This window comes from Streptomyces sp. ISL-66 (genome assembly GCF_018614135.1).
Classification (GTDB): domain Bacteria; phylum Actinomycetota; class Actinomycetes; order Streptomycetales; family Streptomycetaceae; genus Streptomyces.
Genome location: NZ_JAGGOW010000006.1, coordinates 1 through 55,765, shown reverse-complemented (window position 1 = coordinate 55,765; position 55,765 = coordinate 1). Strand labels below are relative to the sequence as shown.

The window sequence follows — 55,765 nt, the reverse complement described above, 5'->3', positions numbered from 1 at the left end:
AGCCTTCCGTGAAGAGGTGTCATGGAGTGAGGAATCTGGGACTGCGGGGACTACGGAGACTGCCGGGACTACGGCTGGGACTCCGGGCGGGGCGGCCGGGTCGAGCGGGCAAAAGCCGCCCCGACGACGCCGTGACCCAACGGCTCAGTGACTCAGCGACTCAGCGGGGCGCGAATTCCGCGAGCGAGCCACCCAGCCGCTCCCGCAGCCGGACCAGTGCCCGCGAGGAGCGGGTCCGAACGGCCGCCGAGCTGACGTTCATCGCGTCGGCGGTCTCCTCGACGCTGCGGTCCTCCCAGTACCGCAGCACCAGTACCGCCCGGTCCTTCGGCGCCAGCGCGCCCAGCGCTTGCAGCAGGGTCAGCCGCAGTGCCGGATCACCGGCGCCGACCGCCACCGGTGCGCCCGATTCGGGGAACTCCCCGACCGGGCGCTCCCCCGAGGACCGGCGGCGCTGGTGCGTCAGGAAGGCACGCACCAGCACGGTTTGGGCGTAAGCGGCGGGATTGTCTATGCGGCTGATCCGGCCCCAGAGCAAGTACATCCGCCCCAGGGTCTCCTGGACGAGATCTTCCGCGAGATGGGTGTCCCCGCTCGTCAGCAGGCAGGCGGACCGGTACAAGTGACCCGATCTGCCCTCCGCGAAGTCGCGGAACCCGTCCCTGGAACCCTGCCGCATCCGCTCCCCCTCGCGCCCGCCTCACTCCAACGACGCGATGGCGGCACCGGAATGTTTCAACCTTCTTCAGACGACCTAGACGTCCGCGTCCGCGTCCACGTCCACGTCCACGTCCGCGTCCGCGTCCGCGCCTGCTCCCGCTCCCGAACCCGCTTCGGCGAGGTCGTGGAAGTAGACGTGGAACTCCTCCCGGACGAAACCCTCCGCCTCGTACAGGCCCTGCGCGACGCGGTTGTCGTACGCCGTCTCCAGTTGTACGCCCGCCACCCCGGCCTCCCGCGCCCGGCGCAGCACCTCGCGCAGCAGCGCGCGGCCCGCGCCCGTACGGCGCCCGGGCGGGGTCACGTACAGGTCCCCGAGCAGCCACGACGCCTGCATGGAGAGCGAGGAGTACATCGGGTAGACCTGCGTGAAGCCGACCGCGCCCGCGCCCGGGACCTCGGCGAGCAGGATGAACGAGTCGCCTCCGCGCAGCCGTTCCGCCAGGAAGGCGCGCGGCCGGTCCGGGTCCGTGACCTCCACCTCGTAGAACTCCAGGTAGCCGCGGAACAGCTCGGCGGCGACGTCCAGATCCGCCTCGCCCGCCTGCCGCAGGACCACCTTCGCCCCGTCCGGGCCGCCCTCCGGCGCCCGTACCCCGCCCCGCGTCGTCCGACCGTCCATGTTCGGCTCTCTCCCTCGTCCACTCCCGCGCGCCGAACCCATTGTGCGATGCGCGGAGCGCAGGTCAGGCCGCGCGGTAGGCCCGTAGGAACGCGGCGACTCCGCCCGTCACCAGGCGGTCCACTTGGGGCCGCGGGATCGGGAGGACCCCGTAGTGGGAGAGCTGGAGGATGGGCTGCGAGGTCAGGGCCATGAAGTGCGTGCTCACCAGCGCCGCGTCACCGTGCAGGTCGAGCAGCCCGGCGGCGGCCAGGCCCGCCATCGCGTCGGCGAGGGCGCGGCCCGCCGGGCCCGGTCCGGCGTTCGTCCAGGCCTCCAGGACCTCCGGCGGCACGTGGTCGGCCTCGGCGTGGATGTGACGGACGAGCGCGAAGTGGTCCGGATAGTCGGCCATGAGCCCGATGAACGCGTGGGCCAGGGCGACCAGGTCGCGCTCCACGTCGTCGGGGCGAGGCGGGCGTGCGGGGTTCAGGATGGCGTCCATCATGGCGATCTGCGCGTCGCGCACGCGCGTGGACGTCCAGGTGACGACGGTCGCGAAGAGCATCGCCTTGCCGCCCGGGAAGTGGTTGTAGAGCGTGCGGGTCGAGACGCCGGCCGCGGCGGCGAGCGCGTCGACCGAGGCGCGGGCGTAGCCCTCGCGGCCGAAGACCGTGCAGGACGCGCTCGCGATGGCGATCTGCTTCTCCAGCTTCCTGGGGCTGCCGGTACTGCCGGTACTGCCGGTACGGCTATTGCCGCCGCTCCTGCTGCTGCCCGCACTCACTTCAACCTCCACACAAGAAGTACAACGGCCAAGAAGTACAACGGCCGTTGCATTTTTTACAACGCCCGTTGTAGTTTACCGGAGGAGCAGCCGCACCGAGCGGTCGCCCACCACCGAGGGGGACACCACCACCATGCCCGCACCCGACTCCACCGCCACCACCACGACCACCACGACCGCCGCGGCCCCGGCCACCGCCACGGCCCTCGCCGCTCACGAGAACGCGCCGCTGCGCGTGGCCGTCATCGTCGGCAGCGTCCGCGAGGGCCGCCAGGGCCCCGCCGTCACCGAGTGGTTCCTCCGCGCCGCGCAGACCCACGGCGGCCTGGACATGGACGTCATCGACCTCGCCGGCATCGACCTGCCGCTGGCCATGCCCGGCTGGGGCGGCGCGCCGAGCGCGCGGGCCGCCGCCGCGCTGGCGGACGTGACCCCGCGCCTCGCGGCCGCCGACGCCTTCGTCGTCGTCACCCCCGAGTACAACCACAGCTTCCCGGCCGCCCTGAAGAACCTCATCGACTGGCACCACGCGCAGTGGCACGCCAAGCCGGTCGGCTTCGTCTCCTACGGCGGACTCGGCGGCGGCCTGCGCGCCGTCGAGCAGCTCCGGCTGATCTTCGCCGAGCTGCACGCCATGACCGTGCGCGACTCCGTCAGCCTGCACGGCCCCTGGTCGGGCCTCGGCGAGGACGGCGCCCCGCGCGACACCGCCGTGGCCGAAGGCGCGGTCAAGGGCATGATCGGCCAACTGACCTGGTGGGGACGGGTCCTGCGCGCCGCCCGCACGACCCGCCCGTACCAAGGCTGAGGGCCACGAAGATGCGTACGCCGCAGGCCCCCTCCGGAGCGGACCCGACCCGGAAGCCGAACCCGGACCCGCACCCGCACCCGCACCCGCACCCGCACCCGACCCGGAAGCCCACCCTCGCTCCCCCCAATCCCCCCACGCCACCCACTCTCCGCCAACTCCACCGCACCGCAACGGTGGTGATCGTCGGCTCGGTCATGTCGGTCCTCGACATGACGATCGTCAACGTCGCCCTGCACCGCCTCTCCGAGGCCTTCCACTCCTCCCTCGAGACGATCCAGTGGGCCGCCAGCGCCTACTCGCTCGCGCTCGCCGCCGTCATCCCGACCGCCGCATGGGCGATGGGCCGGATCGGGGCCAAGCGCACCTACCTCACCGCGCTCACCCTCTTCACCCTCGGCTCGCTGCTCGCCGCCTGCGCCTGGGACGCAGGCAGCCTGATCGCGTTCCGTGCCGTACAGGGCCTCGGCGGAGGGCTGTTGATGCCCGTCGGCATGGCGATGGTGATGCGTGCCGCGGATCCGGCCCGGCTCGGGCGGGTGATGGCGCTGCTCGGCCTGCCCATCGTCGTCGGCCCGGTGCTCGGACCGGTGCTGGGCGGCTGGCTGATCGACGCCGCGTCCTGGCAGTGGATCTTCCTGGTCAACCTGCCCGTCGGCGCGGCCGCACTACTCCTCGCCGCAAAGCTCCTGCACCCCGACGGGCCGCACGACGGCGCCGCGACCACCCCCGGACCGCACGTCCCCGGGCCGGACGTCTCCAGGGCAGACGCCCCCAGGCTGGACGTCCCCAGGCCGGGCACCCCCAGGCCGGACATCCCCGGGCCGGACGTCCCCCGACCGGGCACCCCCAGGCCGGACATCCCCAGGCCGGACGTCCCCCGACCGGGCACCCCCAGGCCGGACATCCCCAGGCTGGACGTCCCCGGCCTGCTGATGCTCTCGCCCGGCCTCGCCCTCCTCCTCTTCGGACTGGCCCGGGGCGGGGAACACGGCTCCTTCGCCTCCCCCGACGCCCTCCTGCCGACCCTCGCCGGCCTCGTACTCATCGCCGCCTTCGCCAGGCGCGCGCTGACGACCCGTGAGCCACTGCTCGACCTGCGGCTGCTGCGCGAACGCCCCTTCGGCGTCGGGATCGGCACGCTCGCACTGTTCACCTGCGGTTACTTCGGCTCGATGCTGCTCGCGCCGATGTACTGGCAGCAGGCGCGCGGCCTGAGCGCGACGGCGGCGGGCCTGCTGGGCGCGCCCGTCGGCCTCGCCGTCGGCCTCACCATGCAGATCGCCTCGCGCCGCATCGACAAGGTCCCGCCGCGCCGGCTGATCCGGACCGGCATCGCACTGGGCGCGCTCGGCATGGCCCTGACCGCGCTCCAGGTCGGTTCGCCCGACGTCGCCGCCTGGAGGGTCGTCGGCGCGTCGGTCGTGATGGGCGTCGGCACGGGCATGGTCCTGCTCCCCACGATGACGACCGCGAGCCGAGGTCTCCCGAAGCAGCGCATGACCGCGGCGAGCACCATCCTGAGCATCAACTCCCAGATCTGGGCCTCGATCGGCACGGCCCTGATCTCGGTCACCCTGGGCGCGACGGGCCTCACCCCCACGGGCTTCCGCACCACGTACGCCCTGGCCGCCACCCTCCTGGCCCTCTCCCTCCTCCCGGCCACCTTCCTCCCCCACCGCAGCCCCTCCCGAGCGCCGCGATAAAGCTCACGCACGAGCACGAGCACGCGACCGGCATCCGAGAGGCCAGGACCACGGGAAGTCAGCTCAACAGGCGGGGCGGGCCGTAGTCCTTCTCGATCTGACGGCATGCGCCGCCGATGCGGATGCCGCTGTCGTGGAGTGTGGGGCGACGGACGTCCTCGCGGACGGTGTGAGCCCGCAGACAAGGGCTGACAGCCCCTCCGCTCATGCACCGCGCACGCACGAGATCAGCATCCGGATGCGACGGTAACGGGTGGTCAGCATACCAATCTGCTGATCACTCTTCGTAGTGGACTGCCTCGCGAGACAGAACCCCTAGCCGATGACGGGAGTTCCGATCTGCAGACACACTCCGCCAGAAGGGGAAACCGACGGGCAAGCTGTTTACAGCCCGGATCATTGCCGCTCTCGCCACCACGGCCACACTGGCCGTCTTACCTCCCGCCGAGGCACACGCCGGTGCAATCGGCTCTACGCCCGTCGCCGGCTTCGACTACCAAGTCGGCGGTGTCACCATGACGGTTCCGACGGGCTGCATGTTCACCCACATCATCCGCGGCGACGGCAAGAAGATCACCTATCAGAACGCCGGCGTCGACTGCGGCTTCGTCGGCGCGCTCAACGCCGGCTTCTGCAACTGGCGCATCGACTTCACCTACGCGGACACCGACAACAAGACCTACCGCACCTCTCGTGGCAAGACGCACACCGAGTGCGAGATCCACCCCATGCGCGACAACGCGCCCCAGACGCTGCCCCGCTACGGCAGGGCGTGCGCGCATCTCAACATCAACGGCACGCGCCGGGTCAGCCAGTGCCACCACATCACGAAGTGAGCCGCACATGACCACCCAGCCCACCCGCGAAGACCCCACATGGGAAACCAAACGCCGCCGCGCCGGCATCATCGCCTTCCTCGCCGGCGCCGTCGCGTCCTTCGCCTTCTTCGCCTTCTTCCCCGGGCTCCCCCACGTCATCGACTGGGGTGCAATCCTCGTCTCCCTCGCCGTCGGCGGACTCGCCCGCTGGGCCTGGCAGTCCCACATGACGAGAAAGCACACCGGCGGCGGGCAGACCCTCTGATCGTCCGGGGAATCGCGATCGCACCGCCGCGATTCTGTTGCGGCTGTACCGTCGTCGACGACCCTGCGTTCTGTACCTGAACACGCTGCGGGATCTACTGATCCGGATAGCCCACGCTGAACTCGTACGTCTCGCCGCACGGGTGATGTTCTCGATCGTCCGGAACGAGATGGCCTCGTAGGGCCGGCCCCAGCACTCCCCACCGGCCTTTGGCCGATGACCCGCGTCCCGTCACTCACGCAGGAGCCCCTCCGGCATCAGCCCGAAGGAACCCCTGCGTGAGCGGAAATAGCAAAACCCCCAGGTCACGGCGAGTGAGTCCTGGGGGTTCTACAGAGCCGCCTTCGGGATTCGAACCCGAGACCTACGCATTACGAGGCCCCACAAGATCATCCTGCCCAGTGCCGGGCCGTGCCACCAAATCCTGTTTCCCCAGGCCAGGAAGGTACGGCCCGGCCCCCGCGTGCCACCCAATCCACCCTGTGCCACCCCGTCCGCTCACGCACCGCTCACGCAAGCAGGGCTTCCTCAGATCTGACCGAGGTCGACCTGCACCGGGAAGGGAGCCGACACCTTGACGACACCGGTGAATACGTCCCCGTCCCGGTAGGCCCTGGTCGCATGGTCGAGAACATGGGTGTACACGAGGGGGACGCCGGTCGCGGCCTGCTCCACCCGCCAATAGAAGGCAATGCCGGACTTGGCGTACTGGTCCGTCTTCACGATCCGATCGGTGGTCTCCGAGCCCGGTGAGACAACCTCGACAACCAGCAGCACGTGCTCCGGACGGGTGGGTGTGATGTCGATCGTGTCCGCGCGATACACGACGACATCGGGACGTCGATTGGTGAGCGGGACGTCCTGAAGCCGGACGTCGAAGTCGGTATCGGCGTTCCAGTCCGGCCCCGCGGCGGCGTCCAGAACGTTCGCCAGGATCCGAGCCAGTCGGTTGTGGCGCTTGGACGCACTGGGACTCACAACGACCATCCCGTCCACGATCTCGATTCCCGCACACTGCTCCTCGGACCAGGAGTCGTACTGCTCCGCCGTGATCTGTTCGTGCATCCACGCAGGGGCTGCCATCTCGGCAGTCATGACGCACCTCCTGGACACCATGCGGGCGGGCCGGATCCCGCTGGGTTCAGCGTACTGTCCCTGCGCGTCCGGCACGCTGGACCTGCCGGGGCCCGACTTCGCCGGCGCCCTACCGGTACCACGCGCGTCAGCCGAGGTCCGAGAGGAGTTCGGGCAGCAGTCGTTCCTCCATGACCGCCTGTCCCGACTCCCTCAAGGCGGAAGCGAGGACGGGGTCCCAGGGGCTGGAGGCGGGCGGTCCGGTCAGCGGAGTGGACTCGCCTCCCGCCAGGGCGCTGCGGTAGTCGACGGCGCTCATACGCCAGGGCCGGGCACCGTGGCGCTCCACGGCGGCGGCGGTGATCCGCAGGCCGGTCCAGTCGAAGTCGGCGCGCCAGTGCAGGCGGGCGCCGGACCGGGCGGCGTCGGCGAGGAGCTTGTGACAGGCGGCGGAGGGCATTCCTTCGGTGCAGACCAGGGCCCCCGCGCGATCTCCGAGCTCGGCCGCAGCCACACGCAGCACGGCCGGGTTCTCGCAGACGTGGATCTCGCGGGCGGCAGGGACTACGTCGGCGGCTGTCAGCTGGTGGAGGGTGAGGCGGAAGGGGATGCCGAAGCTGGTGGCATCGCGCAGCCAGTCGCACACCACGTCGTCGCCGCGGGCACCGATGTTGAGGACGAGGACCTGACTGGCGAGGTCGTCGGCGACGGCTCCGGCGCTCTCCCACAGGGTGCGGCGTCCGGCCCGGTCACGGGGAACATGGCCCGGTCCGGCTCCGCCTGCCGAGGCGCGCTGGGCGACGGCGCGCAGGACGAGCTGTTCGAGGGGGCCGCCCGGCAGCAGGGCCTTGGTGTCTCCGGTGGCCCACTCCGCGAGGACGGGCAGCGGGAGCAGGCCCCGGTCGGCGTCACCGCATACCCCGGGGAGTTTCTCCAGGACGCGGGCTGCTGCCTGAAGCAGGCCGCCGTCGCCGCGCCGCAGGAGGCGGGTGAGGGTGCCGTCGACGGCGATCTGTTCCAGCCAGGCCGGGTACCAGTCCAGGGCGGCGAGGGGTGAGGCGTGGGCGGCTTCGAGGGCCTGCGCGCGGGCGGACGCCTCGTCGGCGCGCTCGGCCGGCCGGTCGCGCAGGGGTCCGTGCAGCCCGCCCAGGGTCTTGAGCAGGCCGGTTTCGTAGCGTCCGTGAAGGTAGGCGTCGAGGTCGGCGAGGGGGACGGTGAGGCGCTTGGCGGTTTCGGGTCGATAACGGCCGGTGACGCCGATGACGGTGCGGCGTTCGGCTTCGGTGGGGGCGGTGAGGCCGATGTCGCCGTCGAGGACGCCGCCGGTGCGCTCCAGGCGGCGGCGGGCAGCGGCGAGAAGTCGCTGCCAGCCCTCTTCCTGGAGTTCGGTGTATGACGGCGGGGACGGCTGGTCAGTCGACAAGCTGGGCCTCCTGTTCCCGCCGGTCCTGTCGGCGTACGGAGCGGATGCCCGGTGAGCCGAGCATGCTGCCCAGGGTGCCGGTGTCGTCGGCGTGCAGGCGCTCGCCGTCCCACAGGAGCAGCAGGGCGGAGACGGTGTGGTCGACGGCGGAGTGCGCGAGGTCGTAGTGGGCGGCGGCACGCACCGCGCTGTGCACCGCCCACAGGTCGTATCCGGTCATGAACAGGTCGAGGTCGAACTGGGCGGCCAGATACATGAGTTCCCCGCGCCCGGTGTCGTCGACGCCGGCGAATGCCTCGTCGAGGGCGAGCAGACGCGGGGCGTCAGGGTGCGCGGAGTTGAGCATGGCGTGGGCGGCGGCGAACAGCGGCAGGTGCAGGGAGACGGACTGTTCGCCGCCGGAGAGGCGGCTGTGCCGGGCCCGGGTGAGGCGTTCCTCGTCACCGCCGGGACGTACCAGCTGGAAGGCGAACTGGCGCCAGCGCCGGTAGTCCAGGACCTCGCCGAGCAGCTGCCGGTAGGGGGTCTCGCGCTGCCGGGCGCGGGCGTTCTTGATCTGCGCGGCGAAATGGGTGCGCATGCGGGCCAGCTTCTCGGGGCCGAGGCGGGCGGCGTCGGCGTCCAGGAGGGCGCAGACGGCACGCTGTTCGTCGTCGAGCCCGTCGGCGAGCAGCCAGCTGACACCGACCGTGGTGCCCGAGGACATGCGGCGCTCGCGCATGTCGGTGTTCATGCGGCGGATCAGGTCGCGGGCGTCGACGGTGCGGTCGTGGATCTGCTGCGCGAGGCGAGTGAGCAGGGCGTCCTCAAGAATGCGCTGCTCGGAGTCGGAGAGAAGTTCGGCCTGGTCACGGCGGTGGGAGGCGATCTTCTCGGCGAAGGAGGCGATGGGCAGCGGGCCCTGTTCGTCAGCGACGGTGACGGTGATGACGCCGCTGGAGCTGTCCCAGGCGGGCTGGTAGTCCTGCCCGGCGGCGGCGAGATGGGCGTGCAGGTCCTCCAGGGCCGTGGTGAGGCGGGTGACCGACTGCTTGACGCTGGACTCGGTGGGCGCGAGTTCACGGGTGGCGTTCAGGATCGCCTCGTGGACGGTCACGGCCGCCGGCGGCAGACACTCGCCCGTCCAGTCGGCCTCCTGAGCGGGCCAGGCCAGGCCGGGCGGGCAGCGCAGGAGGTCGAGGAGCTCGCGGGCCGCGTACGGGGCCAGGCCGCGGGCGGTGTCCTTCTCCTCGGTCACGGCCACCCGCAGGGCTTCGGCGGCGGCGGTGCGGCGGGCCTCGGCGGCGGCCAGACAGCCGATCGCCTCATCCTTGGCGGCGCGGGCGGCGTCCGTCTCCCGCCCGGCGGTCTCCAGGTCGTTCTCGGTCTCCTCGACGCGGGCCATGACCTGCTGCGCCTCGGCGCCGACGGCCTCGCGCAGCGCCTGGAGCCCGGCGGCCTCCTCGGCGTGGCGGCGGCGGGCGGCGCGTTCGGCCTCGGCGGCGGCCTCCTCGTCCTCGGCGGCGGCCGTGAGCCGGTCCACGGCGGCGGTGGCGGTCTCGGTCTGCCTGGTGTGCTCTCGACGCCGGGTGGCCAGTTCGCCCGCCTCCCGTTCGAAGGCGCGAGTGGCGGACTCGGTGTCGTCGGCGTCCTGGACGGTGACGCCATGCTCGGACTCGGCGCGATGCAGGGCACGTAGGGCGACCGCGCAGGCGGCCTGCGTCTCGTCATAGACGGACTGGGCGGCATCGGCGGCTGCGCGGGTGGCGCGCAGGGCTGCGACGGCGCGGTCCAGGGCGCGCAGGTGCGGGGCGAGGGCGGCGGCGCGGGGCAGGGCGGCGCGGGCAGTGTCGTACTCCTGTCGGCTCTCCTCGCAACGGGACCCGGCCTGCTCCAACTCATCTAGTTGGAAAGCCAGTTCAGCCAGGCGTGCGTCGCAGGCGGCGATGCGTGCGGCGCGGCGGCGCATCCGGGCGGTGGCTCCGACGTACTCGGCGTGCGGTTTGCTGTGGGAGCCGATGAGGATTCCGGCGGCGTAGCGGCCGTCCGTGCAGACGGTGGTGGCCGCGCCCGCCGTCTCGGCGACGGCGACCGACCTGAGTACGGCGGTGATCCGGGCGGCCGGGATGACCGTACCGGTCTCGGGGCGCAGCAGGTCGGCAAGGCTGGGTCCGTCGACGGGGGTGGTGGCGCGCAAGTATCCGTCGCCGTCACCCGTGGGGGGCTCATCGGCGGTGACGAGCGCGTCGAGCAGGCCGGAGGCCTCCAGGGCCGCCTCCACGCCCGCGCGTTCCGTGTCGTCGAGGCCGTCGGCGAAGTCGACCAGCTGCCACAGGGGGAGAGCGCCTTCCAGGCCGTCACGGTCGGCGGTGCGGCCGCGGGCGGCCGGCGGTGCGTCGTCGTGTTCGGCGGCGATCCGGGTCCGTTCGGCCTCGGTCTCGGCCCGGCGGGCCTCCAGCGTGCCGAGCTCGCCGCGCAGGGCGGCGAGCCGGTCGCGCAGACCCTGGACGGCGGGGGCGGTGGCCTCGGTGAACAGGTCGGTGAGTGCGGGGGTGCCGGCTTCCGGGCCATCCGGTCCGGCGGCGGCGTCGAGGGCCTGCGCGAGCAGCTCGGCGGCGCCTTCGGGCAGCAGCGGCCCGTACTGGTCCTGCCACCGTCCGAGTTCCTCCCGGGCCCGCGTGTGGGCGGCGCCGAGCGCGTCCTGGGCCGCTCGCTCCTCCGTCTCGGCGGCCCGGGCCGCCTCCTGGGCGCGCTCCTGTCCGGCGCGGGCCGCGTCCCGGCCGCGCTCGGTGTCCCGCAGGCGTACCGCGGCGGCCCGTACCGCCCGTACACCTTCGTGGCGGGCGGCGGCGCGGGCCGAGGCGCGTGTCGCAAGAACGGAGGGGACGGCGTCGGCAGGAGTCCAGGGAATGCCGGCGCGGTGCGCGTGGTCGGCGAGAGCAGCGGCCGAGCCGCTGACGGCGGTGGCGAGTTCGGCGGCCACCTGCCCGGCACGTTCGGCCTCGGCGCGGGCCCGGCCGGTGGCGGCGGTGCGGCGTTCACGCTCGGCGGTGGCCTGCCGGGCTGTCTGTTCGCAGGTGCGCACCAGGCGCTCCAGATCGGCGAGCTGTTCGACGGCCTGGTAGGCGGCCGAAGAGCGCAGCTGCTCCAGGCGGGCGCGCAGCGCGGCGAGCGCGGACTCGGCCTCGTCTGCCCGTGCTCCGGCCGCCTCGCGCTGCTCGCGGGCCTCGTCGAGCTCCGTTTCCGACGTGGCGTGGGCGCGTTCGCGCTCGCCACTCTCCGCCCGCCGGGCGCTGAGCCTGTCGGCGGCGACGCGGGCGTTGACCCGCAGGTACGTCGAATACGCCGCGAGGAAGGACCGGGTGGCCTCGTCGGCGGCGACCAGGCCCTCCAGGGTGCGCTGCACGGACTCCATGTCGTCGAAGGAGCGGGCGGCCTCACCGATCAGGTCCTCGTCCACCGGGCGCAGGCCTTCGGTGAGAGTGTCGGAGAGCTTGGCCGGGTCGAGGTTCTTGGCGAGCTGCGGGCGGCGCAGCGTGAGGATGAGCGTGAGCAGCTGTTCGTAGCGCTCCCGGCCGAGGCCGAACAGACGTTGGTCGACGGCGGTGCGGTAGTCCGTGGCCGAGGCGACCACCTCCGCGCTCAGCGGGGCGAGTTCGGCTGCCAGCTGCTTCTTCGTCAGCGGCCGGTCGTCGTCGGTGAGCAGTGAGAAGTCCTCGCCGACGCGGCCGTCAGCGACGAAGTGCCAGCGGGCGGGGGTGTCCCGGTGCTTCTGGGCGTGCAGGCCGATGCCGCAGGTGACGGCCTGCCCGGTGACGCGGTGGGTGAACTCGATCCATACGTAGCCGAGCGCACCCTCCTGCCCGCGAAAGAGCAGGTTGGACTTCATGGTGCGGTCCTCGGCGGCGAACGGGTTGAGCCGCTTGGGGTCGATCCGCCCGTCCAGGACGAACGGGAAAAGCACCTCGAGGGCCTTGGTCTTGCCGGATCCGTTGGGGCCGCGCAGCACCAGCCAACCACCGGCGAAGGAGAACTCCTCGTCGCGGTAGTCCCACAGGTTGACGATCCCGGCGCGGGTGGGAACGAACCGGGGCTGGAGGTCGGTGGGCGGGGTGCTCACTGGGCGGGATCCTTCACGTCGTCTGCGGGGAACAGGGCGTCGGGTGCCCCTGCTTCGGGGCTGTCGGTGCTCCCGGTGCTCCCGGAGCTTTGGGTGGTACGAACGCGGGGGCGCGCCTTCACCTCAGCCGTCACCCCGCGGTAGCGAGCCAGCAGCGGCAGCGCGAGAACCCCGCCCACCACCCGCACGACGAGCGACATGGCGGCCAGCAGGTCCAGGGCCTCGTCGAGGAGCCGGTCGGGGTCGCCGCGCAGGTCGGCGGCGAACCCGGCACCGTACTGCTCGGTGATCTCCTTGGTCCGGGCGCGCAGCCAGGAGGTGGTGATGAAGGGGTAGCGGACCTCCAGGGCGGCCGACCCCCCGTTCTCCCCCTCCGTCTCTTCCTCCGTATCCTCCCGATCTGCCGTGGCCTGTTCGAACACACCCTGCGCGGGGAGAGCGAGGTCGATCCGGCCGGCCCGGTCCGCGAGGCGTTCGGCGGCACTCGGCGCGGGCAGCAACTCGGGCGCGTGCCGCCCGGTGCGCGCCGCGGCTTCGCTGATCCGCGCGCCGAGCAGCAGGGCGGCCTGCGCGACGGTGCCGCCGCCTGGGAACCGCGTATCGGAGAGGCGTCCCGAGGTGTCCACCAGGGCGATGCCCTCCGCACGCCGCTCGACGGTGAGACCGGTAAGGCGGGTGAGGTCCTCGGCGAGCGCGGGCGCACGCAGCTGGCCGGTCAGCTCGGGGTCGGCGTCGGCGTAGTAGGCGACCGGGTGCTCCAAGACCAGCCGCCTCGCCCGCCGGGACGCGGAGAGCCGCTGGGCCCGGCGCCCCTCGGACAGACTCCGCGCACCCGCGGAGTCCAGCAACGCGGTCACCGACGTGACGTGCTGGAGGACGCGGGTGGGCTGGTGGACGGCGGTGAGCACCTCCCGGTCGATGTCGTACAGCGCCTCGGCCCGCTCCGGATCGGAAACCCAGGAGGCGGCCGAGCCGTCGGCCAGGCGCAGCGCGCCACGTTCGGTGAGCCAGCTGACGGCGTCGACGAAGGCGTCCCGGTCGTGCTTGCGGCCGGTGTCCAGGCCGAGCCCGTCGATGCGGGCGGCGTCGGCTGCGACGGCGTCGGCGAGTTCGCCGAGCGCGACCTGCGCGCCGTGCCGGCCCAGCGCGGCCAGGGTAAGGGTGAGGTAGGCGTAGCGGCGGCGGTCGAAGGGGCGACCGGACCGGCTGAGCGCGGGTCGGGTGGGGTCCAGTTGGTCCTGTGCGCGCTGGAGGCGGGCGGTGTCGGCGGTGGTGATCAGCCGGTAGCCGAGCACCTCCATCAGATCGGTACGCAACTGCTCTGCCCAGCGCCGCACGGTCGCCAGCGCGCCGCCGTCCGGGTACACCGGCGTGATCAGCGGATGTCGCAGCACGAGACGTACGGCCTTCTGGTAATCGGCCAGTTCCAGGGCCGATACGTTCTCGGCGACGCGCGTACTCATTCGGTGACCTCCAGGCGCAGTCCGTCCAGGTGCAGGTCGCCACGCACGGTGCGCACCGTGGTGAACGCCTCTTCGGGCCCCGTCGGAAGGAGGGTGAGCCGCACCCCCTGCGCCGAGCCGGAGGCCGTCGGCCCCGCGACACCCCGGGTGACCGGCACCCGCGCGGCGAGCGCCACGTCCATCAGGGAGAGCAGTGCGCGGGTCTCGGCCTCGTCCAGGACCCTGCCGTACGCGCCGTCTCGGGCCAGCGAGAGCGCCGCCCCCCGGCGCTCGGCCTGCTCCTTGATCTGCGCGGCCCGTAGCCAAGCCCGCTCGGCGTCATTGCGCTCGATCCGTCCCGGCCCCTTGAGGGCAGGGGTGCGGCCGGACTGCACCAGGGTGCGGGCCAGCTCCACCGGCTCGGCCTCCCACCACGAGGTACGCCCGGAGATCAGCTCGGGGTCCGGATAGGGGACGGCGATGTGCCGGGGCGCACCGAGCCCGAACACCGCCTGGAACAGGGCATGCGCGTCGTCTTCGCTGACACATGAGGTGAACCACTGGGCGAGGTGGCGCAGCTGGCTCTCCCGGCTGACTCCGCCGCGCCGCGCTTCGGTGACGCGCCGCAGCAGCGCGAGGACCGAGCGGATCGCGGTGACCGTGGCGTCCTGCAGCCGCTCGGCCTCGCTGTGCTCGCGCTCCCCGAACCAGTGCACGATGCCGCCCCACCGCCGCCGCCAGTCGTCCAGACGGGCGGCCGGGGTCCGGAAGAGCCGCTCGTCGGCCTCCGCGGCGTACTCGACCATCCGGTCCACGCCGCTGGCCGCGGCCTTCTCCACCGCCTCGGCGAGCAGCGGGGCGTAGCGCCCGAGTTCGGCGGTGAAGTCCCGCATGTGCGCGAGCAGCGCGTCCTTGTGCGCGAGGAACACCTCGGGCCGGGTGTCGTTGGTCCGCGCCAGGTCGCCGAGCATCAGATAGAAGCGGGCAGCCCGCTGCGCCATCTCGTTCAGCACGGAGTCCAGGCGGCCCAGCTTCCGATAGACCTCCTCGGCGTCGCCCGCGGCGTTCGCCTCGGCAAGCGAGGCCAGGTCGGCGAGGATGTCGGGGAAGACGAGCCGGGAGAGCTGCGCGTCCTCGATGGAGGCACCGAGCACGTCCTCCACCGCCCGGTAGGCCCGGTATCCGGCTTGAGTGAACTGGTACACGTAGTGCCGGTTGCGGTACTCCGCCAGGTTCGCCGCCCGCGTCCCGTCGTAACTGCGTTCCAGGACACGCCACTCGGCGAGCGCGTCCAGCAGCGGCTGCACGTCGCCCACGGCCGCCCCTGGATGGTCCGCGACCAGCCTGCCCACCAGGGCGGCCACGTCGGAAGCGTGAAGCAGCACCTGATAGTTGACCCGGCCCCTCTCGAAGGCACGCAGCAGCCACAGGTACTCGTGACGCTTCTCGGCAGCCGCGAAGTGGAAGAGCCGCAGCCGGTCGTCGAGGGTGAAGGCATCGATCCCAAAAGCACCCTCGTCTCCCTCCTCCGGGGGCACGGAGCCTGTCGGCACAGCCGGGGGCGGGGCTAGGGAATCATCACTCACGGGTGTCAGCGGCTTCCTCGTACGACGGGACGGAACCGGCGGGACGGGGCCGGGCCCGACCCCAGTCTGCCGCCCGGACCCCCGGCTGGGGAAACCCCGCTCAACGAATCCATCAGCGCAGGTAAACTACGCGCCCGCCCCGATCCTTCCCCTCACTGCGGGACGACTCCGAAACAGACGCCGGCAAACGCGACCGGAAGAGAAACCCGAGCGCGTACGCGCAGACGGGCATCCCGGTGCACCTGCTGGTCAACCGGTACAGCGAACCCGGTGCTGCGGGTGATGTGCTTGATCGCCTGGAACGAAACGCCTCCTGGAGTCGGCCGCCGCCCTCCGCGCCGGCCAGTAGTTCAGAGTCAATTGCTCTGACCGGCGCTCACGCATGCTCACGCACGGGGCTCCGAACCCCGGCCGCCGCATGCCCACATGGGTAAAGGGCATGAAAAAGCCCCAGGTCACGGCGAGTGAGTCCTGGGGCTAATCCGAGCCGCCTTCGGGATTCGAACCCGAGACCTACGCATTACGAGCTCAAGATCCTTTGTGATGGGGGGTGCCAGTCGGTACCGGCGAGTGACAGAACATGCAGGTCAGAGCGGGTCACTGCATGTTCGAGTGTCAGCCGGTACCGACTACTCCAGAGCCGTTCGGCCTCACGATGGCCACACGGCGAGCCCCTCCATCAGCCCCTTTGCCCGGCGCCCGAAGGATTGGGAGGGGTTGCGCGGTGAAGCCGATGTGAGGCCATCGGCACCGGACACACCAGAGGGGCCGCACGGCTTGCGCCGTGCGGCCCCTCACCACTTCCTCAGTCCTGCGCCGCCCCGCTCGCGTCGGGCCGCTGGGGACACTTCGAGGCTCGCTCCTGGCCGCCCGTGGGGGGCAGGGCGTTCAGGACGGCCTCAAGGGCTATGGCCCCGGTGTCCGTGATGTGTCTGTCGTCGAGCAGGATGTCGCGCTTACCAGCGGTGGCGCGACCTACTGCGGGTGCTTTGTCGTCGAGTCGGGTACGGCGGACGCGGTACAAGATGCCCCCCTCGTGGCATGGCCGAGTGCCCCGCTCGAACATATGCCCGAGGCAAGGCCCGCTCCACATTAGCGCCCATATCGCCGCAGGTCACGCGACTAGGACCCTGCGTGACGCTCATCTACGACCGTGATCGTTGCATCTTCAAGATCAAGATTCTTGAGCGCCTCCTTAACCAACGGAAGATCCTCCGGCCGTGTTCCTGGCTGGTAGGCAACGACGATGGAAACCTTCGGCGTTGACACGCCGAGGATGTCGCCGGCCGTCAAACCGACCCACTCGGCCGCCGCAGCTTTCCGCACCTCGACGGGATCGAGACCGGTCGCAGCCGCGACGGCGCCGACGATCCACTTGTCGTGCCGGTAGCTCTCGCCGTTCTTGATTTTCGCGAGGGTCGTCCACTGGAGCTTCTTGCCCGTCTCGGGGTCGACCGCCCGTTCGGCCACGCTTCGCAGGGTCGCGCCGGGGACGGCGAGCACCTCGCGAACCATGTCGGTGAAGGGCGTCGAGCTCTCGCCACCTATGGGGGACACGGGGTTTCTCATCTCCGTTCTTGTCGCAGAACGCGAACGATCTTATCTAACCAGCCACTACCCCGAAATGCACACCCGAGAACTGCGTTGACGTGCCGATTCGGCCATGACTACCGTTGTTCTTGTTCGAGAACAGCAACAGACAAACAGTCTGTACCGGGCGGCTTGCGCTCGCTGCTGTTCCTGTCCGAGAACACATGGGGGATCTTGTGTCTGTTGTCTTCACCGGGCCGCCGCCGCGCAGCCGGAACACCAAGCATGCGTTGATCGCAATGGAGCTCGCCGACCGTCCGGGCGAGTGGGCGGTCGTGCAGCGGCTCGCCTCGATCACTCGGGCGTCTTCGGCCGCGCAGGCCATCCGCAGCGGCCGACTGGCCGCTTACCCCGAGGGCGCGTTCGAGGCGGTTGCCCGGTCTGTCGTCGAGCAGGGTCGGGTCGAGCACCGGGTCTATGCCCGCTACGTCGGCGCCGAGTCCGTGGCTTGAGCTGCGATTTCTGGGACGGCGTTCACCGCTCCTACTGCCGAGCGGTCGGCGCCCGCCGCTACATCGTCGGCAACCGGTGCCCCGCCCACACTCCCGCCGCACTCGCCGGCCGGCCCGAACCTCCGGGCTCGCCGATCCCCGTAAGGAGACGAACCGTTGAGCCTCGCCGCGACGGATTGGGCGTGGTCCCAGTCCAAGAGCCGAGGCGCCGCTCGTCTGGTCCTGCTCGCAATCGCTGACCGGGCCGACGCCGACGGCGTCGCCTACGCCGGTACCGCCTCGCTCATCCGCCGCACCCGCGCCGCCCGATCCACCGTCCGCGACGCCGTCGACGCCCTGATCGTCTCGGGCGAGCTCGCCCTCGTCGAGGGTCGGCTCGGCCCTGGTGGTGAAACCGTCTACCGGCTCCCCCTGCTCGGTTCGAGGGGGGCCGACCACCGGTCCGGGGGAGGGCCGGACATCGGCCCCCGGGGGGCCGGTGAGCGGCCCCCAGAACAAAAGAAGCTATCTACAAGACAAAGAACAGCAGCAGCAGCGCGCGATGAACACCGCGGCAGCTCTGATTCCCGAACTACGTCCGCTCGACGCCGCTCTCGTCGCTGCCTCGATCACCGTCCGGTGGTCGCTCGGTCTCGGCGAGCAGCGCGACGTCTACCGGCTCGTACAGGCGCACGGCGTCGAGGCCCTGGTCGACCTCGCCGCCCGCCGCACCAATCCGGGCGAGGCACCGAAGAGTGCCCGCTACTGGCTCAAGGTCTGGAGCGACCTCGACCGGCCGGCGCCGAGCGCGCCGCCTCGGGCGCCCGCCTCGACCGCGAGCTACGCCGACAACCTGGCCGCTGGCCTCGCCCTGCTCGCCCAAAAGGAGAGCCGCACATGACACCCGAACAGATCGCCGCTCTGCTCGCTTTCGCCGGAACCCTCGACAGCCGTGTGCGCCGTGCCCTCGCCGACCCGCAGCAGTCCGCCCGCACCATCTCGGAGTGGACCGCCGCCGTCGCGGATGTGCCCGCGACCATGCCCGCCACGGGATGGGACGCCGCCCGCGCCGCCCGCCGCTACTACGAGCAGCAGGGCGGGAACAAGAGCTCGCAGTACCGGCCGATCGAGCCGCACGATCTGCTCGCCGCATGGGGGCCGCACCGGGCCGAGGTCATGGCCCGGCACACCGACCCCGTGCCGGTCGCCGATCCGGACGACCCCGAGGCGTGGCGCGAGGAACTGCTCGGCACCCGTGCCTCGGTCGCCCGGGGGCACGCTGCGCCCGCGCAGTACCGGGCCGAGGTCAACGCGGCAGGGCAGAAACGTCTCGCCGCGCTCATGTCGGGAGTCGGCGCCGGCCCGCGCCGATACATGCCCACGCACGTCGCCGCCGAGCTGCGGCAGTTCCGGCCGGCCCGTGCGCACCGCGAGCAGCTCGTCGCCGAGGGTCTGCCCGACCCGCTCGGCGTCCGGTGCCCGTACTGCCTCGCCGCAGTCGACGAGCAGTGTCGGAGCAGCTTCCGCAACCGCGGGAAGGGCCGGCGTCCGCTCACTGGTGTGCACCCGTCCCGCGTCGAGGCGCTGCTCGCTCACCTCAGCAACGGCGAGCAGGCCGACGACGAGCAGGTGCGCCTCGCCCGGATCATGTGCCAACCGCCCGCACCGCGACGGGAGAGCCGAGTTCGGCACACCAGCGGCGGGGGCGAGGCCCGATGATTCCCGCCGCCGCGCGCGCCGTGATCGCCGCCCACCTGACCGACGAGCTCGACGTGCACCCGCACCGCGCGACCGCCGTCGTCGCCGCCCTTGCCGACCGTCTCGCCATCGACGGATGGCACATCAACGACGAGCCCCCCGCGCGACCGGTCGCGCCTCGCGCGCGGGAAACCCGCGGCGCTCGGCGCGCCCTCGATCGACTGCTGCGCCGTGCCCGACCGGACGGAGGAACAACCCCATGAGCGCCGCTCTGCTCGCCCTCGCCGTGACGCTCGCGCTCGCCCTCGGCGCCGCCCTCGCGTACGCGGTCCGAGCCGAGGGCCGCCTCGACCGCGAGCTGCGCCGCCTCGGCCGCGGCCCCTGCCTGACCACCTGCACCACCTGCTCGACGACGCCGCGCCGAGCCGAGAACGGAGAGACCACACCATGAACCAGATCACCCGTACCCGCACCCGGTCTCGGCGCGGCCGGACCGACGTCCGCGCAGCAGTCCGCGACGAGCGGCGCGCAGCGATCCGAGTCCTGCTCGCCCGCGCCGACCGAGGGGTGCTCGGCCCCGAGGACACGGTGAAGCTGCGGCAGCTCGTCGAGGTCGAGGTCGCCGACGGCGACGCCTTCCGGCGCTCTGCCGCGGGACAGCAGGCCGCGGCGCTGCGACTGACACACCGCGTCGCCGCCGCCGAGCAGGCCATCGTCGAGGCCGAGGCCGAGCGCGACCAGTACGCCGCCGAGGCTGAGGCCCTGCGCACCGGCGCCGCGGGGGTGGGCGCATGAGTTACGCACAGGCTGTGCAAGAAACCTCGCGCGCTCTGCGGACGATCCGCGGCCGGTGGGCCGACCTGCTGCTCGCCATCGAGGAACCGCCGGCCGATCACTGGCCACCGCGGCGGCTCGCACACACCATGCGCGAGGGCGACGACGAGCCGCTCGTCGAGGACCGGGCGCCGCTCGTACTGCGCGAGCACCCCGCCCCGCTCAACCTCGGCGCGCTCGACACCGCCCTCGCGGTCGAGCGGCTCGTGTTTGACCTCGCCGACACCCTCGCCGCCGCCGTACAGCGCACCGAGCAGGGCGACCCCCGCGCATGGCGGTGCCCGGACCCGGCCGCACCCGACAGTCGGCGCGCGGCCGGATCGCGGGCGCACGGGCTGCATTGGGCGAGCGTGTGGGTCGAGGGGCGTGTGCGGGATGAGGACACCGAGCCCGAGCGCGAGCTCGACGGCACGGTGAGCGCCCCGCCGTTCGAGGTGCTGCCGCTGCACCTGCTGCATGAAGCGAGGCGTACCGCGCGGATCGCCGAGGCCCGTGTGTTGCGCGCCCTCGGCCTCGACCAGCGCGAGACCCTGCTGCCCGAGCCGTGCCCGTGGTGCGAGGGCGAGCTCACCCTGCACAGCGCCCCCGACGGGCCGCCGGCCGTGACCTGCTCTGGTGGGCGCGCCTGCTCGGCCCCCGTCCCCCTCGACCGCACGGAGCAGGCGCGGGTGTGGGAGTGGGACGACCTCCCCGAACTGATCGCCGCGCTCGGGGTGGACATCGCCACCGCGGCGTAGGAACGCGAGGGGGCTCGGGCCACCCGAGCCCCCTCATCACGGTTCCATAACGTCACGCCCAACCGCCGCACACCGAAGCCCAGTTGCTGCGACAGTTCACCACAGAGCAGGACCTTATGGCCCTTCTCGACCTAAAACTATTTAGTTTAGCTAACTAATTCTTTAGGTCTTCACTCTTGTGGGAAACTTTCAGAAGCAAAGGACGAATTACCAATGAGGAATTCCTGGGTGCGGCTTATCCGCGAGGCCCTGCAAAGTGGCGATGGGACTCTGCGACTCGTCTTCCTGATGGGCGCCGGCGTCGTCACCGCAGCGGCGTGCGTCGCCCTGCTCATCGCCGCAAGGGCCGGGGGCCTGCTCTAGTCGGGCCGCGCGGAATGATGCATCAGCCGCTGAGGTGGTAACAACATTGCCCCCGCGCGGCCCGGGGGTACGAGGGTCATCCGCCCGGCCGGCTAGCCATGGCGCAGCAAGCGGGTCTTCGCGCTGCGCGAGGCCGCTCGCAGGTCGCCAGGGCCAACAAGGGGCTTGCACCGTTATCTGTTCGTAACCTAGAGTCGGGAGCGCCTCCGGCGTGCCCGGAAACTTCCCCTGCTCTTTCGTCCCGCCACCATCCCCCCTCCGGTGGCGGGGCGTTCGAATGTCCGCCTCGGGAGGTGATCCCGTGGCCGACCCGATCACGGACGCCGACCGCGAGGCGGTCCGCCGCCTGCACGCCGAGGGACAGTCCCGCAACGCCATCGCCCGCACCACCGGGCGCAGCGCGGCCACGGTCTCGAAGATCGCCGCCGAGCTCGGCCTCGCCTTCTCGGGCGGCGCCCGGGTAGCTGCCGCCACTCAAGCCCGTACGGCCGACGCTACCGCTCGGCGCGAGCGTCTCGCCGATGACGCCCTCGACGGTGCCCTCGCTCAGGTTGAGCGGGTCGTCGAGGCCGAGTCCGCCCGGGACGCACGCGACTACGCCACCGCCGCGCGGGCGCTTACCGAGGTACACGCCAAGGTCGCCGAGCTCGCCCGCCACACGAAGACCAGCAGCGCCGGCGGGATGCTCGACCGCCTCGCCGACGCACTGCTCGGCCCGCAGGACGGCGCACCGGACAGGGGGTGATCCCCTCGCCTGATCACCTCTCCGACAAGCAACTGCGCTCGGTCGTCGAGGCGACCGCCCGTATCAACCTGTGGCACGGCAGCGTGCGCAGCGGAAAGACGATCTCGTCGCTGCTGCGCTTCCTGCTCGCCGTGCGGCGGGCGCCCGCCTCGGGCCTGATCTTGATCGTGGGCCGCTCCCTGGCCACCATCGAGCGGAACGTGATCGAGCCCCTGCAAGACCCGAGCTTGTTCACGGACACCGCGGCCGAGGTCCACCACACCCGCGGCGCCACCACCGCCGTGATCCTCGGCAGGGTCGTGCACCTGATCGGCGCGAGCGATTCCCGGTCCGAGGGCAGGCTGCGAGGTCTGACCGCGTCCGTCGCCTACGCCGACGAGGTGACGCTGCTCCCCGAAGCCTTCTTTACGCAGCTCCTCGCCCGCCTCTCCGTAGCGGGTGCGATTCTGATCGGCACCACGAACCCCGACGGGCCGCGGCACTGGCTCAAAGCGAAGTACCTCGACCGGCAGCACGAACTCGACCTCGCGTCCTGGCACTTCAAGCTCGCCGACAATCCGGCCCTCTCACCTGCCTATGTCAAGGCCCTGTCCGCCGAGTTCGTCGGACTGTGGCGGCGCCGGATGATCCTCGGCGAGTGGGTCGTCGCCGAGGGCGCGATCTACGACTGCTACGACGAGCAGGCCCACGTCGTCGACGAGCTGCCCGAGATGCGCCGCTACTGGGTCGGCATCGACTACGGCACGAGCAACCCTTTCTCGGCGATCCTGCTCGGCCTCGGCGTCGACGACCGCCTGTACGCAGTGAGCGAGTGGAGACACGACGCCCGAGCCACCCACCGCCAGATGACCGACGCCCAGTACAGCCGCGCAGTCCGCGACTGGATCACCGCGGCCGACGTCCAACCCGAGTGGACGTTCATCGACCCCTCGGCCGCGAGCTACTCCGCGCAGCTGTGGGCCGACGGATATCCGGGCGTGGCCCGAGCCAATAACGCTGTGCTCGACGGCATCCGCAGCGTATCGAACGCTCTCGCCGCCGGCGTCCTGCTCATCCACCGGTCGTGCGAGGGGCTGCTCGACGAGCTCCCCTCGTACGTGTGGGACGACGCCGCAGCAGCCCGCGGTGAAGACAAGCCCATCAAGCAGGGCGACCACAGCCTCGACGCCCTGCGCTACGCCGTGCACAGCACCGCACACGAGTGGCGCGGCCTGCTGACCGCCCCCGCCTGAACGCCCCCGCCCCGCCCCGTGCCGCTGCACTGCGCCATGGGCCCGAGCCGGCCGAGGGGGTGATCGAGTGCCTTCACTGACCGACCGGTTCCTCGACAAGGTCGCCCCCGGCCCGCGCGGCTGCTGGGACTGGACCGCCCACATCAAGCCCAACGGATACGCGCAGATCAAGGTGAACGGCCGGCCGCAGTATGCGCACCGGGTCGCCTACGAGCTCGCCCGCGGTCCGATCCCCGCAGGACTCGTAATCGACCACCTATGCCGACGACGGCACTGTGTGAACCCCGACCACCTCGACGTCACCGATACCCGGACCAACATCCTGCGCGGCGTCAGCCCCGCGGCCCGCCGCGCCCATCAGACGCATTGCGTCAACGGGCACCCCTTCGACGTGGCGAACACGTACATCGCGCCGAACGGCACCCGACACTGCCGAGCCTGCTCGGCAGCACGCGCCCGCCACCGACGCCGACAGGGGGTGCCCGGTGCCCCTGCCTGACAACCACGCTCCGTGGCCCCCGCCGCACCTCGCCCGGACCCTCGGCGAGATGCGCATCGACGACGCTTGGTACTCCGGCGACGCCGCAAAGCTGACCGCCGTCTACGCAAGCAACCCCACCCGCAAGAACGGCACATCGCGCCTGTGGGGGCGCCGTCGCACGCCGCAGCCCGGCAAGCGCGACGCCCGTCTGCACATCCCCCTCGCGGGCGACATCGCCACCGCGAGCGCGGATCTTCTTTTCTCCGAGCCGCCTGTCTTCACCGTGACGGACCGAGCGACGCAGGATCGACTCGACGAGCTGACCGACGCCGACGGCATCGCGAACACCCTGCTCGAAGGTGCCGAGGTCGCCGCCGCCCTTGGGGGCGTGTACCTGCGGATCACGTGGGATCGCTCGCTCGTCGACCGGCCGCTGCTCACCACCGTGCACGCCGATTGCGCGGTGCCCGAGTTCTCGTTCGGCCTGCTGCGCGCCGTGACCTTCTGGCACGAGCTCGCCTCGGACGGCGTGAGCGTGCTCCGACACCTTGAGCGACACGAGCGCGGTCGCATCCTGCACGCCCTCTATCAAGGCACCGCCGACAACCTCGGCCGCCGTATCCCACTGACCGAGCACCCCGCCGTCGCACCGCTTGCCGAGGCCCTCGGCCCCGACGGCGAGTCGATCGAGACCGGAATCGACCGTCTGACCGCCGCCTACGTCCGCAACATCGGACCCAACCGCCGCCACCGCGGGTCAGACCTCGGCCGGTCCGACTACGCCGCCCCGCTGTACGACCTGCTCGACGCGCTCGATACGACATGGACATCGTGGATTCGCGACATCCGCCTCGCGCGCGCCCGCCTGATCATCCCCGATGCCTACCTGCGCGACCACGGCCCCGGCCAAGGCGCATCGTTCGACGACGACAGGGAGATTTGGCAACTCCTGAATATCCCGCCCACCGAGCAGGGCGCCGGCATCACCCTGTCGCAGTTTTCGATCCGGGTCGAGGAGCACGAGCGGACGAGCGAGGCCACAACCCGGCAAGCCGTCCGGTCGGCCGGCTACGCCGCGGGCACGTTCGGCATCGACGACCAGGGCGCCGCGATCACGGCGACCGAGGTCAAGGCCAAAGAGCGACGGAGCATGACCACGAGAGGCAAGAAAATCAGGTACTGGTCGCCGCCCCTCGGCGAGATGCTGCACGTCATGCTGCTGCTCGACCGGATCATCTTCGGCCGCAGCATCGTGCCCGAGCGTCCCCGGATCGCGTTCGGAGGCACCGTAAGCGAGGACCCGACCACCCTCGCGCAAACCTTGTCTCTGTACCAGCAGGCGCAGGCCGTCAGCGTCGACACAAAGGTGCGAATGATCCACCCCGAGTGGGACGAGGACGCGGTGCGCAGCGAGGTCGAACGCATCAGCATCGAGGCGGGCATCAGCGTGCCCGACCCGATGCAGAGCGGACAGCTCGTCTAGAGCGGCCACCCGACGAACTTGTCGCCGTCCTCGTAGACGAGGGTCATGCCGGCCGACGCGATCAGGTCGCACAGGTCGTGGTCGGGTTCTTCGGGCAGCAGCACAACCAGGTTGGCCGGCTTGGGGGTGATGTGGCGCCGGTAGTCGATGAGCTGTCCTATGGCCATGCGGATTGAGTTGCGGCTGTTGTTGCTCTTGATCTCGTACAGGTCGTTCGTCGTCGCGTCGAACAGGTCCGTGAAGAAAGTGGAGTTCAGGCCCTCTACTCGGATCTTGAGACGCTCGACGGTGCGGCCCTGCCCGGTGAGGAAGGCGAGGAACCGGTCGCTCAGCTCTGCCTCACGCCGCGTGACCTCGACCGCTTCGGTCGGCTTGCGAGTGATCTTCTTCCCGCTGTTGGCCTCGGGCTTCGTCTTCTGGCTCGACGTGGCCTTAGCCGGCTTGGCCTCGTAGGCGAAGAGAGCGGGGTCAGTGATCGGCGTCGCCGGCACCTTGGTAATGAACGTCGTGTCGGCGGTCGGGACGAAGTCCTCGGCGGTCTGCTCAACCCCGGGGGCCGGCCGCAGGCGGAAAACGTAGACCCACCGCATCGTCTTCTCTTCGTCGAGGACCTGCCGCATCACGAAGGGCTCGTGCTCGTCGAGGGTGAACTCGCCGACGTACCGGTGCGTCCGCGCCCCCGTGGTGCCGCCCCCCACGTACCCGACTGCGATGAACAGACGCAGCACACGCCCGTCTTCCACGTGGCGCAGTACGGAGCCGTTGTTTCCGCTCAGGCTCTGGTCGCCCTTGGTCCCCTGCCCGGTGTACTCGAAGATCGGGCCCGACTCGTCTTCTTCGGCAAGCCAACCGTCCTGGTACCCGAAGTCCGCGGCGCTCTTGTGGTCGGTGAACAAGAGGATGTTCGGCGTCGTAGTGGACGGGATGATTCCGCCCTGCGGTCCTCCGCCGTAGAGGGCCTTCAACTGCGCGCGCGTACGGACGGCGCCCGGGGTGATCTGCACAGAGTCCATTAGTCGACCGTACCGACCACCACTGACAATTCATGTCGCCGAAGGTCGGGGGTGCCGATGCCCATCCACCCCGGAATGGTCGAGGACCTCTCGGCCGGCGTCCGAGACCTCTACTCGGACGCCGAGCAGCGGCTGCTCGGCATCGTCGCCCGGCAACTCGCCGACGGGTTCGAGGCCCCGGGGTGGGCAACGAACAAACTGCGGGACGTGCAGGCGCTGCGCCGCGGTGCGCAGGGTGTCGTCGACGCTCTCGCCGAGGCCACACGGTTGGAGGTGTTCGACGCCGTCGCCGAGGCGTACAACGTCGGCTCCCGCTCCGGCCTCGCCGAACTCGGCGCTCTGCACGACAACGATCTGCGCCGGATCGCCGACACCACGCCGAACACGCGCGCCGTCGACCGCCTCGCCGCCGAGACGCTCGATCTCGTCACCGCCACGCACCGCGGGATTCTCCGCGGCGTCGAGGACGGGTACCGGCAGGTGATCGCCGAGGTGTCGGCAACTCCCCTGCTCGGCATCGACACCCGCAGGCAGGCCACCCAATCCGCCATGGACCGTTTTGCCGATCGGGGGCTGCGGACGTTCGTCGACCGCGGCGGGCGCGCATGGCAGATGACGAGCTATGCCGAGATGGCCGTACGGACGGCGACCGGTAGGGCCGCGGTCGAGGCGCACGGCGACAAGCTGCGCGCTGCTGGCCTCGATCTTGTGATCGTCAGCAATGCGCCGCACGAGTGCCCGCTATGCGCCCCGTTCGAGGGCAAGGTGCTGTCGCTCGACGGACCGGGCGGCGCCCGCTCGATCGAGGTCGAGCACGCCGTCGAGGACGGGCGCACCGTGCGCGTGGACATCGCCGGCAGTCTCGACGAGGCCCGGCAGCACGGATTCCAGCACCCGAACTGTCGTCACAGCGTCGCCGCTTACCTGCCCGGGGTGACCCGGGCGCCGGTCGAGGCGTCCGAGGACCCCGACGGGTACGAGGCCACACAGAAGCAGCGCGCGATCGAGCGCGGGATCAGGAAGTACAAGAACCGTTCGGCCGCGGCGACGAGCCCCGAGGCCCGTCGGGCGGCCGAGGCGAAGGTGCGGCAGTGGCAGGCCAAGCAGCGCGCCCACCTCGCCGAACACCCCGAGTTGATCCGCCGCCGCGAGCGCGAGCAGCCCGGGGCCGGCAACCTGCCGAGCACTGCGCCGCGTCCGCCGCAGGACGCGTTCGAGGCTGCGCGCGTCCGCTCCGGCGACGAGCGCACCCTGCCGGAGATGACCGACGAGCAGCTCGGCGCCGCGATCCGGCCCGGGGTACTCGATCAGCGCGACCTCGACCGCATCCGCGGCGAGGCCGAGCGGCGCGACGAGCAGGTGCTGCTCGACCGCATCCGGCCGAACGGCAAGCTCGGCGACAACCTCGCCGAGTTCAGCGACGACGAGCTCGCCGCCGTCGCCGGCCACCTCGGCGACGACGACATGCTGCGGATCATGGGCGAGATGGACCGGCGCGACATCGACGCCGCCATGCCCGGCATCCGCCGCGACCTCGTCGGCATGTCCGAACGCGACCTCGCCGCCCGCGCCCGCAACGTCGAGGACGACCGGCCGGCGATCGGCGCCGAGATCCACCGCCGCCGCGCGGTCGCCGAGCTGTTCCCCGGCGGTCGCCTCGCCGGCGACCTCTCCGCCCTCGGCGACGACCTGCTCGTCTGGGGGGTGCGCTACGCCTCACCCGAGGACGCCGCCCGGATCGCCGCAGAGATCGACCGCCGATACCCCTCCCCGCCGACGCCCGCCCCCGCGGGCGCACGGGTCGCCGACACCCTCGCCGCGCGGAACGCGCTCGACGAGGCCATGCAGCCCGTACGCCTCGACGACCCGCCGCCGGCGGACCCCGACGAGTGGGGCGCCTACGGACGCGACCTCGAAAGGGGTCCGGACGGGACCGAGCACATGTCCGCCGCCGAACGGTGGGCGTACGAGCGGGAGATCGAAGCGCGGGCGGCTCGCTCGGCGTACAGCCGCGAAGAGATACGCACGATGTACCAGGAACACATTTACCTGCAATGGCTCGCCGCCGAGGACGCGACCCGAGGCCACATGCTCAGCCGCGCGGCCGAGGCCGCCGACGTCGACCCGCGCTCGCTCTTCACCGGTCCGGCGCACGTCGCCTACGCCCGAGCAAGCGAGGACCTGATCAGGTGGTGGGCCGACACCTCGCCGCGCGTCACTCTCGCCGAGTTCACCGAGCAGGTGACCGGCGTCAAGAACGCCGCCGCCGAGACTGCCCGGCAGTCCGCGCACGGCCAGCAGCTCAAGCAGTAGGGGGTGCCGATGGGATTCCGCGAGGCCGCGGTGCGCGCCCGGCAGGCAGGCGCGGGCGCCGCTCTGACCGGACGGCCGGCAACGGACTGCCCGCACCGCGGCGACGAGCCGCTGCTGCGCGCCGCATGGGTGCGCGGGTACGTCGCCGCCGAGCAGCAGCTCGCACCACCCGAGCCGTAGCCCCTCTCTCCTTCTCTCAGGGCCGCCGATCCGGTGGCCCTTTTTCATGCCCGCACGAGCCCCGGAGGGTCACCCCGCCATGCCCGAGATCACGCCCGACACCGGCGCCGTCACCCCGCCCGCGCCGGCCGGCGACCCGAACCCTGCCCCGAACGGCCCGCCCGCGGCACCGCCGGCCGCCGAGCAGCAGCTCGCCGACGCGACGACCCGCGCCGAGCAGGCCGCGGCCGAGCGCGACGAACTGCGCGCCGCCCTCGATGCCGTGACCAAGGCCCTTAACCCCAACGGCGGCGAGGCCGAGCAGGACCCGACCAAGCTCGCTGCCGCCGTCGCCGAGCGCGACCGGCTGCTCGCCGACCACGCTGCCGAACTGCGTTCCGCCCGCGTCGAACTTGCCGTCGCGCGCGCCGCCGCCGATGCGGGGGCCCGCGGCGACCGCCTGCTCAACTCCCGCAGCTTCCTTGCCTCGGTCGCCAACCTCGACCCGGCCGACGTCACGTTCGAAACCAAGCTCGGCGCCGCGATCACCGCGGCTCTCACGGCCGAGCCCGACGTCTACCGCGCCACACCGGCCGGCCCGCCCCGCGGCGGCGCCGAGTTCCACGGCGCCCCGACCGGCGAGCGCCGCGCCACATCCCTGCACGACGCCGTCGCCGCCCGCCTCGGCGGCTGAACGATCTAGGAGAATCCTTTGCCCACCTCCCTCAGCGAGGCGCGGAACAACGCGCAGGACGACATCGACGTGCAGGTGATCGACGAGTTCCGCAAGTCGTCCGACATCCTCGACCGCCTCACCTTCGACAACGTGGTGTCGCCGACCGGCGGCGACACCCTCACCTACGGATACCGGCGCCTGATCACTCAGCGGTCGGCCGACTTCCGCGCGATCAACAGCGAGTACGTGCCTGCCGAGGTCGCGACGCAGCGCTACACCGTCGATCTCGTACCGCTCGGCGGTAGCTTCCAGATCGACCGGGTGATCGCCCGTATCGGGCCGGCTGCCTCGGGCGCCGTCACCCTGAACATGCAGCAGCTCATCAAGGCGAGCCGCGCACGGTTCGCCGACGCCGTGATCAACGGCGACAAGGCCACCGACGCGAAGGGTTTCGATGGCTTGTCGAAGATCCTCACCGGCAGCTCGACCGAGTACCTGCCGCTGAACAACGGCGTCACGGCCGGATTCGTCGACTGGACCACGATCACCGACAAGGGCTCGGCGCTCGCGGCGCAGCGCCACGTCGACGACTGGCTCGCCACGATGGATGACGCGCCCGATGTCATCTACGGCAACCGCAAGACCCTGTCTCTGTTCAAGACCATCGCCGCGTGGACCGACCAGCTCGACAAGAGCACGGACGCGTTCGGCCGCCCGGTCACCGCGTACAACGGAATCCCGCTCGTCGACCTCAAGAGCAAGGCCGGCGCGAACGTGGACGTGATCGGCCTGGTGACCCGCGACCCGGACGGCGGGGGCGGGAACGTGACCGGCCTCGGCGATCTCTTCGCCGTCCGGTATGGCCTCGACGGATTCCACGGCGCATCGGTCGGGGGCGGCGCCCCGCTGGTGTCGACGTGGCTCCCCGAGTTCGACCGCTCCGGCGCCGTCAAGACCGGTGAAGTCGAAATGGGGCCCGTGGCTCCCGTGCTCAAGGCCACCAAGGCCGCCGCCGTATTCCGCAACATCAAGAGCGCGTGATGCCCGTGACCGTGCGCATCACGGCCCCGGTCGCCGACTTCACCGGGGAAGGACCCGGCGGCGTCACCTTCACCGAGGGCACCGCGACCACGAGCGATCCGGCAGTGATCGGCTACTGCCAGGGGGCCGGCTACAGGGTCGAGCCCCTCGGCGACGATCCGCCGGACATCGAGCAGAGCAGCGAGCAGGACGGCCCGGCCGACACCACGTCGACGGGCCGTTCTGCTGCCCGCAGCAAGAGGGGGTGACGTGGCCCGACAGCCCTACGCAACCCCCGAACAGCTCGCCACCTACACCGGGCAGGCCGCCCCCGCGGACGCCGAGCGACTCCTCGCTCGGGCCGGCGAGGACATCGACTCGGCCCTGCTCACCGCGATCTACCCCGTAGACGAGGACGGCGACCCGCTCGACGCGAAGACCGCCGCCGCTCTGGCCGCGGCGAGCTGCGCGCAGGTCGAGTATTGGGTCGCCGCCGGCGACGACGGCACCGGGGCGCAGGGCAGATGGGACTCGGTTTCGATCGGCCCCGTGTCCCTGTCGGGGCGCGCTGCCTCGACCGCGGGCGCGAGTGGCGTCGAGCTCGCGCCGCGCGCAGCCCGAGAGCTACGCCGCGCAGGGCTCACCCCGGGGCGGGTGGCCGCATGGTGACCCGCGTCCCTCCCTCCCTGCTCCGCCACCGGATCAGCGTCGAGCCCTACCTCGGCGACGGCGCGTACGGCCCGGCATACGGGCCGCTCGTCGTGCACGCCGCACTCGTCAGCAGCACGGTTCGCATGGTCCGCGCGGCTGACGGCCGCGCCGTCACGAGCACCGCGCAGATCATCGCCGCGCCCGGTCTGGACTGCCCGCCCGGATCGCGGATCACCCTGCCCGACGGACGGATCACGACCGCGCTCGTCTCCACCGGCCACACCGCGCCCGGCCTACCGGTCCCCACATCCACGGAGGTGGTGACCGAGTGAGCCGCGCCCGCCTGCGCTGGAACGGCGACGACGCCACCGCAGCGATCCGCTCGGGTCTCCTGCGAGGGCTGAGCCTCGCCGGCGAACTCACCCTGCAAGCGACCCGCCAACGCGTGCCGATCGCCGAGGGCACCCTCGAACGTTCCGGCGCCGTCAGCGTCGACGAGCAGACACTGACCGCCGCTGTCTCCTACGACGTCCCGTACGCCGTGCGCGTGCACGAGGACATGACCGCCCGGCATTCCCCCGGCCGCTCCGCGAAGTACGTCGAGGCCGTTCTGCCCGAGGTCGCCGTCGACGTGCAGGCCGTGATCGCGGCGCAGGTTCGGCGCGCGCTGCGATGACCTTCACCGTCGACCTGCTCGACGGTCTCGCCCGCCTGCTGCACTCCGCCGGCGTTGGCATCTATCGCCCCGACGGTGTGTACGCCGCGGGCGAGACCGCGATCACCATCGCCGCTCTTCCCCCGGTCCCCGACCGCGTGATCTGCCTCGCCGCCTACCCGGTCACCGACTCCCCCGTGCTCACCGACACCACCACCGGGATTCAGGCGCGCACCCGCGCGGGGGCCGACCCCCGCGAGGTCGACGCCCTCGACGACCAGGTGCACGAGGTGCTGCACGGCAGCGGACCGCACCGCTTCGGCGCCGTCCCCGTGCAGCTCGTCTTTCGCGTCTCGGCCGCCCCTATCGGCACCGACGCCTCGGGCCGCTGGGAGCGCTCCGCCAACTTCCACGTTCGCGCCCACCGGGCGCACCCCCACCTCGAATAGGAGGCGCCCACTTGAGTACCCCGACGCCCCCGGCCGAGACCGTAACCGCCCTCGCGCGCCGCTACCGCCTTGAGCTGGACATGGGCACCACGCCCAACACCCCCGTGTGGACGCTCGTCCCCGGAGTCACAGAGTTCACGCCCAAGGTGGAGCCCACACAGCAGGAGGTCACGACCTACGACGCCGAGGGATGGAGCGAGCAGGCCGTGACCATGCTCGCGTGGTCGATCGAGACCACGATCGCTCACCGCGCCCACCCGACAACCGGCATTTTCAACGCGGCGCAGGAAGCGCTGCGGAAGGCGAGCCGCTCGTTCGGCGCCAAGTCCTACGTCCGCGTGCGGTACTACGACCGCAACGGCGCCCCGGACGCGCAGGAAGGTTCCGCCCTTGTCACCTGGGAGCCGGACGGCGGGGGTCCCGACGAGGTCGACACGATCAAGGTCACCTTGACCGGATCGGGTCCGCTCGTCGAGATCACCAACCCCGTGTCCGGTGGCGGAACCTTCGCCGTCAAGTCCGGGGGTGATGCGTAGTGGCGTTCGAGGAACTCGGCGAACTGCTCGACGAGTCGATCGAGCTGCCGATCGCTGGCCGCCTCTACACCGTGCCCGCGCCGTCGGCCGAGATCGGCCTGCGGACACAGGCACTCATCCATGCCGCCGCGGTCGCCGCGGACGGCGGACGCGCCGACGAGCAGGTGCTCGGCGACGCCGCCGAGCGGGACCTCTACCGAGACGTACTCGGCCCCGCTCACGACGAGATGATCGCCGACGGCGTGAAGTGGCCGACGCTCAAGCACTGCGCGATCACGGCCATGGTGTGGATTGCGCAGGACAAGACGGCCGCCGAACGGTACTGGACCGCGGCCGGCGACCCTTCTCGTCTGGCCCCGAACCGGGAGGCCCGCCGCAGCCAGTCGGGCGCGGCGAGCTCGACCCCGTCTCGGGGCTCTACGAGTGGTACGAGTACCCGCCCGGCGCCCGCCCGCGGCGCGGGCAAGAAGGCCCGCAAGCGTCACTGACGTGGGCGGCGATCCTCGCCGAGTGGCCGCTCGTCGAGGCTGATCTGCACGAGGTCTACGGCATCGACGTAGGCGACCCCGGGCTACTGCAAGCCCGCTCTTGGCGATGGCTGCGCGTGCGCATCCTCGCCCTTCTCTCGGCCGAGTCTCGCCTCGCCCGGGTGCTCACCCCTCCGCCTGATGCCTCCCCGACGGGAGGTGCACCCGCCAGGAGGTGAGCCCGTGGCCCTCATGGTGGGCGAACTCGCCGCCACGATCACGATCGACGACTCGGGCGCAGATGCCGGAATGGCGCGCGCCCGCGCGGCTGTGCAGGCGGGCGGCGACCAGATCACCGCCGCTGCCGATCAGGCAGGGCAGGAAGCGGGCGACCGCCTCGGCGACGGTCTCGCCGAGGGTGCGGCCGACGGCGGCGAGCGCGCGTCCTCCGGCATAGGGGCCGCGCTGAAAGGTTTCGCTGCCGCCGCGGTTGGCGGAGCGATCGGTACCGCGCTCATGGGCGGCATCGCCGAAGCCATGGACCGGGGCAAGGTCGCCGGCAAGCTGCAAGCACAGCTCGGCACCTCGGGCCCCGTCGCCAAGGAATACGGCAAGGTCGCCGGCGCCCTCTACTCGGGCGCGATCGTCGAGTCGGTCGCCGACGGCGCCGACATCCTGAAAGGGATCGCGCAGCAGGGCCTGTTGCCGCCCGAGGCGACGCAGGGCCAGATCAAGGCCATGGCGACCCGCGTCTCTGACACGGCCTCGGTCATGGGCGAGGACGTCGGCAAGGTGTCCCGTGCGGTCGGCGTGATGCTGAAATCCGGCATCGCAAAGAGCGCCGAAGAGGCGATGGACGTCCTTGTAAAGGGCAGCCAGTCGGGCACGAATGCGGCCGAGGATTTGCTCGACACGTTCGCCGAGTACCCGATTCAGTTCAAGGATCTCGGGCTCGACGCACAGACCGCAATGGGCCTCATGCAGCAGGGTCTGCAAGGGGGCGCAAGGGACGCGGATACGGTCGCGGACGCCTTGAAGGAATTCGCGATCCGCTCGAAGGACATGAGCAAGGGAAGCGTAGAGGCTTTCCAGTCCATCGGGTTGAACGCGGACCAGATGTCAAAGACATTCACCAAGGGCGGGCCCGAAGCGTCGAAAGCCCTTGGGGAAGTCCTTACGCGCATCAAGGCAATCAAGGACCCTGCCGAGCGGAATGCGACCGCGGTCGCCCTTTTCGGCACCAAGGCCGAGGATTTGCAATCCGCGCTTTTTAAGCTCGACCCTAAGACTGCTGTCGCCGCCCTCGGGAATTTCAAGGGCGCGACGGACGCGGCGGGCGACGCAATGCGCAATAACGCCGCGACAAAGTTCGAGGTATTCAAGCGGGCGGCGATTGACAAGGTCGTTACCGTCCTCGGTAATTACGTCGTTCCCGCGCTGGAAAAGGCGGCCGACTGGATCGGCGAGGGTGGGCTCGGCGGTGCGCTGCGTGCGTCCGTCGGGTGGATCGGCGAGCACTCGACGGCGCTCTCGATCGCCGCCGGCGTGATCACGGTCCTGATGATCCCGACGCTTATCGCGCTCGGGGTCACCGCTTGGACAACGACCACGGCCGTTGTGACCGGGTGGGCTACGCAGACGGCGGCCGGCGCCGTCGCGGCAGCTAGATTCGTCGCGCTCAACGTGATGATGCTCGCCGGTTGGGTGTCACAGGGCGCCGGTGCGGCTGCTGCCGCGCTGCGCGTGGTCGGCGCGTGGGTCCTCATGGGCACACAGAGCCTGATTCAAGGCGCCCGCATGGCCGCTGCCTGGCTTATCGCAATGGGCCCGGTAGGACTCATCATCGCCACTGTAGTCGGCATCGTGGCGCTTGTCGTCGCCAACTGGAACACCATTGTTTCGGCGACTTCGGCCGCTTGGGATTGGGTGTGGGGAAAGCTCAAGTGGGTCGGTCAGATGATCCTCGATTTCTTCCTGAATTGGACGATAGTCGGGCTGATCATCAAGCATTGGGATGCCATCAAGAGCGGCACCGTATCCGCGTGGAATGCCACCGTTGAATGGGTGCGCGGCATCCCGGGTCGCATTGTCGATTTTTTCCTGAACTGGACGCTCCCGGGGCTGATTATCAAGCACTGGGATTCGATCAAGTCGGGCACCGTCCGCAAGGCCGGTGAAATGCTCGACTGGGTACGCGGCCTGCCCGGAATGATCGCCGGATACTTCGGCAATTTCGGCTCGATGCTTTATGACAGCGGCCGTGATCTGATCTACGGATTGTGGAACGGCATCCGGGGCATGGGCAGTTGGCTGCGATCAACCCTGATGTCTTGGGCCAAGAATCTTATTCCGGGGCCCATTGCAAAGGCGCTCGGAATTCACTCTCCGAGTCGCCTTATGCGTGACAAGATCGGAAAGTTTATTCCTGCGGGAATCGTCGAGGGCATCAAAGCGGGTGCCCCCGCAATCGACCGCACTATGCGCAGCCTCGTCTCGGTACCCGCCGGTCCGCAATTCGCTACCGCAGGCGAGCCCGCCAACGGTGCGCGTGCGGGCGGGGGTTGGGGTGGTCCGGCCGTTTACATCGAGACCTGGAACGCAGGCAGTGCGACCGCGGATCAGACCGCGGCGGCGCTCGCCTGGCACGCCAAGGGCAGGGGGTGACCGATGGCTGCGGGTGACCGCGTCGCCGTCCCCGGACACGTCCAGTTCGGCGACGAGCTGCTGCTCGGCCCCGGCACCCCCTACCGGTGGCGGACCCTCGACGGCTGGGAGGACTCACCCCCGCTCGACTCGGGCACCGTCTCGCGGTCGGACGCGCACGGCGCCTATCTCGGCCGGCTGCTCGCACAGCCGCGGACGATCACCCTCGACGACATGGTGATCCGTACCGAGCCACGCCGGATGGGCGCCGCCGTGCGCGCCCTGCGTGCGGCGACCGCGCTCCGCGACGACGAGCAGCCGCTCGTCGTGCAACTCGACGACGAGCCGCCCCTGCTGTCGTTCGCCCGCTGCATACGCCGCTCGATCCCCGTCCAAGTAGGCGGGTACGCGATCGGCATCGTGCAGGGGGCGGCGCTCCAATTCGAGGCGACCGACCCGCGCCGGTATGGCCTCGTCGAGCAGCAGGTCGAGGCCCGTCTGCCGGCGGCCGAGCCTGGCCTCGACTGGCAGGTGACCCCGGGCCCGGAACGGCTGCTCTACCCGATCGCGTTCGGCGCCCCGGGCAGTATGGGGTCGCTGCTCGCCGTCAACGAGGGCGACGCCCCCGCACACCCCACGGTCGTGATCCGGGGCCCGGTCTCCCTCCCGTCCGTGACCAACGTCGCCACGGGCGCGGCGATCGAGTACGACATCGACCTCGCCCTCGACGACGAGCTCGTGATCGACACCCGCGACGGCACGGTGATGCTGAACAAATCCGCGGATCGGCTCTACACCGTGACCGCGCGCAGCGTCCCCGAAAGCCTGTTCACCCTCCCGCCGGGCACGGCCTCGCTTCTGTTCCGTGCGGCGCCCGGCGCCACCGACCCCCGCGCCTCGTGCTCGCTGCGATGGCGCTCTGCCCACTGGTAAGGAGGACCCCTCTTGACCGTCCGTGCCGGATGGCTGCTCGCTGCGGGGCAGACGCGGGAAGATACCCGCCTCGTACCGCTCGGCGTCATGGCGCCCGAGAGCGCGATGGGCTCCCGCGACGGCGTGATCGCCGGTGGAACCGCCCTCGCCGCGACCGGCGTCGCCGCCATGCAGGTGCAGATCGGCGTCGGCCGCGCCCTCGTACAGGGCACCGACCCCCAGGGCGCCTATCCCGTCGCCGTCACCGCACCCGAGACCCTCACCGTCATCGACGGACACGCACAGTACGGCCGGATCGACGCCGTAGTGCTGCGCGTCTACGACTCCTCGTACGACACCAGCGGGCAGACCGCCGCCCGTGTCGAAATCATCCAAGGGGCCCCCACCGCGAACCCCGTCGCCCCTTCCCTGCCCGCCGCAACGCTGCGCTTGTGGGAGATCACCGTTCCGGCCGGCACCTCGGCCGGAACCGGCGGGATCACATGGGCCTCGGCGCTCGCCGACCGGCGCCGCTATACCTCGGCGTACGGCGGGATCATCCCCCGCGGGTGGGGACTGACCTTCGCCGGTGCCTACCCCGGCCAGTACCGCGACAACGGGACTGGCTTGGACCGGTGGGACGGCTCGGCATGGCAGACCCTCGAACCGGTCGTCGGGTGGACCTCGCCCACCCTCGCCGCCGGATACACCAACGGCGGTAACTCGCAGGGGCCCGTGCGGTACCGGGCGATCCTGCTCGGCGGCGTGCCTCACGTGCAGTGGCGCGGCGGCCTCTCATGGACCACCAACGCCGCACCGCCCGTGAGCGGCCAGCTACTTGCTTCCCCGCTGCCGGCCGCGGTCCGGCCGGCGCTGCTCACCTCGGCGTCGATCGCCGCGGGCGGCGTGCCGATCAAGGTCGACTGCCAGCGGGACGGGCACTTGAAGCTGATCGGCAATCCAAGCCTGACCACGTGGGCGGCCCTGTCGGGGCTGATCTACCCGCTCGACGGATAGCAGCCCAGGGGGTGATCAGTGATCGCCCCCGCGTACCGGGTCGTCCTGTGCGACCTGCGAACCGATCAGGTGCTCGACATCCTGCCCGTGAGCGACGTGTCGCTCGACGACTACCTCGGCAAAGTCGGGTCGGCCGCCGTGACCGTGCCCCTGCCGAACGCGCAGCTCGCCGCCCGCGTCCGCTCCGCCCTCGACCTCGGCCGCACTGCGATGTGGATCGAGCGCGGCCCTGACATTTGGTGGGGCGGTATCCCGTGGACAGCCAACCTCACGAGCGGCGAGCGCGGCGACCTCGGGCTGCGGATTCAGGCGGGAGGGTGGGCGTCCTACCTTGACCACCGCGCCGTGTTCGACACGCAACAGGCGACCGCAGTCGATCAGTTCGACATTGTGCGAGGGCTGATCGACTACAGCGCCAGTCTCGCCGGCGGCGACATCGGGATCGAGTACGACGCCGAGCAGCTCTCGGGAGTCCTGCGCGACCGCACGTACCGGCGCTATGACCATCCTCGAATTCGCGAGGTCATCGATCAACTCGCCTCGGTCGAGGGTGGGTTCGAGTGGAGAATCGCGAGCTACCGCGACCCCGCTACCGGCCGGCGCGTCAAGGGGTTGCAGCTCGGCGCCCCCGTGATCCGTACCGGCGAGTCCGAGATCGTGCTCGACCACCCGGGCCCGATCCTCTCCTACGACTGGCCCATTGACGCGACTGTGCGCGCCAACGTCTGGCAGTCCCGCGGTGCGAGCGACAACCGCAACCAGACCGCCGAGTCCCTTCCCCTGATGAGCGAGCTACTCGTCGACGAGGAGCAGCTCAAAGCCGGATGGCCGCGCCTCGACGGGACGTCGGATTACACCACCGTGACCGACCCCGAGACGCTCGGCGCACACGCCCGCGCGGACCTCGCCGGCGCCCTTACCCCGCATCTGATTCCCGAGCTGACCATCGCGCTCGACCGCGTCGCACTGTCGCCGGCGCTGCTCGGCGCGACCGTGCGGGTCCGTATCCGGGATCTGTGGTGGGCCGAGGGACTCGACCAGCGGTACCGGGTCGTCGGCCTCGCGATCAGTCCACCCCTACGCGGCCGGCCCGAGACCGCGAAACTCTTCTTGGAGGCCGCCTAATGGCAGCAATCCCGCTCGACCTGCTCGACCGCATCCGCGAACTCGAACGGAAGGTGCGCGAGCTCGCCGGCCGCGCGCAGATGAGGCCCGCCCTCGATCAGATCCTGCACGGCGACATCACGATCGGCGAGGGCGGCCAGTTGATCGCCCAGACCCCGCAGGGCGCCGTGACGTTCAAGGTTGGCCAGACCGCGCAGGGGGACTGGGGGGTTTTCATCCGCCGCGCCGATGGGTCACGTGCCCTCACCGTCGGCGACGACATCCTCGAAGACGATCAGATGCTGCGCCTGTGGTCACGTGACCTAGGCGCCCCCGACAAGATCCTCGTCATGGACGACGCTTTCAGCGATCGATTCCTCGGCCGCCCCCTGCTGCCCATACAGCTCCACCCCACCGAGCGACAGAACACGTCCTCGACCAACTGGGAACCCGCATGGTGGGGCACCACACCCGCCACGCACGCCGTCGCACACCTGAGCCTGACTACCTACGCCAACACGGGCGGGGGGCAGGTCCGGGTCACGATGGAGGCCGACGGCATGAGCCCGATCACCGTCGCCGAGTACGACTGTCCGGCCGGCGTGTGGACCGACCGCGAGATCAAGCAGCCGATGCACGGCATCGAGTACATGCAGTGGGTCGACTGGACCATCGAGCACCGCAACCAGCAGGCCGGCCGCGACATCGAAACCCGCCTGTACTACGCGATCAACCGGCACACCTTCTCGCCCGATGAAGCGCCGAGCCTGCCTACCCGCACACCGCCGGCCGCGGCTGCTGCCACACCACCACCACCGCCCGCCGCGCGAAAGGCACCGCCCGAGCAGGGCCTGCGGACCATCGACGATTAAGGAGGTCTCGCCCTGCTGCCCCCGTCCATACCCACCGTGACCGTACGCGGTCGCTTCCTCGCCCCCGATGGCACGCCGCTATCGGGGGCTCTGGTTTTCCGGGCACCTGCGACCCTGACTTTCCCTCAGGCCGACGTCATCCTCGGCGGACCGGTGAGCGTTCCTCTCGACGCGCAGGGAGGCATCGAGGTCACCCTGCCCGCCACGGACTCACCCGACATGGACCCGATCGGGTGGGCCTACACCGTGACCGAACAGCTCGGCGGAATCCCGCTCGGCCGCTCGTACAACGTCCTGTTGCCCCGGGCGCAGCCCGAGGTCGACCTCGCCGACATCACCCCGACCGACCCCGCGAAACCGAACTACGTCGGCGTACCCGGGCCCAAGGGCGACACCGGAGCAACCGGCGACCCCGGCGCGCGGATCTACAGCGGCGCCGCCACGCCCGCGGCCGGCCTCGGCGTCGACGGCGACATCTACGTGCGTTACGAGACCTCGACCGTCCTCGGGGTCACCTCGACCACGGTCTCGACATGGCAGCGCACCGCGGGCACGTGGGCGCAGCTCGGCGGCGACGTCCGCGGCGCCGCCTGGTACCTCGCCACGTCGAGCACCCCGAGCACCGGCACCCGACCGGGCGACATCCTGCTGCGCACCGATACCGGCGACCTGTGGCAGCGCGGCGCAAGCGGGTGGGGAAGCGCCGTCGGCAATCTTCGCGGACCGAAGGGAGACACGGGCGCCACGGGCGCGACCGGCGCCACCGGTCCGGGCGGCGTCGTCCAATCAGTGAACGGGAAGAGCGCCGCCGCCGTGACTCTGAGCGCCGCGGACGTCGGCGCCCTCGCCACGTCCACGGCGGGTGCGCCGTCCGGCGTCGCCACGCTCGGCGCCGACGGCAAGGTGCCCGCCGCGCAGCTCCCCGCCGCGGGCGGGGGCGCCGTCGATTCCGTCAACTCGAAAACCGGCGTCGTCGTGCTCACCGCGGCGGACGTCGGCGCGCAGCCTACTGGTACCGCTGTCCTGCTCACCGGCACGCAAACCGTGGCGGGCGCCAAGACGTTCAGCAGCGTTCCGTCATCGAGCGTCGCGCCGACCGCCGACACGCACCTAGCCCGCAAGAGCTACGTCGACAGCCTCGGCGGGAGCACATGGCTACCCGCCGACCTCGGATTCACGAGCTGGACGTTCGACCCTGCCGTGAGCAACAGCGGGCAGAACCTGCTCGCCGGATACGTCTACCTGTGCGGGATCAACCTGCGCGCGCCCACCACCGTGACGAACGTCTGCTTCTACTCGTGCGGGTACGGGGGCGGGACGCTAAACGCGAGCAGCTTCGCCGGCCTCTACACCGCCGCGGGTGCCCGCGTCGGAGTGACAGCCGCGCTCTCAACGATCTTCACCCCGAACGAGGGCGCAACCGTCGTCTGCCCGCTCACCGCCGCCTACTCGGCCCCCGCCGGAACCTACTGGGTGGCCATCGTCACCAACGGCCAGACCGCGAGCCCGTACAACGGCCCGATACTCGCGCGCGGCGCCAACCTCGGCACCTCGCCCGCCGGCGCCGCCGCTATGCCGGGCGCCTTCCGCCGCGCCGCACGACTCACCGCCACCGGACAGACGAGCCTGCCCACCTCTTTCACTCCCGCCTCGGCCCTCACCTACGACGCAAACGCCGTATGGGCCGCAGTCAGCTAACCCCCAAGGAGACATCCCCTGTGACCATCACCGCCGCCACCATCAAGACCGCGATCAGCAGCGACGAGACCAAGATCGCCCCGTACATCGAACTCGCCTTCACCGACCGAGTCGGACTCACCCCGTACGACGGCCTGACCGACGCCGAGCGCGAGAGCGTGCTCACCGCTGCACTGACCGCCGCGGTCGCCGCACTGCCGACTCGATTCGTGCACGTGGTCGGCGAGCTGACCACTGAGACCGAGGCCGAGGTCGCCCGCCGATAGACCCCGCTCCACAACTTCGCCCGCAGCCCCCGCATGGGGGCTTTTTTCATGTCTGGAGACACCCCACATGGCACAGCCCCTGTCCCCCGATCGGCTCGTCGAGGCCCTGCGCGCCGAGGGCGTACGCGTCGTCGAGTACGGCTCGTGGCGCACCCACAACCGCAACCACAAGGGAGCGTTCGGCCCGATCAACGGTGTGATGATCCACCACACCGTTTCGAGCGGCACCGACTCGTCGGTACGCCTCTGCTACGACGGATACTCGGAGCTGCCGGGCCCGCTCTGTCACGGCGTGATCGCCAAGGACGGCACCGTTTACCTGATCTCGGCCGGCCGCGCGAACCACGCTGGCGGGGGCGACGCACGGGTGCTCGATGCCGTGATCGCCGAGGGCGACCTGCCCGCGACCGCCAAGCACGAGGGCTCGTCCGGCGCCGCCGATGGAAACAGCAGGTTCTACGGGTTCGAATGCGTGAACCTCGGCGACGGCGCCGACCCGTGGCCGGCCGAGCAGCTCGACGCAATCGAGCGGACCTCGGCGGCGATCTGCCGCGTCTACGGGTGGTCGGCCGCATCAGTCATCGGCCACAAGGAATGGAGCGACTGGAAGTCGGACCCGCGCGGGTGGTCCATGGAGGACATGCGCGAGCGGATCGACCGCCGCCTCGGCCGTACGCCTGAGCAGCCCAAGCCCACCCCGCCGCCGGCCGCGCAGTACGCCCCGTTCCCTGGCGTCGGCTGGTTCAAGCAGAACCCCCGCTCGCCACTCATCACGGCCATGGGGCGCCGCCTCGTCGCGGTTGGGTGCAGCCGCTACTCGCAGGGGCCGGGCCCCCAGTGGACCGAGTCCGATCGCCAGTCCTACGCCGCGTGGCAGCGGCACCTCGGCTACTCCGGCGACGACGCCGACGGGTGGCCGGGCCCGTCCTCGTGGGCCGCGCTCAAGGTCCCCAAGGTCTGACCCCCTTCCCCCGGCCCGCCCGCACCCGCGGGCCGGCCGTCCCCACCCTGTGGAAAGGAATCCCTCATGACTGACGCATCCCGCCGCACGCTGCGCACCGTCGTGCAGACCGTGCTCGCTCTCGCCGCCGGCCTGCCCCTGATCATCGACGCCTCGGGCATCCCGCAGACCGCGGCCGGCGTCGGACTCGCCCTCGCCGTCGCCGGTGGCGTAACCCGCGTCATGGCGCTGCCCGTGGTCGAGGCCCTGCTGCCCGCGTGGCTGCGCGCCGCGCCGGACCGCGACGCCGAGCTGCTCGCCCTCGACCGGGACGGGCGCCCATGACCGACCCGAGCCCCTCCGACGTCGCCCTCGAACTTGAGCGACTCCGCGGCGTCGTCGAGGCCGGTTTCGCCCGCATCGACGGCTCGCTCGCGCTCCTCGTGCAGCGGTCCGACCAGGTCGACCGGCAGCTCGCCGACCACGAGGCCCGCCTCGACGCCCTCGAAAAGTCCCGGTGGCCGCTTCCGAGCGTCCTCGCCCTGGTAGCCGTGATCGGCCTCGCTCTCACCCTCTGGCAGACCGCCGCCCACTGAACACAACGCGCCCCCGCAGACCGGCCTCGGGCCGGATGTGGGGGCGCGCTTTGTCGTTGCTCAGCCCCTACGCCGCGGCGACCAGTTCCCGGGCGCGCTCGTTGAAGTCGGCGACCAGTCGGTGCGTACCGAACGGCTGCATCCGGCGCTGCAAGTCCTGGACCGCCTCGACACACCGCGAGCTCTTGACCTGACGCGACAGGGAGAGAGTTCGCAACCCTGCCGAGTGCGCCGCTTCGAGGTCGCCCCGCTGGAGATGTGAAACGGCGAGGGCAGCCTGCGACATCGCTCCGCGGCGTGCCCGGCGTTGCTCGCGAGCATGGCTGATGGACTGTTGCGCGTGCTCCTCGGCGGCTGCTGCGTCGTTCAGGTCGCGGAAGGTGTTCGCATGCTCGCCGTGCAGGTACGCGGGGTCGATGAACGCCGCCCACTCGGGTTCGTTCTTGAGCTGTACCCGGCTGTAGGCCGCTTCCGATTCAGCCACCGCTCGGGTTGCGGCGGAGTTTTCGCCGAGCTTGGCCAGCGCCCGAGCCTCAAGGGCCCACAGATCAGCCATGCACGCCGGTGACGTGTTCTTGCCGAGTCCAGCGCGACCAGCCTGCGCGAGCCGCCGCCCCTCGGTGGGGTTGCCGAGCAGGGTGGTCTGATCGGCCATACCGGCGAGCACATGCGCACCAAGGGCCGGGTTACCAGACTCTTCGGCAAGTCGAAGGGACTGGATCAAGTAGCGCTGCGCGGTCCCGTGCTCTCCGTTGTCGTAGCTCATCCAGCCAAGCAAATATGTCTGCTCGGCCGCCGCCTCGCACAAGGCCCGCCGAACGTCCTCGGCGTGGGTCTCACGCAACAGCGGGTAGACATGTTGGTTCATGTACTGAGCCAAGATGAGACGGCCCGAGCCGCCGCCTTGCAATACGTCCATCTTCTGGAACTCGCCGAACATGTTCTTGACGGCGGACACGTCCTCAAGACGGATACGCCGACCCGGCTCGGGTTGCTGGTCAAGCGTGTTGAGTAGCCAGTCTCGCGACGGCCCCACAGCGGCGACGGCGGCAAAGGGTGCCGCTGCCAGGAACTTACGACGGTCCACGTCGGCCCTCCCCAAATCGGCAACGGCTTCAACCGTAACGGCGAATGAGGAGTTGTAGGCGAGCGAGCGGTCGGCCGATCCACCTTCGGGGAAGCCCAAATCGTACGTAGTGACCCGGAACCCAACACTCGCTGAGATGACGTCGGCGATGATCTCGTGCACGGGCGGGCGCGGCTGGAGTCCGTTCAGCCATCGCCGGACAGCCGTTGCGTCAGGCTGGATGTGCGGCTGATCCCATACCTGAGCTGCGGCTTTGATCTGGCGAGCCAACTCCTTGTTGCTCATGCCGGATCGCTCCAGCCACCGCGCGAGATCAGTGTTTGGCGACGTCATGCTCGGTACCTACCCCTTCGACAGGCGCGGTCGTTCAAGTGCCACCCTTTGCCACCCCCCATGACGGTACCCCCGCCGTCCGCCGCGCGGTTGCCTTGTTGCTCGAACCAACGGCGCAGGCAAGGGGGTTGAACTCATGCCGAGATCGGTAGCGCAGCGGTTCCCGCGTGCTGACGGCGCGGTACCCGAGGCGCGTTCCTTCTTAGGCGGCGTACTGGAGGAGTGGGAGATTACCGACCGCTCCGACGACGCGGTGCTCTGCCTGTCCGAGCTTGCGACCAACGCGGTTCGCCACGCTGCGTGCGGTGGCTTTGTCGTCGAGGTCTCCCTCGGCGACTGTCGCCTGCGTGTCGAGGTGCACGACGCCGGGGCGGGGGTTCCTCGCACCGGCCGGCCGAGTGATGACGACACCGACGGGCGAGGGCTGCTCATCGTTTCGTCACTGGCGGACGGATGGGGGGTAACGCCGCACGACCCGTGCGGCAAGACCGTATGGACGGAGTTCAAGACGGAGCAGAGCACCACACCGATCGGCGTGATCACATGCTGATCGAAACCGCGCCCGCGCCGACGGCCGGCCTGCTGGCATCGCTCGGCGTCTGGTTCTGGATCGAACTCACCGAGGTGGGTCACGTCGCCTTTCTGCTGCTCGCTCACCCCCCGGCACGTCGAGGGGGTGAATCGGTCGAGTCGATCGAGCTCAGCATGCAGGGGCTCGTCTCAGCACTAACGCTCGCCGAGCCGTCCGCCAAACTGCCCGACATCGGCCCCCGGCTCGTCGTACATGGTCGAGCGGCGATCCTGTCCCTCGATGGGTGCAGCTTCGTCATGCGGGTACCGGTCAGCGCTGAATGGGCCGAATTCGTGACCGCCGGCGCCCCCGTGGTCATCGAGGTCGGTCTCGACCCTCTCCAGCCCATGACGCCGTTCGACGCTCTCAGGCCGTACGTGTCGGAGGGGGCGCGGCACGGCCGGCTGTTCCTCGGCAAGACCCGGGCCGAGCCACCCCGGAGGTTCATCGGGGCAGGCGGCCCGCCCATCTAGCGAAATCGCCCCGCTCCACTGCCACACGCAAAGAACCCGACGGCCGCGAGCACGGCCGCCGGGCAGCGACGCCAACAGCTGACCCCATAGCTAGGAGCTGATGACGACATGCGCGACCTTATCGCCTGTCTCTGGATCTGGTTAGGTCCGGGCATCTGCCGGACCCTTTGCACTGCGCGCCGGCGCTTATCTGAGCGCCGACGGCGACCGGCGCCCTCTACGCACCTCCCCCCGGTGCTTCCCCTCGTGCCAGCCTACGCCCGCCGGCCCCTTCCCCTCCACGTCCGTGCCCGCCTGCTGCCGATCGACGGGCGCGACTTCTTCTTACGCCCGTATGTACAGCCGCACGCCCCGGCGGTGCACCGTGGATAGGGCTGCCGTACTCGTGCGGTGCAGCATCTGCGAGGCGCTTGTGCCGCACGACGACGTCGAGTCGGGAACGTTCATTTGGTGCGACGAGGATGGGCACGAGCAGACCGCGAGACGCCGCACTTGCAGCGATGCCGCCGCCTGCTACCTCCTCTCGAACGACTCGACCACGTGGGAACGCCTCGGGGGCTCCCTGCCTGTCGGTGTGGAACCTCCCCCCGGCGCTCGGGTCGTCAAGTGCACCGCGTGCGATGTAGCGGCGCGCGTTGATGATCTCGACATCGCTCGCGTGCTCGATGACATCGACGACGTCTGGTACTCCTCCGTCACCTGCGCTGACGAAGACGCCTGTTACGACCGACAGGTGCTCTATCCGTACCGGCCTCATCTCCCCGAATGAATCCCCGCCCGGGTGGCCAGTCCAGCGCACCGCAACCATCCGGGCACCGCTCCACCCCTCGCCGCGCTCGCGGCGCCCATGGCGACCAACCGGGTCAGGGTCGCACCAGAACTCCCGCATCCGGGGGCGGCTCGTCGCCGCTTTCCGGCGCGGGGCACCGCCTCGGCGCGGCCTTGTCGCCGAGCTGAGGAGGGCGCACGGTATGGCAACTCAGAGCACGTGTCCGTTGACCAAAGATCAGGAGAACCGATGACTACCGCAGTAGCACCGTGGGGAACCACGCGCTTGGCGCTGTACCCCAGCATCACCGAAGTGCCCTACGTGCGAACCGAGATCGACCCGGACACCCAGACGACCCGCTACTTCGACGCCACCGGAAACCGCGTCGAGATGGGCGAGCACGGCACCAGCACGGCCACAGCTAACGCGACCTCCACGTCGTCCGACGGCGGGGGCCCTAACCCGCCCCCGCCCGCCGACTCGGACCTCACCGACGACAGCGACTCGGACTGAAATGACCGACGCACCGGTTCTCGTCGTCACCGCGCTCGGTGACATCACGGCGGATCTGGTGATGGGCGAGCTGTACGGCCGGGGAGTCCCGGCCGTACAGCTCGACCCCGCCACCGACTTCCCGCACACTGCCAGCATGAGCGCTCGAATCGAGCGGGGCGCCTTCACTGGGGATGTCATCACCTCGACGCGGCGTCTCGACCTCTCGGCCGTCCGTTCGGTCTACTGGCGCCGCCCGACCCCCTTCGGCACCCCACAAGCCGCCGAGTCTCCCGAGCAGCGATTCGGGGTCGAGCAGTCACGCCACGGCTACATGGGTGCGCTGACTGCCCTCCCCGGGGCCCTGTACGTCAACCACCCCTCTCGCAACCGTGCCGCCGAGAACAAGGCGTTTCAGCTCGCCACCGCCGCCCGCCTCGGGTTCACGCTCCCCGAGACCCTGATCACGAACGTGCCGGCGGACGCCCGGAAGTTCGCCGCCGATCACGGCCCCGTGATCTACAAACCCGTTCATCGCGTGCACCTCGCGTGCGAGGACGGGCGGAACCGAACCGTCTGGGTACACCCCGTCGAGGCTGACGAGCTCGACGACTCGATCGCGGCGTGCCCCCATCTCTTCCAAGCCTGCGTGCCCAAGATCGCCGACATTCGAGTCGCCGCCGTCGGCGATGACATGTTCGGAACTCGTATCGACACCGACGGCGATCACCTCGATTGGCGCCAGGACCAAACCCTGATCACCTGCTCGCCGATCCCGGTCCCTTGTTCCGTTCGCGAGGCAGTGCGCGCCTTCCTTCATGCGTTCGGGCTCAGCTTCGGCGCTTTCGACTTCGCCCTCGACGCCGACGGCCGATGGTGGTTCCTCGAATGCAACCCAAATGGGCAGTGGGCTTTCGTTGACGAGCCCACGACCCGTGCCATCGCGAGCGCACTCGCCGACACACTCCAGAAGGGCGACACCGCATGACCAATGAGACCGCCGCCGCCCTGCGGCACCGACTCGTCGAGCAGCTCGTCGCCGACGGCGTACTGCACGACCCCGAGGTACGACGCGCGGCTGAGACCGTCCCCCGCGAGCTGTTCCTCGGCCCCGCGATCTACAAACCGAGCAACCCCCCGGGCGTCACGGTCTGGACGCCCACCCGCCGAGACGACACGTCCACCGACGAGTGGCTACGGCTCACCTATCAGGATCAGACGTGGGTAACACAGATCGACGGGGTACTCGCCGAGAATGCCACCGGCCCCGTGACCGGAGGAAACCCGACGTCATCCTCGACCCTGCCCGGTGTCGTTCTGTGGATGATCGAGCAGGCGGGCGTCGCCCGGGGTAAGCGAGTGCTGATCATCGGCACCGGTACCGGCCTCTCGACCGCCTACGCCTGCGAAGTGGCCGGCGAGGAGAACGTCACCTCGATCGAGACCGACCCCGCCGCAGCGGAGCGCGCCCGGAAGGCACTCGCCGAGGCCGGATACGCTCCGACGCTCATCACGGCCGATGGTCTGCGCGGGTATCCCGAGCAGGCCCCGTACGACATCGTGATCGCGTTCTGCTCGATGCGGCACGTCCCCTACGGCCTGCTACAGCAGATCGAGGCCGGGGGGACGCTGCTCGTCACCTTGTCCGGATGGGGCGTCGCCCACGGTCTCGTTCGTCTCGCGGTCGAGGGGAACGGCGTCGCGGAAGGTCGCTTCCTACCCGGGTACACCTCGTTCATGATCGCTCGCCCTCATGACCGGCCGCCGCACGGGCCGTTCGAGCTACTGCCCGGGGAGGAACGGCCGAGCCGGATCGACCCCGCCCTGCTCGACGATTGGACGGGCCGGTTCGTCGGACAGCTCGCCGCACCCTCTGCCGAGCGCCTCGGCATGGGCACCGAGCAGATCCTGCTCGACGTAGCCACTGGTTCGCAGGCCCGGACTCGGCCGACGGCCGACGGGAAAGGCTGGATCGTGGTCCAGCGCGGGCCGCTCAACCTGTGGACCGCCATCGAGGACGCGATCATGGAGTGGCAGAGCTACGGCTCGCCGCACCTGAGCGGCTTCGGAGTGACAATCACGCCGGACACGCAAAAGGTCTGGCTCGACGTGCCTCACGGATCAAGCTGGACGCTGCCCATCTGAGCCCGGAATTCGCTCCGCCCGCCGGCGTACTCGCGCGGCGGGCGGCGCCATGCTGTCACTCGTTTCCGGACGGCCCCTCCGCCGCGACGCCGAGGTGCCGGTGCAGGTGGGCGCGGGCGACCCGGTACTGCCGTCCGTGACGCAGCAGCGGGACAGGGTAGTTCCCACAGCGGGCAAGGGTGTATCCCGTTGTCCGGCCGAGCAGTAGCGCCCTGTTCGCCGTATCCAGCGTCACCGCAACGGGCAGCGCCATCAGTTCCTCGTGCGTCATCCCCTGCTCGTCGTCGCTCATTCGGTCCCCCTCGTTGCGTCCGGCGCGCAGGCTCTGACCTGGCCAACCGGCATTCCTGGTTGAGATCAACAACGTAACGACAATGGTTGACATTGCGCAACAGGCAAAGTTAGCTGTGCCATATGCACAATCACCTCACGGCAAGCGACACCGTCGGCGATCAGGTTCGTCGGCACCGAGACCGTCTCAAGATGACCCGAGAGCAGCTCGTCGCCGAGTGCGCCCGCCTCGGCGCCGCCGAGCTCACCTATGCCGCGCTCGTCAGCATCGAATCGGGCCGCCGAAAGCCCGATGGACGCCGCCGCCGAGAGGTGACTGTCGACGAGCTGCTCGTACTCGGCCTCGCCCTCGCGGTCCCTCCCCTGCTCCTCGTCCTCCCCGTTGGGAGCGACGAGACCGTGCCCACCGTCCCGGCCGCCGACCCCCGCCCGCCGCACACCGTGTGGCGATGGTGGACGGGCGAGGAGACGCCAACGCTCTCGGGGCCGACTGACGGTCGGTACTACACCGACCCCCGGTCAATCACCGAGGGCGGCCCGAGGTGGTCCGCAGCGTGGGCTCAGGCGGCGTACACCGCCTCTCTGTACCCCGAGTTCGAACGTCGTCGGTTCGCCGTCGACAAGGCGTACCGACGCGCCATGAGGGCGGGCGACGAACCCGTGCGAGACAAGGAGCGTGCCACCGACACCCGACAGGACTACTTCGAACACCTTGAGCAACTCGCGTACCACATCGACGACATGACCCGAGCAGGTCTCACGGTCCGGCGCCTACCGGCGATTTGGATCGAGGACATGAAGGGGCTCGCCATGCTCGACCACCCCGACGCGGTAACACCGGAGGAAGACGACTAGATGAGCGGACAGATCACGAAGCGCTGCGGGTGCCGCGACGCGGTGACCGACAAGCAGCTCGGCGCCGCCTGCCCCAAGCTCTCGCAGCGAACGCACGGCATATTCAGCTTGGTTCTTGAGCTGCCCGTCCGAGAGGACGGCACCCGCCGGCGCTTCCGGCGCATGGGCTACGAGACCAAGACCGACGCGACGGCGGACATGACAGCGCTCGCCGCGCTGCTCGACATCGCCGACAAGAAGACCGACCCGGACGGGCGCCGCCGGATCGCCGACCTGCTCGAAACGGTCTCGGCGACCGGGGAGGAGATCCCCGACTACGACGAGACCAAGAGGAGGTTCGCGACCGGGCAGTCACTGACTCAGCACATGACCGTCGCCGAGTGGCTCGACCTATGGCTCGCCGGAAAGAAGGCGCTCCGCAAGAGCGGCGCGGCCCGGTACGAGGTCGACCTGCGGTGCCACCTGAAACCCCGGATCGGGCACATCCGCCTCGACCGGCTCACCGTGCAGTATCTCGACAGTATGTTCGAAGGAATCGCCGAGACCAACGAGGAGATCCTCGAAGCGAACGTGATGCGGCGCACGGCCGTTGACGAGCTGAAAGCGATCCCGTGGAAGGGGCAGGAGAACCGCGCGCGACGGAAGGCGCTCAAGGCCGCCATCGAGGCTATGCCGCCCTTCCGCCGAGTGACGAACCCCGCGACTCAGAAGCACATCCGCGACACCCTGCGCGCCGCTCTGAACGTCGCGATCGGGCGCGGGGCGCTCACCTTCAACCCCGCCTCGTACGTCGAGCTGCCGACCGTACAGCGCCCCAAGGCGCTCGTCTGGACGGCCGAGAGGGTCGAGGAGTGGTTGCGGAGCGGCGTCCGGCCCTCGGCGGTCATGGTCTGGACTCCCGAGCAGGCGGGCGCCTTCCTCGACTTCCTCGCGGACACGAATCAGCGCCTGTACGGCGTGTTCCACCTGATCACGTTCCGGGGCCTGCGCCGCGGCGAGGCGTGCGGCGTCCGGAAGGCCGACTACGCCCGCGCGTCTCGGCTGATGACCATCGCGACACAGCTCGTGCAGGACGGATGGGAGGTGAGGGAGAGCGCGCCGAAGACCAACGCGGGTGAGCGCGTGATCTCGATCGACGACTACACCGACGAGATTCTTGAAGCCGAGGCCCTGCGGCAGGACGTCGACCGGGTCGAGTGGGGCGAGGCATGGGTCGAGTCGGGCCGGCTGTTCACCCGCGAAAACGGGGAGTGGATTCACCCGGGGTGGCTGAGCGACCAGTTCGAGAAGCTCGTCGAGCTCGCCGGACTGCCGCCGATCCGGCTGCACGACCTGCGGCACGTCGCCGCCTCGCTCATGCTCGCCGCCGGCGTCGACATCAAGATCGTGTCCGAGACCCTCGGCCACAGTGAGACCCGCGTCACGCATGACATCTATCAGTCCGTCATGCCCAAGCAGGCGGCCGACGCCGCCGAGGCAACCGCCGCCATGGTGCCGCGCGGTGGCGTCCGCCGGCCCGCACCGGAGCCCGATCCGGACCCGGCCGAGCCCACCGTCGAGCAGGCGGCGCAGTCGGTTCTCGATCAGCTCGTCGCCCGGATCGTCGACGCGGCCGAGCATGACGGGCGCCCGGTCGAGGAGCTCGCGCGGTCGGCTCTGGCCCACCTCGCCGAGGGTGCGGCCGAGGCTCCGGAACAGGATGGCCTCACGACGGCCTCACATGAGGGCGCGAAGATCATCGCGTTCCGTCCCCGCTTGATCGGGGCATAAGAAAAACCCCAGGTCACGGCGAGTGAGTCCTAGGGTTCTTCTAGAGCCGCCTTCGGGATTCGAACCCGAGACCTACGCATTACGAGTGCGTTGCTCTGGCCAGCTGAGCTAAGGCGGCACCGCTGGGGAGACGAGAATTTCCCTGGTGGGAGGCTCTCATCAGCAGCGGCGCCAAGTCTACAGGGTTAAACGGGGTGCCCCGAACCGGGTCCCGGGAGGGGGGTCAGCACTTCTTTCCGTCCTTCGGAGGGGTGCCCTCCAGCAGGTAGCGGTTGATCGTCGAGTCGATGCACTCGCTGCCGCGGCCGTACGCGGTGTGGCCGTCCCCGTCGTACGTCAGCAGCACGCCCGAGTCGAGTTGGTCCGCGAGGGACTGGGCCCACTTGTACGGGGTCGCCGGGTCGCGGGTGGTGCCGACCACCACGATCGGCGGAGCGCCCTTCGCGTGCAGCTCGGCGGCCGTGCCCGTGGCCTTGGCCGGCCAGTACGTGCAGTTCAGTGAGGCCCAGGCGAGGCCCGCGCCGAAGACCGGGGAGGCCTTCGCGAAGGAGGGCAGCGCCTTGTCGACGGCGGCGGGGCCGTCGAAGGCCGGAGGCTGGTCGAGGCAGTTGACGGCGGCGTTCGCGGACATGAGGTTGGCGTACTTGCCGTCCGGCTGGCGCTCGTAGTAGCTGTCGGCGAGGGCGAGGAGGCCGTTGCCGTCGTCGCCGCTGATCGCGGCCGTGAGCGCCTCGCGCAGCTGCGGCCAGGCGTTCTCGTCGTACAGCGCGGCGATCACCCCGGTCGTCGCCAAGGCCTCGCCGAGCGCGGGGCGGGCCCGGTCGGTGGTGGGGACCGGCTGGGCGTCGACCTTGCGGAAGAACTCCTTCAGGCGCTTCGCCACCGCGTCCGGGTCGCCCTGGCCGAGCGGGCAGTCCGGCTGCTTCGCGCAGTCCGCGGCGAAGGCACGGAAGGCCGTCTCGAAGCCTGCGGTCTGGTCCCGGTTCAGTTCGAGCGCGGGGCGGGACGGGTCCATCGCCCCGTCCAGGACCAGCCGTCCGGTCCGGCCCGGGAAGAGCTGCGCGTACGTCGCCCCGAGGAAGGTCCCGTACGAGGCCCCGACGTACGACAGCTTCTCGTCGCCCAGAGCCGCGCGCAGCACGTCCATGTCGCGGGCCGCGTCCACGGTCGAGACGTGCGGCAGGACCCGTTGCGAGCGGGCCTGGCAGGCGGCCGCGAACTCCTTGAACGAGGCCACGAGCAGGGCCCGCTCCGCCGCGTCGTCCGGTGTCTGGTCCACCTGCGTGTACTTGTCCATGGCCGGACCGGTCAGGCACTCCACGGGACTGCTGCGATCCACGCCGCGCGGGTCGAAGGAGACCATGTCGTACGCGGCACGGACCTGCGCCGGGTACCCGATGCCCGCGTAGGCCTGGAGGTAGCCGATCCCGGAGCCGCCCGGGCCGCCCGGGTTGACCACCAGCGAGCCGATCCGCTTGCCGGGGGCGGTGGCCTTGCGCCGGGCCACCGCGATGTCGATGTCGCCGGACTCGGGGTACGCGTAGTCCAGCGGGGCCTTCATGGTGGTGCAGTCGAAGCCGGGGACACCGCACTCGCGCCAGCTCAGCTTCTGGTCGTAGTACGGGCGCAGCGCGGCCGGCACGGCGGTCGGCTCGGCCGACGGCGCGGCGGAACCCTCTCCCGGCGACGCTGAGGCCCGCGGTCCCCCCGAACCGCCCGACGTGCACCCCGAGAGCAACAGCCCCGCGGCGGCGATCACGGTCCCGGTGGTGCGCAGCAGGCGACTGGTGTCCATTCCCGGAGCCTACGGCCTGCGGACACGCCCGGTAGGTCGGCCTCCACGCCGGGCGGCGGACGGCCGCACGGGCGCGGCCCCCCGCCCCGCACGGACGGCGCCGTCCCGGACGCGCCATCGGTACCGCCCGAACGGGTGAAGCCGTCAACCGGAGTCGGAGGGGGAGGGCGCGGCGGTGGAGGCCGGCCCGGCCGTCCTCAGCCGGCACCCGACGACATCAGCCGACCCGCTCGACGCCGGCCGACCCGCTCGACGTCAGCCGGATGCGCGACATCAGCCGGCACCGGCGACGTCAGCCGGCACTCGCGGCATCAACGCGGCCGCGCCGACATCAGCCCGCGCGCAGCGACATCGTCATCGCCTCGACGGCGAGCAGCGGGGCCACGTTGCGGTCCAGCGCCCGGCGGCACGCGATGATCGCCTCGATGCGCCGCAGCGTGCGCTCGGGGCCGGACTCGCGGGCGATCCGGTCCAGGTCCTGCCGTATCTCCACGTTCGCGATGTCCAGCGAAGAGCCGAGCTGGAGGACCAGTACGTCCCGGTAGAAGGCGGTGAGGTCGGTCAGCGCCAGGTCGAGGCTGTCGCGCTGCGTACGCGTACGCCGACGCTTCTGCCGGTCCTCCAGCTCCTTCATGACGCCCGCCGTACCGCGCGGCATCCGCCCGCCCGTGCCGGCGCCCGCGCCGAGCGCGGCCCGCAGCTCCTCGGTCTCCTTGGTGTCCACTTCCTCCGCGACCTGCTTGGCGTCCTCGGCGGCGGCGTCCACCAGCTCCTGTGCCGCCTTGAGGCAGCCGCCCACGTCGTCCATGCGCATCGGCAGCTTCAGCACGGTGGCCCGGCGCGACCGCGCCGCCTCGTCGGTGGCGAGCCGGCGCGCCCGACCGATGTGGCCCTGCGTCGCACGGGCCGCGGCCTGAGCGACGGCCGGCTCGATGCCGTCGCGCCGGACCAGCACCTCGGCTACGGCGGACACGGGCGGGGTGCGCAGCGTCAGGTGCCGGCAGCGGGAGCGGATGGTGGGCAGCACGTCCTCCAGCGAGGGCGCGCACAGCAGCCACACGGTGCGCGGAGCCGGCTCCTCCACGGCTTTGAGCAGGACGTTGCCCGCGCCCTCCGTGAGGCGGTCGGCGTCCTCCAGGACGATCACCTGCCAACGCCCGACGGCCGGGGAGAGCTGCGCCCGGCGGACCAGGGCCCGCGTGTCCTTCACGCCGATGGACAGCTGATCGGTGCGCACGATCTCCACATCGGCGTGCGTGCCGATCACGGTGGTGTGGCAGCCGTCGCAGAATCCGCAGCCCGGCTCTCCGCCGAGCGCGCGGTCCGGGCTGGTGCACTGGAGCGCGGCCGCGAAGGCGCGGGCGGCGGTGGCACGCCCGGAGCCGGGCGGACCGGTGAACAGCCAGGCGTGCGTCATCTTGGAGGAGGCCGGCGGCTCCGTCCGCGCCTCGATGGCGGTGACCAGGGCGTCGGCGTCGCGGGCAGCGGCGGCCAGCTGCGTCTGGACCCTCTCCTGTCCCACCAGGTCGTCCCAAACGGGCATCCCGCCCACCGCCTTTCCCTCGCGTACCGTTCGCATGCTTTCGCAGGATTCGGCAGGCCGTTCGCCTACCGTCCGTGCCTGCTGCTCACCCAGTGTGGCGGCCGCCACTGACAACGACCGTCACCGGCCCGGGCCCGTCAGGAGCGGCGCGGACCGCGGCCTTCGTCGTCCTCGTCGTCCCGGCGCCGGCCCAGCAGTTCGTCCGCCAGCGTGGGCAGGTCGTCGAGCGGGGTCTCCTCGGCCCAGTCCGAGCGCGCCCGGCGCGGGCGGCCGTCCTCGCCGAGGACGGGCAGCTCGCGGGTCGCGTCGTTGCCCGCGTCCCGGAATATGCCCGGCGGCACCCGGTCGGCCGGGTTCTCCGCGGGCCGCTGGGCGGTGGGCCGCGACGCGGAGTGCTGCGCCCTGGGCGACCGCGCCCCCGCCGGATTCGCGCCCGTACCGGCGCCCGACCCCGCATCCTTGCGCGGCCCCGCGCCCGAGGGGCGTACGGCGGGCAGGACGGCCGTCTCGTCGGCCGGGCCCGTCGGGCGGACCGGCGGCAGCACCGAGGTCTCCGCGGCCGGGTCGGTCTTCGGGACGGGCACCGTCTGCGTGACGTCATCCGGCTGCACGACCCGCTTGACCAGCGGGGTCTCGACCGTCAGCGCGTCGTCGGGGTGCGGTTCCTTGCGCGTGTCGGCCTTGCGCGCACCGGCCTCGGGCGCCCCGGCCTCGGGCGCGTCCGCGGGGCG

General features: G+C 70.8%; 59 protein-coding genes, 1 tRNA gene and 1 pseudogene. 45 read left to right on the top strand and 16 right to left on the bottom strand.

What is annotated here, in order from left to right; translation table 11 throughout:
• Window positions 1-160: 160 nt before the first annotated feature.
• From J7E97_RS01630 to J7E97_RS01620, 3 genes are all read right to left on the bottom strand, one after another.
• Window positions 161-679, bottom strand: coding sequence for a SigE family RNA polymerase sigma factor (locus J7E97_RS01630; RefSeq protein ID WP_215021463.1), 519 nt, complete (start codon window positions 677-679; stop codon window positions 161-163).
• Window positions 680-754: 75 nt separating this feature from the next.
• The gene (locus tag J7E97_RS01625; protein ID WP_215021462.1) at window positions 755-1,342 is read right to left on the bottom strand and encodes a GNAT family N-acetyltransferase; all 588 of its coding nucleotides are present in this window, start codon (window positions 1,340-1,342) and stop codon (window positions 755-757) included.
• A gap of 64 nt (window positions 1,343-1,406) precedes the next feature.
• Window positions 1,407-2,108, bottom strand: coding sequence for a TetR/AcrR family transcriptional regulator (locus tag J7E97_RS01620; protein WP_308346195.1), 702 nt, complete (start codon window positions 2,106-2,108; stop codon window positions 1,407-1,409).
• Between the two features lie 133 nt (window positions 2,109-2,241).
• Here J7E97_RS01620 and J7E97_RS01615 point away from each other — a divergent pair, with 133 nt between their 5' ends.
• The 4 genes from J7E97_RS01615 (at window position 2,242) to J7E97_RS01600 (ending at window position 5,705) form a co-directional block, all read left to right on the top strand.
• Complete coding sequence (locus J7E97_RS01615) at window positions 2,242-2,916, top strand: NADPH-dependent FMN reductase (RefSeq protein ID WP_215021461.1); 675 nt, start codon at window positions 2,242-2,244, stop codon at window positions 2,914-2,916.
• A gap of 11 nt (window positions 2,917-2,927) precedes the next feature.
• The gene (locus tag J7E97_RS01610) at window positions 2,928-4,622 is read left to right on the top strand and encodes an MFS transporter (protein ID WP_215021460.1); all 1,695 of its coding nucleotides are present in this window, start codon (window positions 2,928-2,930) and stop codon (window positions 4,620-4,622) included.
• Between the two features lie 515 nt (window positions 4,623-5,137).
• Window positions 5,138-5,458 carry a hypothetical protein gene (locus tag J7E97_RS01605; protein ID WP_215021459.1) on the top strand — a complete coding sequence of 107 codons (321 nt, stop codon included), beginning with the start codon at window positions 5,138-5,140 and terminating at the stop codon, window positions 5,456-5,458.
• A gap of 7 nt (window positions 5,459-5,465) precedes the next feature.
• Window positions 5,466-5,705 (top strand): hypothetical protein, encoded by a 240-nt coding sequence (locus J7E97_RS01600; protein WP_215021458.1) that lies wholly within the window; start codon window positions 5,466-5,468, stop codon window positions 5,703-5,705.
• 528 nt (window positions 5,706-6,233) lie between these two features.
• On the opposite strand, the gene J7E97_RS01595 is transcribed toward J7E97_RS01600, so the two are convergent.
• The 6 genes from J7E97_RS01595 to J7E97_RS01570 all read right to left on the bottom strand — a co-directional run bounded on the left by J7E97_RS01595 (window position 6,234) and on the right by J7E97_RS01570 (window position 16,898).
• Entirely contained in the window at window positions 6,234-6,800 is a 567-nt protein-coding gene (locus J7E97_RS01595; protein ID WP_215021457.1) for a Uma2 family endonuclease, read from the bottom strand.
• Window positions 6,801-6,927: 127 nt separating this feature from the next.
• Window positions 6,928-8,202, bottom strand: a complete 1,275-nt coding sequence (locus tag J7E97_RS01590; protein ID WP_215021456.1) for a TIGR02679 family protein — start codon at window positions 8,200-8,202, stop codon at window positions 6,928-6,930.
• Window positions 8,192-12,301: a TIGR02680 family protein gene (locus J7E97_RS01585; RefSeq protein ID WP_215021455.1), complete on the bottom strand. Its 4,110-nt coding sequence runs from the start codon at window positions 12,299-12,301 to the stop codon at window positions 8,192-8,194. Before J7E97_RS01585 ends, J7E97_RS01590 begins: the two co-directional genes overlap by 11 nt.
• Window positions 12,298-13,764 (bottom strand): TIGR02678 family protein, encoded by a 1,467-nt coding sequence (locus J7E97_RS01580; RefSeq protein WP_215021454.1) that lies wholly within the window; start codon window positions 13,762-13,764, stop codon window positions 12,298-12,300. The genes J7E97_RS01585 and J7E97_RS01580 overlap by 4 nt, the downstream gene beginning before the upstream one ends.
• Window positions 13,761-15,281, bottom strand: coding sequence for a TIGR02677 family protein (locus tag J7E97_RS01575; RefSeq protein WP_308346191.1), 1,521 nt, complete (start codon window positions 15,279-15,281; stop codon window positions 13,761-13,763). The genes J7E97_RS01580 and J7E97_RS01575 overlap by 4 nt, the downstream gene beginning before the upstream one ends.
• Before the next feature lie 1,170 nt (window positions 15,282-16,451).
• Window positions 16,452-16,898: a hypothetical protein gene (locus J7E97_RS01570; RefSeq protein WP_215021452.1), complete on the bottom strand. Its 447-nt coding sequence runs from the start codon at window positions 16,896-16,898 to the stop codon at window positions 16,452-16,454.
• A gap of 110 nt (window positions 16,899-17,008) precedes the next feature.
• Here J7E97_RS01570 and J7E97_RS01565 point away from each other — a divergent pair, with 110 nt between their 5' ends.
• From J7E97_RS01565 to J7E97_RS01510, 12 genes are all read left to right on the top strand, one after another.
• Window positions 17,009-17,371: a hypothetical protein gene (locus J7E97_RS01565; RefSeq protein WP_215021451.1), complete on the top strand. Its 363-nt coding sequence runs from the start codon at window positions 17,009-17,011 to the stop codon at window positions 17,369-17,371.
• Window positions 17,372-17,912: 541 nt separating this feature from the next.
• Window positions 17,913-18,251 (top strand): hypothetical protein, encoded by a 339-nt coding sequence (locus J7E97_RS01560; protein ID WP_215021450.1) that lies wholly within the window; start codon window positions 17,913-17,915, stop codon window positions 18,249-18,251.
• Window positions 18,248-19,069 carry a hypothetical protein gene (locus tag J7E97_RS01555; protein WP_215021449.1) on the top strand — a complete coding sequence of 274 codons (822 nt, stop codon included), beginning with the start codon at window positions 18,248-18,250 and terminating at the stop codon, window positions 19,067-19,069. The genes J7E97_RS01560 and J7E97_RS01555 overlap by 4 nt, the downstream gene beginning before the upstream one ends.
• Window positions 19,066-19,311 (top strand): hypothetical protein, encoded by a 246-nt coding sequence (locus J7E97_RS01550; protein WP_215021448.1) that lies wholly within the window; start codon window positions 19,066-19,068, stop codon window positions 19,309-19,311. Before J7E97_RS01555 ends, J7E97_RS01550 begins: the two co-directional genes overlap by 4 nt.
• Window positions 19,308-19,499 carry a hypothetical protein gene (locus tag J7E97_RS01545; RefSeq protein WP_215021447.1) on the top strand — a complete coding sequence of 64 codons (192 nt, stop codon included), beginning with the start codon at window positions 19,308-19,310 and terminating at the stop codon, window positions 19,497-19,499. Before J7E97_RS01550 ends, J7E97_RS01545 begins: the two co-directional genes overlap by 4 nt.
• Complete coding sequence (locus J7E97_RS01540) at window positions 19,496-19,843, top strand: hypothetical protein (RefSeq protein ID WP_215021446.1); 348 nt, start codon at window positions 19,496-19,498, stop codon at window positions 19,841-19,843. Before J7E97_RS01545 ends, J7E97_RS01540 begins: the two co-directional genes overlap by 4 nt.
• Window positions 19,840-20,619: a hypothetical protein gene (locus tag J7E97_RS01535; protein WP_215021445.1), complete on the top strand. Its 780-nt coding sequence runs from the start codon at window positions 19,840-19,842 to the stop codon at window positions 20,617-20,619. The genes J7E97_RS01540 and J7E97_RS01535 overlap by 4 nt, the downstream gene beginning before the upstream one ends.
• A 213-nt stretch (window positions 20,620-20,832) precedes the next feature.
• Window positions 20,833-20,982: a hypothetical protein gene (locus tag J7E97_RS01530; RefSeq protein ID WP_215021444.1), complete on the top strand. Its 150-nt coding sequence runs from the start codon at window positions 20,833-20,835 to the stop codon at window positions 20,980-20,982.
• Between the two features lie 301 nt (window positions 20,983-21,283).
• Window positions 21,284-21,727, top strand: coding sequence for a helix-turn-helix domain-containing protein (locus J7E97_RS01525; RefSeq protein ID WP_215021443.1), 444 nt, complete (start codon window positions 21,284-21,286; stop codon window positions 21,725-21,727).
• On the top strand, window positions 21,724-22,959 hold the full coding sequence (locus J7E97_RS01520; protein ID WP_215021442.1) for a PBSX family phage terminase large subunit: 1,236 nt from the start codon (window positions 21,724-21,726) through the stop codon (window positions 22,957-22,959). Before J7E97_RS01525 ends, J7E97_RS01520 begins: the two co-directional genes overlap by 4 nt.
• Before the next feature lie 67 nt (window positions 22,960-23,026).
• Complete coding sequence (locus J7E97_RS01515) at window positions 23,027-23,458, top strand: HNH endonuclease signature motif containing protein (protein WP_215021441.1); 432 nt, start codon at window positions 23,027-23,029, stop codon at window positions 23,456-23,458.
• 49 nt (window positions 23,459-23,507) lie between these two features.
• On the top strand, window positions 23,508-24,923 hold the full coding sequence (locus J7E97_RS01510; protein WP_215021440.1) for a phage portal protein: 1,416 nt from the start codon (window positions 23,508-23,510) through the stop codon (window positions 24,921-24,923).
• Here the strand turns inward: J7E97_RS01510 and J7E97_RS01505 are convergent.
• Window positions 24,920-25,936, bottom strand: coding sequence for a hypothetical protein (locus tag J7E97_RS01505; protein WP_215021439.1), 1,017 nt, complete (start codon window positions 25,934-25,936; stop codon window positions 24,920-24,922). The genes J7E97_RS01510 and J7E97_RS01505 overlap by 4 nt on opposite strands.
• Window positions 25,937-25,993: 57 nt before the next feature.
• Here J7E97_RS01505 and J7E97_RS01500 point away from each other — a divergent pair, with 57 nt between their 5' ends.
• The 21 genes from J7E97_RS01500 to J7E97_RS01400 all read left to right on the top strand — a co-directional run bounded on the left by J7E97_RS01500 (window position 25,994) and on the right by J7E97_RS01400 (window position 42,910).
• On the top strand, window positions 25,994-28,249 hold the full coding sequence (locus J7E97_RS01500) for a phage minor capsid protein (protein WP_251053583.1): 2,256 nt from the start codon (window positions 25,994-25,996) through the stop codon (window positions 28,247-28,249).
• A gap of 9 nt (window positions 28,250-28,258) precedes the next feature.
• On the top strand, window positions 28,259-28,429 hold the full coding sequence (locus tag J7E97_RS01495) for an Rmf/CrpP family protein (RefSeq protein WP_215021438.1): 171 nt from the start codon (window positions 28,259-28,261) through the stop codon (window positions 28,427-28,429).
• Between the two features lie 79 nt (window positions 28,430-28,508).
• The gene (locus tag J7E97_RS01490; protein WP_215021437.1) at window positions 28,509-29,102 is read left to right on the top strand and encodes a hypothetical protein; all 594 of its coding nucleotides are present in this window, start codon (window positions 28,509-28,511) and stop codon (window positions 29,100-29,102) included.
• An 18-nt stretch (window positions 29,103-29,120) separates the two neighbouring features.
• Entirely contained in the window at window positions 29,121-30,125 is a 1,005-nt protein-coding gene (locus tag J7E97_RS01485) for a major capsid protein (RefSeq protein WP_215021436.1), read from the top strand.
• Window positions 30,125-30,373: a hypothetical protein gene (locus tag J7E97_RS01480; protein ID WP_215021435.1), complete on the top strand. Its 249-nt coding sequence runs from the start codon at window positions 30,125-30,127 to the stop codon at window positions 30,371-30,373. Before J7E97_RS01485 ends, J7E97_RS01480 begins: the two co-directional genes overlap by 1 nt.
• Window position 30,374: 1 nt before the next feature.
• A complete protein-coding gene (locus J7E97_RS01475; RefSeq protein ID WP_215021434.1) occupies window positions 30,375-30,773 on the top strand; it encodes a hypothetical protein in 399 nt (132 codons plus the stop codon).
• Window positions 30,767-31,087: a hypothetical protein gene (locus J7E97_RS01470; protein ID WP_215021433.1), complete on the top strand. Its 321-nt coding sequence runs from the start codon at window positions 30,767-30,769 to the stop codon at window positions 31,085-31,087. Before J7E97_RS01475 ends, J7E97_RS01470 begins: the two co-directional genes overlap by 7 nt.
• Window positions 31,084-31,431, top strand: coding sequence for a hypothetical protein (locus tag J7E97_RS01465; RefSeq protein ID WP_215021432.1), 348 nt, complete (start codon window positions 31,084-31,086; stop codon window positions 31,429-31,431). The genes J7E97_RS01470 and J7E97_RS01465 overlap by 4 nt, the downstream gene beginning before the upstream one ends.
• A complete protein-coding gene (locus J7E97_RS01460) occupies window positions 31,428-31,859 on the top strand; it encodes a minor capsid protein (RefSeq protein WP_215021431.1) in 432 nt (143 codons plus the stop codon). The genes J7E97_RS01465 and J7E97_RS01460 overlap by 4 nt, the downstream gene beginning before the upstream one ends.
• An 11-nt stretch (window positions 31,860-31,870) precedes the next feature.
• On the top strand, window positions 31,871-32,395 hold the full coding sequence (locus J7E97_RS01455) for a phage tail tube protein (RefSeq protein ID WP_215021430.1): 525 nt from the start codon (window positions 31,871-31,873) through the stop codon (window positions 32,393-32,395).
• Window positions 32,395-32,883 carry a hypothetical protein gene (locus J7E97_RS01450; protein ID WP_215021429.1) on the top strand — a complete coding sequence of 163 codons (489 nt, stop codon included), beginning with the start codon at window positions 32,395-32,397 and terminating at the stop codon, window positions 32,881-32,883. Before J7E97_RS01455 ends, J7E97_RS01450 begins: the two co-directional genes overlap by 1 nt.
• Window positions 32,884-33,114: 231 nt before the next feature.
• On the top strand, window positions 33,115-35,526 hold the full coding sequence (locus J7E97_RS01445; protein WP_251053586.1) for a phage tail tape measure protein: 2,412 nt from the start codon (window positions 33,115-33,117) through the stop codon (window positions 35,524-35,526).
• Between the two features lie 3 nt (window positions 35,527-35,529).
• The gene (locus J7E97_RS01440) at window positions 35,530-36,438 is read left to right on the top strand and encodes a phage tail domain-containing protein (RefSeq protein WP_215021427.1); all 909 of its coding nucleotides are present in this window, start codon (window positions 35,530-35,532) and stop codon (window positions 36,436-36,438) included.
• An 87-nt stretch (window positions 36,439-36,525) separates the two neighbouring features.
• Window positions 36,526-37,434, top strand: coding sequence for a hypothetical protein (locus J7E97_RS01435; protein ID WP_215021426.1), 909 nt, complete (start codon window positions 36,526-36,528; stop codon window positions 37,432-37,434).
• 18 nt (window positions 37,435-37,452) lie between these two features.
• The gene (locus J7E97_RS01430; protein ID WP_308346181.1) at window positions 37,453-38,559 is read left to right on the top strand and encodes a hypothetical protein; all 1,107 of its coding nucleotides are present in this window, start codon (window positions 37,453-37,455) and stop codon (window positions 38,557-38,559) included.
• Complete coding sequence (locus J7E97_RS01425) at window positions 38,559-39,410, top strand: hypothetical protein (protein ID WP_215021425.1); 852 nt, start codon at window positions 38,559-38,561, stop codon at window positions 39,408-39,410. Before J7E97_RS01430 ends, J7E97_RS01425 begins: the two co-directional genes overlap by 1 nt.
• 153 nt (window positions 39,411-39,563) lie before the next feature.
• Window positions 39,564-41,108, top strand: coding sequence for a phage tail protein (locus J7E97_RS01420; protein ID WP_308346179.1), 1,545 nt, complete (start codon window positions 39,564-39,566; stop codon window positions 41,106-41,108).
• A gap of 20 nt (window positions 41,109-41,128) precedes the next feature.
• A complete protein-coding gene (locus J7E97_RS01415; RefSeq protein WP_215021424.1) occupies window positions 41,129-41,374 on the top strand; it encodes a hypothetical protein in 246 nt (81 codons plus the stop codon).
• 67 nt (window positions 41,375-41,441) lie between these two features.
• Complete coding sequence (locus J7E97_RS01410) at window positions 41,442-42,335, top strand: peptidoglycan-binding protein (protein ID WP_215021423.1); 894 nt, start codon at window positions 41,442-41,444, stop codon at window positions 42,333-42,335.
• A gap of 66 nt (window positions 42,336-42,401) precedes the next feature.
• Window positions 42,402-42,659, top strand: coding sequence for a hypothetical protein (locus J7E97_RS01405; protein WP_215021422.1), 258 nt, complete (start codon window positions 42,402-42,404; stop codon window positions 42,657-42,659).
• Window positions 42,656-42,910: a hypothetical protein gene (locus J7E97_RS01400; RefSeq protein WP_215021421.1), complete on the top strand. Its 255-nt coding sequence runs from the start codon at window positions 42,656-42,658 to the stop codon at window positions 42,908-42,910. Before J7E97_RS01405 ends, J7E97_RS01400 begins: the two co-directional genes overlap by 4 nt.
• A 67-nt stretch (window positions 42,911-42,977) precedes the next feature.
• Here the strand turns inward: J7E97_RS01400 and J7E97_RS01395 are convergent, their stop codons facing one another.
• A complete protein-coding gene (locus tag J7E97_RS01395; protein ID WP_215021420.1) occupies window positions 42,978-44,330 on the bottom strand; it encodes a transcriptional regulator in 1,353 nt (450 codons plus the stop codon).
• A gap of 136 nt (window positions 44,331-44,466) precedes the next feature.
• Between J7E97_RS01395 and J7E97_RS01390 the strand changes: the two genes are divergently transcribed.
• From J7E97_RS01390 to tgmC, 6 genes are all read left to right on the top strand, one after another.
• On the top strand, window positions 44,467-44,880 hold the full coding sequence (locus tag J7E97_RS01390; protein WP_215021419.1) for an ATP-binding protein: 414 nt from the start codon (window positions 44,467-44,469) through the stop codon (window positions 44,878-44,880).
• The gene (locus tag J7E97_RS01385) at window positions 44,874-45,374 is read left to right on the top strand and encodes a hypothetical protein (RefSeq protein ID WP_215021418.1); all 501 of its coding nucleotides are present in this window, start codon (window positions 44,874-44,876) and stop codon (window positions 45,372-45,374) included. The genes J7E97_RS01390 and J7E97_RS01385 overlap by 7 nt, the downstream gene beginning before the upstream one ends.
• A 334-nt stretch (window positions 45,375-45,708) precedes the next feature.
• Window positions 45,709-46,143, top strand: coding sequence for a hypothetical protein (locus tag J7E97_RS01380; protein ID WP_215021417.1), 435 nt, complete (start codon window positions 45,709-45,711; stop codon window positions 46,141-46,143).
• Between the two features lie 249 nt (window positions 46,144-46,392).
• Window positions 46,393-46,656: a putative ATP-grasp-modified RiPP gene (tgmA, locus tag J7E97_RS01375; protein WP_215021416.1), complete on the top strand. Its 264-nt coding sequence runs from the start codon at window positions 46,393-46,395 to the stop codon at window positions 46,654-46,656.
• A 1-nt stretch (window position 46,657) separates the two neighbouring features.
• The gene (gene tgmB / locus J7E97_RS01370) at window positions 46,658-47,623 is read left to right on the top strand and encodes an ATP-grasp ribosomal peptide maturase (protein ID WP_215021415.1); all 966 of its coding nucleotides are present in this window, start codon (window positions 46,658-46,660) and stop codon (window positions 47,621-47,623) included.
• Window positions 47,620-48,780 (top strand): ATP-grasp peptide maturase system methyltransferase, encoded by a 1,161-nt coding sequence (gene tgmC, locus J7E97_RS01365; RefSeq protein WP_215021414.1) that lies wholly within the window; start codon window positions 47,620-47,622, stop codon window positions 48,778-48,780. The genes tgmB and tgmC overlap by 4 nt, the downstream gene beginning before the upstream one ends.
• 55 nt (window positions 48,781-48,835) lie before the next feature.
• On the opposite strand, the gene J7E97_RS01360 is transcribed toward tgmC, so the two are convergent.
• Window positions 48,836-49,072: an integrase gene (locus J7E97_RS01360; protein ID WP_215021413.1), complete on the bottom strand. Its 237-nt coding sequence runs from the start codon at window positions 49,070-49,072 to the stop codon at window positions 48,836-48,838.
• Window positions 49,073-49,263: 191 nt separating this feature from the next.
• Between J7E97_RS01360 and J7E97_RS01355 the strand changes: the two genes are divergently transcribed.
• Window positions 49,264-49,926, top strand: a complete 663-nt coding sequence (locus J7E97_RS01355; RefSeq protein WP_215021412.1) for a hypothetical protein — start codon at window positions 49,264-49,266, stop codon at window positions 49,924-49,926.
• Window positions 49,927-51,696, top strand: coding sequence for a site-specific integrase (locus J7E97_RS01350; RefSeq protein WP_215021411.1), 1,770 nt, complete (start codon window positions 49,927-49,929; stop codon window positions 51,694-51,696).
• Between the two features lie 44 nt (window positions 51,697-51,740).
• On the opposite strand, the gene J7E97_RS01345 is transcribed toward J7E97_RS01350, so the two are convergent.
• The 4 genes and pseudogenes from J7E97_RS01345 to J7E97_RS01330 all read right to left on the bottom strand — a co-directional run.
• Window positions 51,741-51,814: transfer RNA gene (locus J7E97_RS01345), tRNA-Thr, on the bottom strand.
• Window positions 51,815-51,919: 105 nt separating this feature from the next.
• The gene (locus J7E97_RS01340) at window positions 51,920-53,491 is read right to left on the bottom strand and encodes an alpha/beta hydrolase (RefSeq protein ID WP_215021410.1); all 1,572 of its coding nucleotides are present in this window, start codon (window positions 53,489-53,491) and stop codon (window positions 51,920-51,922) included.
• Between the two features lie 331 nt (window positions 53,492-53,822).
• Window positions 53,823-55,034 (bottom strand): DNA polymerase III subunit delta', encoded by a 1,212-nt coding sequence (locus tag J7E97_RS01335; RefSeq protein ID WP_215021409.1) that lies wholly within the window; start codon window positions 55,032-55,034, stop codon window positions 53,823-53,825.
• Between the two features lie 137 nt (window positions 55,035-55,171).
• Window positions 55,172-55,765, bottom strand: a pseudogene (locus J7E97_RS01330) (dTMP kinase); the annotation flags it as partial.

Coding starts and splice junctions, on each gene's coding strand:
- J7E97_RS01595 (WP_215021457.1), bottom strand. CDS start 6,800: ATGACTGCCGAGATGGCAGCCCCTGCGTGGATGCACGAACAGATCACG.
- J7E97_RS01380 (WP_215021417.1), top strand. CDS start 45,709: ATGTACAGCCGCACGCCCCGGCGGTGCACCGTGGATAGGGCTGCCGTA.
- J7E97_RS01610 (WP_215021460.1), top strand. CDS start 2,928: ATGCGTACGCCGCAGGCCCCCTCCGGAGCGGACCCGACCCGGAAGCCG.
- J7E97_RS01600 (WP_215021458.1), top strand. CDS start 5,466: ATGACCACCCAGCCCACCCGCGAAGACCCCACATGGGAAACCAAACGC.
- J7E97_RS01390 (WP_215021419.1), top strand. CDS start 44,467: ATGCCGAGATCGGTAGCGCAGCGGTTCCCGCGTGCTGACGGCGCGGTA.
- J7E97_RS01340 (WP_215021410.1), bottom strand. CDS start 53,491: ATGGACACCAGTCGCCTGCTGCGCACCACCGGGACCGTGATCGCCGCC.
- J7E97_RS01500 (WP_251053583.1), top strand. CDS start 25,994: ATGCCCATCCACCCCGGAATGGTCGAGGACCTCTCGGCCGGCGTCCGA.
- J7E97_RS01395 (WP_215021420.1), bottom strand. CDS start 44,330: ATGACGTCGCCAAACACTGATCTCGCGCGGTGGCTGGAGCGATCCGGC.
- J7E97_RS01540 (WP_215021446.1), top strand. CDS start 19,496: ATGAACCAGATCACCCGTACCCGCACCCGGTCTCGGCGCGGCCGGACC.
- J7E97_RS01550 (WP_215021448.1), top strand. CDS start 19,066: ATGATTCCCGCCGCCGCGCGCGCCGTGATCGCCGCCCACCTGACCGAC.
- J7E97_RS01490 (WP_215021437.1), top strand. CDS start 28,509: ATGCCCGAGATCACGCCCGACACCGGCGCCGTCACCCCGCCCGCGCCG.
- J7E97_RS01510 (WP_215021440.1), top strand. CDS start 23,508: ATGCGCATCGACGACGCTTGGTACTCCGGCGACGCCGCAAAGCTGACC.
- J7E97_RS01385 (WP_215021418.1), top strand. CDS start 44,874: ATGCTGATCGAAACCGCGCCCGCGCCGACGGCCGGCCTGCTGGCATCG.
- J7E97_RS01495 (WP_215021438.1), top strand. CDS start 28,259: ATGGGATTCCGCGAGGCCGCGGTGCGCGCCCGGCAGGCAGGCGCGGGC.
- J7E97_RS01580 (WP_215021454.1), bottom strand. CDS start 13,764: ATGAGTACGCGCGTCGCCGAGAACGTATCGGCCCTGGAACTGGCCGAT.
- J7E97_RS01630 (WP_215021463.1), bottom strand. CDS start 679: ATGCGGCAGGGTTCCAGGGACGGGTTCCGCGACTTCGCGGAGGGCAGA.
- J7E97_RS01355 (WP_215021412.1), top strand. CDS start 49,264: ATGACCCGAGAGCAGCTCGTCGCCGAGTGCGCCCGCCTCGGCGCCGCC.
- tgmB (WP_215021415.1), top strand. CDS start 46,658: ATGACCGACGCACCGGTTCTCGTCGTCACCGCGCTCGGTGACATCACG.
- J7E97_RS01410 (WP_215021423.1), top strand. CDS start 41,442: ATGGCACAGCCCCTGTCCCCCGATCGGCTCGTCGAGGCCCTGCGCGCC.
- J7E97_RS01400 (WP_215021421.1), top strand. CDS start 42,656: ATGACCGACCCGAGCCCCTCCGACGTCGCCCTCGAACTTGAGCGACTC.
- J7E97_RS01545 (WP_215021447.1), top strand. CDS start 19,308: ATGAGCGCCGCTCTGCTCGCCCTCGCCGTGACGCTCGCGCTCGCCCTC.
- J7E97_RS01350 (WP_215021411.1), top strand. CDS start 49,927: ATGAGCGGACAGATCACGAAGCGCTGCGGGTGCCGCGACGCGGTGACC.
- J7E97_RS01615 (WP_215021461.1), top strand. CDS start 2,242: ATGCCCGCACCCGACTCCACCGCCACCACCACGACCACCACGACCGCC.
- J7E97_RS01445 (WP_251053586.1), top strand. CDS start 33,115: ATGGTGGGCGAACTCGCCGCCACGATCACGATCGACGACTCGGGCGCA.
- J7E97_RS01470 (WP_215021433.1), top strand. CDS start 30,767: ATGGTGACCCGCGTCCCTCCCTCCCTGCTCCGCCACCGGATCAGCGTC.
- tgmA (WP_215021416.1), top strand. CDS start 46,393: ATGACTACCGCAGTAGCACCGTGGGGAACCACGCGCTTGGCGCTGTAC.
- J7E97_RS01405 (WP_215021422.1), top strand. CDS start 42,402: ATGACTGACGCATCCCGCCGCACGCTGCGCACCGTCGTGCAGACCGTG.
- J7E97_RS01560 (WP_215021450.1), top strand. CDS start 17,913: ATGAACACCGCGGCAGCTCTGATTCCCGAACTACGTCCGCTCGACGCC.
- J7E97_RS01480 (WP_215021435.1), top strand. CDS start 30,125: ATGCCCGTGACCGTGCGCATCACGGCCCCGGTCGCCGACTTCACCGGG.
- J7E97_RS01460 (WP_215021431.1), top strand. CDS start 31,428: ATGACCTTCACCGTCGACCTGCTCGACGGTCTCGCCCGCCTGCTGCAC.
- J7E97_RS01440 (WP_215021427.1), top strand. CDS start 35,530: ATGGCTGCGGGTGACCGCGTCGCCGTCCCCGGACACGTCCAGTTCGGC.
- tgmC (WP_215021414.1), top strand. CDS start 47,620: ATGACCAATGAGACCGCCGCCGCCCTGCGGCACCGACTCGTCGAGCAG.
- J7E97_RS01555 (WP_215021449.1), top strand. CDS start 18,248: ATGACACCCGAACAGATCGCCGCTCTGCTCGCTTTCGCCGGAACCCTC.
- J7E97_RS01425 (WP_215021425.1), top strand. CDS start 38,559: ATGGCAGCAATCCCGCTCGACCTGCTCGACCGCATCCGCGAACTCGAA.
- J7E97_RS01570 (WP_215021452.1), bottom strand. CDS start 16,898: ATGAGAAACCCCGTGTCCCCCATAGGTGGCGAGAGCTCGACGCCCTTC.
- J7E97_RS01360 (WP_215021413.1), bottom strand. CDS start 49,072: ATGAGCGACGACGAGCAGGGGATGACGCACGAGGAACTGATGGCGCTG.
- J7E97_RS01335 (WP_215021409.1), bottom strand. CDS start 55,034: ATGCCCGTTTGGGACGACCTGGTGGGACAGGAGAGGGTCCAGACGCAG.
- J7E97_RS01535 (WP_215021445.1), top strand. CDS start 19,840: ATGAGTTACGCACAGGCTGTGCAAGAAACCTCGCGCGCTCTGCGGACG.
- J7E97_RS01435 (WP_215021426.1), top strand. CDS start 36,526: ATGGCGCCCGAGAGCGCGATGGGCTCCCGCGACGGCGTGATCGCCGGT.
- J7E97_RS01530 (WP_215021444.1), top strand. CDS start 20,833: ATGAGGAATTCCTGGGTGCGGCTTATCCGCGAGGCCCTGCAAAGTGGC.
- J7E97_RS01625 (WP_215021462.1), bottom strand. CDS start 1,342: ATGGACGGTCGGACGACGCGGGGCGGGGTACGGGCGCCGGAGGGCGGC.
- J7E97_RS01605 (WP_215021459.1), top strand. CDS start 5,138: ATGACGGTTCCGACGGGCTGCATGTTCACCCACATCATCCGCGGCGAC.
- J7E97_RS01505 (WP_215021439.1), bottom strand. CDS start 25,936: ATGGACTCTGTGCAGATCACCCCGGGCGCCGTCCGTACGCGCGCGCAG.